This is a genomic window from Microbacterium sp. SORGH_AS_0862 (assembly GCF_030818795.1).
Taxonomy (GTDB): Bacteria; Actinomycetota; Actinomycetes; order Actinomycetales; family Microbacteriaceae; genus Microbacterium.
Genome location: NZ_JAUTAY010000001.1, coordinates 1 through 57671, shown reverse-complemented (window position 1 = coordinate 57671; position 57671 = coordinate 1). Strand labels below are relative to the sequence as shown.

The 57671-nt window shown below is 69.4% G+C and carries 52 protein-coding genes, 3 tRNA genes and 2 pseudogenes (1 of these 57 running past the window's edge); 33 read left to right on the top strand and 24 right to left on the bottom strand.

Annotated elements, in window-relative coordinates:
• The 4 genes in view from QE377_RS00285 to QE377_RS00270 are tightly spaced (at most 5 nt apart) and all read right to left on the bottom strand, a layout consistent with a single transcriptional unit that may run on beyond the window.
• Positions 1–481: the 5' portion of a 3-methyladenine DNA glycosylase gene (locus tag QE377_RS00285; RefSeq protein ID WP_307318516.1), read on the bottom strand. It extends 410 nt beyond the left edge of the window; 481 of the gene's 891 nt are visible here — the first part of the coding sequence; the start codon lies at positions 479–481; its stop codon lies off the left edge, out of view.
• Complete coding sequence (locus QE377_RS00280) at positions 478–1185, bottom strand: SOS response-associated peptidase (RefSeq protein WP_307318513.1); 708 nt, start codon at positions 1183–1185, stop codon at positions 478–480. The genes QE377_RS00285 and QE377_RS00280 overlap by 4 nt, the downstream gene beginning before the upstream one ends.
• Positions 1186–1190: 5 nt before the next feature.
• Positions 1191–2231 carry an App1 family protein gene (locus QE377_RS00275; protein WP_307318510.1) on the bottom strand — a complete coding sequence of 347 codons (1041 nt, stop codon included), beginning with the start codon at positions 2229–2231 and terminating at the stop codon, positions 1191–1193.
• Between the two features lie 4 nt (positions 2232–2235).
• Entirely contained in the window at positions 2236–2916 is a 681-nt protein-coding gene (locus QE377_RS00270; protein ID WP_307318509.1) for a DedA family protein, read from the bottom strand.
• A 42-nt stretch (positions 2917–2958) separates the two neighbouring features.
• Here QE377_RS00270 and QE377_RS00265 point away from each other — a divergent pair, with 42 nt between their 5' ends.
• The 5 genes from QE377_RS00265 (at position 2959) to holA (ending at position 10921) form a co-directional block, all read left to right on the top strand.
• A complete protein-coding gene (locus QE377_RS00265) occupies positions 2959–4242 on the top strand; it encodes an anthranilate synthase component I family protein (protein WP_307318507.1) in 1284 nt (427 codons plus the stop codon).
• Positions 4243–4305: 63 nt separating this feature from the next.
• Positions 4306–6894: a leucine--tRNA ligase gene (gene leuS, locus QE377_RS00260; protein ID WP_307318504.1), complete on the top strand. Its 2589-nt coding sequence runs from the start codon at positions 4306–4308 to the stop codon at positions 6892–6894.
• A gap of 96 nt (positions 6895–6990) precedes the next feature.
• Entirely contained in the window at positions 6991–7578 is a 588-nt protein-coding gene (locus QE377_RS00255) for a ComEA family DNA-binding protein (RefSeq protein ID WP_307318501.1), read from the top strand.
• Positions 7578–9980, top strand: a complete 2403-nt coding sequence (locus QE377_RS00250) for a ComEC/Rec2 family competence protein (RefSeq protein ID WP_307325794.1) — start codon at positions 7578–7580, stop codon at positions 9978–9980. Before QE377_RS00255 ends, QE377_RS00250 begins: the two co-directional genes overlap by 1 nt.
• A complete protein-coding gene (holA, locus tag QE377_RS00245; protein WP_307318498.1) occupies positions 9896–10921 on the top strand; it encodes a DNA polymerase III subunit delta in 1026 nt (341 codons plus the stop codon). Before QE377_RS00250 ends, holA begins: the two co-directional genes overlap by 85 nt.
• Positions 10922–10985: 64 nt before the next feature.
• Here the strand turns inward: holA and rpsT are convergent, their stop codons facing one another.
• The gene (rpsT, locus tag QE377_RS00240) at positions 10986–11246 is read right to left on the bottom strand and encodes a 30S ribosomal protein S20 (RefSeq protein ID WP_137416832.1); all 261 of its coding nucleotides are present in this window, start codon (positions 11244–11246) and stop codon (positions 10986–10988) included.
• A 117-nt stretch (positions 11247–11363) separates the two neighbouring features.
• Positions 11364–12101, bottom strand: a complete 738-nt coding sequence (locus tag QE377_RS00235; RefSeq protein ID WP_307318493.1) for an alpha/beta fold hydrolase — start codon at positions 12099–12101, stop codon at positions 11364–11366.
• 52 nt (positions 12102–12153) lie between these two features.
• Between QE377_RS00235 and lepA the strand changes: the two are divergent.
• From lepA to hemW, 3 genes and pseudogenes are all read left to right on the top strand, one after another.
• Positions 12154–13999, top strand: a pseudogene (gene lepA / locus QE377_RS00230) (translation elongation factor 4).
• A gap of 51 nt (positions 14000–14050) precedes the next feature.
• Positions 14051–14701 (top strand): DUF1990 family protein, encoded by a 651-nt coding sequence (locus tag QE377_RS00225; protein ID WP_307318490.1) that lies wholly within the window; start codon positions 14051–14053, stop codon positions 14699–14701.
• Positions 14701–15915 carry a radical SAM family heme chaperone HemW gene (gene hemW / locus QE377_RS00220; protein WP_307318489.1) on the top strand — a complete coding sequence of 405 codons (1215 nt, stop codon included), beginning with the start codon at positions 14701–14703 and terminating at the stop codon, positions 15913–15915. Before QE377_RS00225 ends, hemW begins: the two co-directional genes overlap by 1 nt.
• 1 nt (position 15916) lies before the next feature.
• Here the strand turns inward: hemW and QE377_RS00215 are convergent, their stop codons facing one another.
• Positions 15917–17332 carry a carboxylesterase/lipase family protein gene (locus tag QE377_RS00215; protein WP_307318485.1) on the bottom strand — a complete coding sequence of 472 codons (1416 nt, stop codon included), beginning with the start codon at positions 17330–17332 and terminating at the stop codon, positions 15917–15919.
• A 102-nt stretch (positions 17333–17434) separates the two neighbouring features.
• On the opposite strand from QE377_RS00215, the gene hrcA reads away from it, so the two are divergent.
• From hrcA to leuA, 9 genes are all read left to right on the top strand, one after another.
• Complete coding sequence (gene hrcA / locus QE377_RS00210) at positions 17435–18472, top strand: heat-inducible transcriptional repressor HrcA (RefSeq protein ID WP_307318482.1); 1038 nt, start codon at positions 17435–17437, stop codon at positions 18470–18472.
• Between the two features lie 44 nt (positions 18473–18516).
• Entirely contained in the window at positions 18517–19626 is a 1110-nt protein-coding gene (dnaJ, locus tag QE377_RS00205) for a molecular chaperone DnaJ (protein ID WP_307318479.1), read from the top strand.
• Positions 19627–19630: 4 nt separating this feature from the next.
• Positions 19631–20368 carry a 16S rRNA (uracil(1498)-N(3))-methyltransferase gene (locus tag QE377_RS00200; RefSeq protein ID WP_307318476.1) on the top strand — a complete coding sequence of 246 codons (738 nt, stop codon included), beginning with the start codon at positions 19631–19633 and terminating at the stop codon, positions 20366–20368.
• A 23-nt stretch (positions 20369–20391) separates the two neighbouring features.
• Entirely contained in the window at positions 20392–20739 is a 348-nt protein-coding gene (locus QE377_RS00195) for an HIT domain-containing protein (RefSeq protein WP_307318473.1), read from the top strand.
• Between the two features lie 31 nt (positions 20740–20770).
• Complete coding sequence (locus QE377_RS00190) at positions 20771–21802, top strand: PhoH family protein (RefSeq protein ID WP_307325792.1); 1032 nt, start codon at positions 20771–20773, stop codon at positions 21800–21802.
• Positions 21799–22275, top strand: a complete 477-nt coding sequence (gene ybeY, locus QE377_RS00185) for an rRNA maturation RNase YbeY (protein ID WP_234072993.1) — start codon at positions 21799–21801, stop codon at positions 22273–22275. The genes QE377_RS00190 and ybeY overlap by 4 nt, the downstream gene beginning before the upstream one ends.
• The gene (locus QE377_RS00180; RefSeq protein ID WP_307318470.1) at positions 22272–23582 is read left to right on the top strand and encodes a hemolysin family protein; all 1311 of its coding nucleotides are present in this window, start codon (positions 22272–22274) and stop codon (positions 23580–23582) included. Before ybeY ends, QE377_RS00180 begins: the two co-directional genes overlap by 4 nt.
• Entirely contained in the window at positions 23579–24475 is an 897-nt protein-coding gene (gene era / locus QE377_RS00175; protein WP_307318468.1) for a GTPase Era, read from the top strand. The genes QE377_RS00180 and era overlap by 4 nt, the downstream gene beginning before the upstream one ends.
• Before the next feature lie 132 nt (positions 24476–24607).
• Complete coding sequence (gene leuA, locus QE377_RS00170) at positions 24608–26365, top strand: 2-isopropylmalate synthase (protein WP_307318466.1); 1758 nt, start codon at positions 24608–24610, stop codon at positions 26363–26365.
• Between the two features lie 100 nt (positions 26366–26465).
• Here the strand turns inward: leuA and QE377_RS00165 are convergent, their stop codons facing one another.
• Positions 26466–27167: a trimeric intracellular cation channel family protein gene (locus tag QE377_RS00165; protein WP_307318465.1), complete on the bottom strand. Its 702-nt coding sequence runs from the start codon at positions 27165–27167 to the stop codon at positions 26466–26468.
• Positions 27168–27202: 35 nt separating this feature from the next.
• Here QE377_RS00165 and recO point away from each other — a divergent pair, with 35 nt between their 5' ends.
• Together recO and QE377_RS00155 are read left to right on the top strand one after the other, a co-directional pair.
• Positions 27203–27931: a DNA repair protein RecO gene (gene recO, locus QE377_RS00160; RefSeq protein WP_307318463.1), complete on the top strand. Its 729-nt coding sequence runs from the start codon at positions 27203–27205 to the stop codon at positions 27929–27931.
• Positions 27928–28731: an isoprenyl transferase gene (locus QE377_RS00155; protein WP_307318460.1), complete on the top strand. Its 804-nt coding sequence runs from the start codon at positions 27928–27930 to the stop codon at positions 28729–28731. The genes recO and QE377_RS00155 overlap by 4 nt, the downstream gene beginning before the upstream one ends.
• Positions 28732–28738: 7 nt before the next feature.
• Here QE377_RS00155 and QE377_RS00150 read toward each other — a convergent pair whose 3' ends face one another.
• Positions 28739–29839, bottom strand: a complete 1101-nt coding sequence (locus QE377_RS00150; protein ID WP_307318457.1) for a PIG-L family deacetylase — start codon at positions 29837–29839, stop codon at positions 28739–28741.
• 167 nt (positions 29840–30006) lie between these two features.
• Here QE377_RS00150 and QE377_RS00145 point away from each other — a divergent pair, with 167 nt between their 5' ends.
• Positions 30007–30681 (top strand): DsbA family protein, encoded by a 675-nt coding sequence (locus QE377_RS00145; protein ID WP_307318454.1) that lies wholly within the window; start codon positions 30007–30009, stop codon positions 30679–30681.
• Position 30682: 1 nt separating this feature from the next.
• Here the strand turns inward: QE377_RS00145 and QE377_RS00140 are convergent, their stop codons facing one another.
• Positions 30683–31186 (bottom strand): glutathione peroxidase, encoded by a 504-nt coding sequence (locus tag QE377_RS00140; RefSeq protein ID WP_307318451.1) that lies wholly within the window; start codon positions 31184–31186, stop codon positions 30683–30685.
• Between the two features lie 51 nt (positions 31187–31237).
• On the opposite strand from QE377_RS00140, the gene dusB reads away from it, so the two are divergent.
• The 6 genes from dusB (at position 31238) to QE377_RS00110 (ending at position 38173) form a co-directional block, all read left to right on the top strand.
• The gene (dusB, locus tag QE377_RS00135; protein ID WP_307318448.1) at positions 31238–32398 is read left to right on the top strand and encodes a tRNA dihydrouridine synthase DusB; all 1161 of its coding nucleotides are present in this window, start codon (positions 31238–31240) and stop codon (positions 32396–32398) included.
• On the top strand, positions 32370–33749 hold the full coding sequence (locus QE377_RS00130) for a deoxyguanosinetriphosphate triphosphohydrolase (protein WP_307318445.1): 1380 nt from the start codon (positions 32370–32372) through the stop codon (positions 33747–33749). The genes dusB and QE377_RS00130 overlap by 29 nt, the downstream gene beginning before the upstream one ends.
• Positions 33749–35602, top strand: a complete 1854-nt coding sequence (dnaG, locus tag QE377_RS00125; RefSeq protein ID WP_307318443.1) for a DNA primase — start codon at positions 33749–33751, stop codon at positions 35600–35602. Before QE377_RS00130 ends, dnaG begins: the two co-directional genes overlap by 1 nt.
• Before the next feature lie 32 nt (positions 35603–35634).
• A complete protein-coding gene (locus QE377_RS00120) occupies positions 35635–36405 on the top strand; it encodes an ATP-binding cassette domain-containing protein (RefSeq protein WP_307318441.1) in 771 nt (256 codons plus the stop codon).
• Between the two features lie 52 nt (positions 36406–36457).
• A tRNA-Asn gene (locus tag QE377_RS00115) sits at positions 36458–36530 on the top strand.
• A 224-nt stretch (positions 36531–36754) separates the two neighbouring features.
• Positions 36755–38173: a flotillin family protein gene (locus tag QE377_RS00110; protein ID WP_307318438.1), complete on the top strand. Its 1419-nt coding sequence runs from the start codon at positions 36755–36757 to the stop codon at positions 38171–38173.
• A 3-nt stretch (positions 38174–38176) separates the two neighbouring features.
• Here QE377_RS00110 and def read toward each other — a convergent pair whose 3' ends face one another.
• The gene (def, locus tag QE377_RS00105; RefSeq protein WP_307318436.1) at positions 38177–38743 is read right to left on the bottom strand and encodes a peptide deformylase; all 567 of its coding nucleotides are present in this window, start codon (positions 38741–38743) and stop codon (positions 38177–38179) included.
• Between the two features lie 44 nt (positions 38744–38787).
• Here def and QE377_RS00100 point away from each other — a divergent pair, with 44 nt between their 5' ends.
• Together QE377_RS00100 and QE377_RS00095 are read left to right on the top strand one after the other, a co-directional pair.
• Positions 38788–39783, top strand: coding sequence for a DMT family transporter (locus QE377_RS00100; RefSeq protein ID WP_234072981.1), 996 nt, complete (start codon positions 38788–38790; stop codon positions 39781–39783).
• A gap of 14 nt (positions 39784–39797) precedes the next feature.
• Positions 39798–39871 (top strand) — tRNA-Ile (locus tag QE377_RS00095).
• Positions 39872–39888: 17 nt separating this feature from the next.
• Here the strand turns inward: QE377_RS00095 and QE377_RS00090 are convergent.
• On the bottom strand, positions 39889–40122 hold the full coding sequence (locus QE377_RS00090; protein ID WP_307318434.1) for a histidine ammonia-lyase: 234 nt from the start codon (positions 40120–40122) through the stop codon (positions 39889–39891).
• A gap of 167 nt (positions 40123–40289) precedes the next feature.
• On the opposite strand from QE377_RS00090, the gene alr reads away from it, so the two are divergent.
• Positions 40290–41441, top strand: a complete 1152-nt coding sequence (gene alr, locus QE377_RS00085) for an alanine racemase (RefSeq protein WP_307318432.1) — start codon at positions 40290–40292, stop codon at positions 41439–41441.
• Entirely contained in the window at positions 41442–42401 is a 960-nt protein-coding gene (locus QE377_RS00080; RefSeq protein WP_307318431.1) for an ATP-grasp domain-containing protein, read from the top strand. It abuts the gene before it with no gap.
• A 40-nt stretch (positions 42402–42441) separates the two neighbouring features.
• Here the strand turns inward: QE377_RS00080 and QE377_RS00075 are convergent, their stop codons facing one another.
• Positions 42442–44064 carry an MFS transporter gene (locus QE377_RS00075; protein WP_307318430.1) on the bottom strand — a complete coding sequence of 541 codons (1623 nt, stop codon included), beginning with the start codon at positions 44062–44064 and terminating at the stop codon, positions 42442–42444.
• Positions 44065–44306: 242 nt separating this feature from the next.
• On the opposite strand from QE377_RS00075, the gene QE377_RS00070 reads away from it, so the two are divergent.
• Positions 44307–44810, top strand: a complete 504-nt coding sequence (locus QE377_RS00070) for a DUF3145 domain-containing protein (protein WP_307318428.1) — start codon at positions 44307–44309, stop codon at positions 44808–44810.
• A gap of 134 nt (positions 44811–44944) precedes the next feature.
• On the opposite strand, the gene QE377_RS00065 is transcribed toward QE377_RS00070, so the two are convergent.
• The 6 genes from QE377_RS00065 to aceE all read right to left on the bottom strand — a co-directional run bounded on the left by QE377_RS00065 (position 44945) and on the right by aceE (position 52515).
• Entirely contained in the window at positions 44945–46183 is a 1239-nt protein-coding gene (locus QE377_RS00065) for a beta-ketoacyl synthase (protein ID WP_307318425.1), read from the bottom strand.
• A gap of 55 nt (positions 46184–46238) precedes the next feature.
• The gene (locus tag QE377_RS00060; RefSeq protein ID WP_019182110.1) at positions 46239–46487 is read right to left on the bottom strand and encodes an acyl carrier protein; all 249 of its coding nucleotides are present in this window, start codon (positions 46485–46487) and stop codon (positions 46239–46241) included.
• Between the two features lie 68 nt (positions 46488–46555).
• Positions 46556–47560, bottom strand: coding sequence for a beta-ketoacyl-ACP synthase III (locus QE377_RS00055; protein WP_307318420.1), 1005 nt, complete (start codon positions 47558–47560; stop codon positions 46556–46558).
• Entirely contained in the window at positions 47557–48477 is a 921-nt protein-coding gene (locus tag QE377_RS00050) for an ACP S-malonyltransferase (RefSeq protein WP_307318417.1), read from the bottom strand. Before QE377_RS00050 ends, QE377_RS00055 begins: the two co-directional genes overlap by 4 nt.
• Positions 48478–48562: 85 nt before the next feature.
• Entirely contained in the window at positions 48563–49786 is a 1224-nt protein-coding gene (locus tag QE377_RS00045; RefSeq protein WP_137416865.1) for a CdaR family transcriptional regulator, read from the bottom strand.
• A gap of 2 nt (positions 49787–49788) precedes the next feature.
• Entirely contained in the window at positions 49789–52515 is a 2727-nt protein-coding gene (gene aceE, locus QE377_RS00040; RefSeq protein WP_307318410.1) for a pyruvate dehydrogenase (acetyl-transferring), homodimeric type, read from the bottom strand.
• 170 nt (positions 52516–52685) lie between these two features.
• On the opposite strand from aceE, the gene QE377_RS00035 reads away from it, so the two are divergent.
• Positions 52686–52758: transfer RNA gene (locus tag QE377_RS00035), tRNA-Val, on the top strand.
• Positions 52759–53068: 310 nt separating this feature from the next.
• Here QE377_RS00035 and QE377_RS00030 read toward each other — a convergent pair.
• The 5 genes from QE377_RS00030 to QE377_RS00010 all read right to left on the bottom strand — a co-directional run bounded on the left by QE377_RS00030 (position 53069) and on the right by QE377_RS00010 (position 57299).
• Positions 53069–53845, bottom strand: coding sequence for a PKD domain-containing protein (locus QE377_RS00030; protein ID WP_307318408.1), 777 nt, complete (start codon positions 53843–53845; stop codon positions 53069–53071).
• Positions 53839–54327, bottom strand: a complete 489-nt coding sequence (locus QE377_RS00025) for a hypothetical protein (RefSeq protein ID WP_307318406.1) — start codon at positions 54325–54327, stop codon at positions 53839–53841. The genes QE377_RS00030 and QE377_RS00025 overlap by 7 nt, the downstream gene beginning before the upstream one ends.
• 264 nt (positions 54328–54591) lie before the next feature.
• Positions 54592–55410, bottom strand: a complete 819-nt coding sequence (locus QE377_RS00020; protein ID WP_307318403.1) for an ABC transporter permease — start codon at positions 55408–55410, stop codon at positions 54592–54594.
• Between the two features lie 28 nt (positions 55411–55438).
• Positions 55439–56443, bottom strand: coding sequence for an aliphatic sulfonate ABC transporter substrate-binding protein (locus tag QE377_RS00015; protein WP_307318401.1), 1005 nt, complete (start codon positions 56441–56443; stop codon positions 55439–55441).
• Positions 56444–56492: 49 nt separating this feature from the next.
• A complete protein-coding gene (locus QE377_RS00010) occupies positions 56493–57299 on the bottom strand; it encodes an ABC transporter ATP-binding protein (RefSeq protein ID WP_307318399.1) in 807 nt (268 codons plus the stop codon).
• Between the two features lie 142 nt (positions 57300–57441).
• Here QE377_RS00010 and QE377_RS00005 point away from each other — a divergent pair.
• A pseudogene (locus QE377_RS00005) lies at positions 57442–57671 on the top strand (DNA-binding protein); the annotation flags it as partial.

Genomic DNA, 57671 nt, shown 5'->3' with positions numbered 1-57671 from the left:
CGTCCGTGGCCGCGGATCCCAGCCGCAGGGGCACGGCATGGCGGGGAGTCGGGGAACGGTAGAGCATCGCCCACTCGTGCATACCGAAGCAGCCGTACTGCGCGCTCCGCCCGCGGGTGCCTTCCAGGATCGCGGCGACACCGGTCAGCAGGAGCCGCTTCTCGGCGGCGAAGGCGCGCGCATCGACACGTACGGAGTCGTTCTCGCCACGGACGTACCAGCGCCAGTCGGCACGATCCTCGTGCGCCGCATCCGCCAGCGCATACGCCGTACCCGGATGCCAGCGACGCAGCAGCGCCGGCTTGTAGCCGTAATAGGTGAACAGGAAGTCCTCGACGGGATGCGTCCGGCCCCGCGCGACGCGGGCTCGGCGTCCGGCGGTGAGCGCATCGGCCCGTTCGGCGTGACGGCGCTCACGGGAGCGCCAGTCATCGCTGCTGAGGACGGTCTCCGGCGTGAGGAGGGACGCCGGGGCGCTCACGCGGGTTCGATCAGCGCGGGCGAGTCGTTGCGCACGTTGCCGACGGCGGGAGAGACGACCCGGGTCTCGAGGGTCTCGGCGAGATCGGGAGCCGCGTCGATGGCGGCATCCAGGATGTCGCCGACGTTGTCCGTGTCGGTGTCGAGCCACGCATCGGCGAAGTCGGCGTCGAGGAACAGGGGCATCCGGTCGTGGATCGAACCGAGCGCGCCGATCGCGTCTCGGGTGAGGATGGTGAAGCTCAGCAGCCAGCGGTCGGGGTCGTCATCCGCCTTGCTCGGGTCTTTCCACCACTCGTACAGCCCCGCGAGGAACAGGGGCGAGTCGTCGGCTTGGTGGATGAAGTGCGGCTCCTTGCCGTCGGCGAGCTGCTTCCATTCGTAGTAGCCGGTCGTCGGGACGACGGCGCGGCGCTTGATGAGAGCACCGCGGAACATGGGCTTGTCCTCCAGCTCCTCGGCGCGGGCGTTGAAGGCCCGGGCGCCGATCTTCGGGTCCTTCGCCCACGCGGGCACCAGCCCCCACCGCGCGGGCTCGAGTCGCCGCGTGGGTGGCTCGGTCTTGGCGGAGTCCAGCACGATGGCCGCCGTGCTCATCGGCGCGACGTTGTAGGAGGGCGCAGGGAGCGAGGGGTTGATCGTGTCGACGCGCAGTACTCCGACGAGCTCAGACGCGACGTTGGCGACGACGAACCGACCACACATGCCGGTCAGCCTACGCCCGGGCGTACGACACCGGTCTCTTCCAGCCGATCGAGCAGTTCGGCTCCGTCGTCGCCGCTGACCCACGGCACACTCGCGGCGGAGTGGTCGTTCACGGCCGTCCGTCCACCGGCGAGCACGGCCTCTGCGGGCGTCAGGCGGCGGATGGCGACGGCGGCCACGTTAGCGGGATGCGCGCCCGCGAACTCGGTGTAGATCGCATCGTCGGCCTGCCCGTCGTCCCCGATGAGCAGCCAGCGGATGTCGGGGAACTCCTGCGCAAGTCGGTTGAGGTTGGTCGACTTGTGGGCGCGGCCGCTGCGGAACCACCGATCGTGTGTCGGCCCCCAGTCGGTCAGCAGCATGGCGCCGGAGGGGAAGAGATGTCGGCGCAGGAAACGGGTGAGCGTCGGGGCGACGTTCCACGAGCCCGTCGACAGGTAGACCAGGGGGGCGCCGGGATGCTCGCGCGTCACACGCTCGAGCAGCACCGACATCCCGGGGACGGGCTGCCGTGCGTGCTCGTTGACGACGAAGGAGTTCCAGGCCGCGAGCATCGGACGGGGGATGGCGGTGACCATGACGGTGTCGTCGATGTCGCTCACGACCCCGAACCTGGCAACGTCGGAGACGATGAACACGCGCAGCGTGGTGGTCTGACCGCCCTCCACCTGCGCCGTGAGCGTCTGCCAGCCCGGCTCGAGGGTCGCCGGGAGCACCACGTCCACGACGCCGCCGCGGTCGGCGACGACGTCATGCGTCTCGCTGCCCACGGTGACCCGCACCTGACCGTACGCGACCGGGATCGCGGCGAAGCTCCGCCATCCGCGGATGCCTGCGTACTCGCCCTTGTCCCGGCCGACCGGGGGGATCACGACGCGTGCGAGCACCCGCACCCAGCGCTGTGAACCGTAGCCGGGAAAGGCCGCCGCCGATGGTGTGCGCCCACGACGACGGGCGCCCCGTTCACGCCACGCGTGAAACCGGCGCTCGAGTCGGGCGATCCAAAGGATCTTGTCGGAACGGGTCGGACGACGGGATTCGGCCACCCCCTCAGTCTTCCACGTCCGTCGCTCGGGGCTCCGGGCTGGACGCCGGCCCGGCCATGTGCCGACGCTCGACCCGCTCGATGACCTTCTTGCCGATGAACACCAGCACGACGAATGTCACGATGATGGCGACGAAGATGTAACCCGCGTAGTGGATGCGATCGGAGAGCTCGCGGTAGGTGCCCGCAGCGGCCGCCGCAACACCGATGTAGAGGCTCGCCCAGATGATGCATGCCGGCGCGGTCCAGGCGAGGAACCGGCGATACGGAAAGCGCGCCATACCGACCGTCAACGGCACGAGCGAGTGGAGCACGGGCAGGAAGCGCGACAGGAAGATGGCCGGCCCGCCCCGCCGCTCCAGGTAGCGCTCCGATCTGGCCCAGTTCTCCTCGCCGATGCGGCGACCGAGACGCGACCTGCGCAGCCACGGCCCCAGATAGCGGCCCAGGAGGTACCCGAGCGTCTCGCCCAGCAGCGACCCGAGCACGACGGCAGCGCCGAGGAGGACGGCTTCCAGGGGTGTGGTGACGGCGGTCCCCGCGACGATGACGATGGTGTCGCCCGGGACGATGAGCCCGACCAGCACGCTCGTCTCCAGCATGATGGCGACGCCGGCGAGAACCACGCGCAGCACCGGATCGACCTCGCGCACGGCATCGAGGATCGCGGTGAGCAGATCGTTCACGCCGTCGAGCCTAGAGGCTTGCGGTATCGCTAGCCTGGGAGCGTGCCCGCTGCCCCTGTCCGCGTGCACGGCGCGAACGATCCCGCAGCCGTCCACGCACTCTTCGCCGAGCGCGACCACACGTTCTGGCTCGATGCGGGGCCCGACGCCGGCGCGGGCTACAGCTGGATCGGATCCGGCATCCCCGTGGACGGCGCCGAGGTGCGTGCGGTGCAGGTCGCGGCGGGTGACACCGCGCCGCATCCCGCCGGACCGTTCCGGAGCGGATGGGTCGGATGGCTCTCGTACGAGGTCGGCGCGGATGCGGCCGGCGCCCCCGTCGCGCCCGACGACATGCCGCGTGAGAGCTGGATGAGGGTGCGCACGCTCGTGACCTTCGATCACGCCGCCGGCGTGACGTGGGTCAGCGGCGAGGATGCCGATGCCTGGGCCGAGCGCATCACGTCGGCGACCCCGGTCGCCCCGGCGGCGGTGCCCGATCGGGGCGCGGCGATCGCGCGGGTCGATGCATCCCGCTACGCGGACGACATCCGTACGGCCATCGCGGCCATCGGTCGCGGGGATGCGTACCTGCTGTGTCTGACGACGCGCTTCGACGTGGTCGGCGAGGTCGATGCGCTCGACGCCTACGCCGCGCTTCGGGCCGACACCCCCTCGCATCATGGACTGCTGATCCGAAGCGGCGGGATCGCGCTGGCCGGTGCGAGTCCGGAGCGCTTCCTGCTCGCGCGCGATGGACGCGTCAGCACGCATCCGATCAAGGGGACCCGTCCTCGTGGCGCGACGCCCGAGGCGGACGCCGCCCTCGCCGCCGAGCTCGCGGCCGACCCCAAGGAGCGTGCCGAGAACGTGATGATCGTGGACCTGATGCGCAACGACCTGGCGCGCGTGTGCGATCCGGCGACGGTGAGCGTCGACCGCCTCCTGGAGGTCGAGACGTATCCACGTGTGCATCAACTCGTGAGCTCGGTCAGCGGGGTGCCGCATCCGGGCGTCACGCTGGGGGAGATGCTGAAGGCGGTGTTTCCCGCGGGCAGCATGACGGGGGCACCCAAACTGTCGGCGATGACCCTGCTGCACGACATCGAGGGCGCGCCGCGGGGTGCCTTCTCCGGCTGCGCCGGCTGGGTGGGCGATGACGGTGCGTTCGATCTGGCCATGACGATCCGCACCCTCGTCACGCATCCCCGGGGTGCCTATGTGGGCGCGGGCGGCGGCATCACCTGGTCGTCGGAGGTGGCCGCCGAGGTCGCGGAGGTGGCGCTGAAGGCCACTGCGCCGCTGCGTGCGGCGGGGGCGACGCTCCCGGCCGACTGGGGTGGTTAGGGGTCGGGTATCCTGAAATTTGCGCCTTGCGCACCTCCCCGAAACTCCACGATTGGTCCCTCTGTGTCTACGACCTCGACCGACACCGCAGGCGCGTCCGCCGACGGCGGCTTCGACGCCCACGCCATCCAGGACAAGTGGCAGCAGCGCTGGGCGGAAAGCGACCCGTTCCGCGCCGGCGGCGAGAACGACACCCGCCCGCGCAAGTACGTGCTCGCGATGTTCCCTTACCCGTCCGGCGATCTGCACATGGGGCACGCCGAGAACTACCTCTACTCGGACATCGTCGCCCGCTTCTGGCGTCACCGCGGGTACAACGTGCTGCATCCGATCGGGTGGGACTCGTTCGGTCTCCCGGCCGAGAACGCGGCCATCAAGCGCGGCGCGAACCCCGTCACCTGGACGTACGACAACATCGCCCAGCAGAAGGAGAGCCTCAAGGCCTACGGCGTCTCCTTCGACTGGAGCCGTGTCCTGCACACGAGCGACCCGGAGTACTACCGCTGGAACCAGTGGCTCTTCCAGAAGCTCTACGAGCGGGGCCTGGCCTACCGCAAGGAGAGCCCGGTCAACTGGTGCACGCACGATCAGACCGTGCTCGCCAACGAGCAGGTCGTCGACGGGCACTGTGAGCGCTGCGGCGCCCTGGTCGTCAAGAAGAAGCTGACCCAGTGGTACTTCCGGATCACCGATTACGCCGACCGGCTGCTCGACGACCTCAATCAGCTCGAGGGTTTCTGGCCGCACAAGGTCATCCAGATGCAGCGCAACTGGATCGGCCGCTCGGTCGGCGCCGACATCGACTTCGAGATCGAAGGCCGTGCCGAGAAGGTCACGGTGTTCTCGACGCGCCCCGACACGCTGCACGGCGCCACCTTCATGGTCGTCGCGCCCGACTCCGACCTCGCAGCGGAGCTGGCGGCGGGCGCAGGTCCCGAGGCGCGCGAGCGCTTCCAGGCGTACCTCTCCCAGGTGCAGCAGACGACGGATGTGGAGCGGCAGAACGCCGACCGTCCCAAGACGGGCGTGTTCCTCGACCGTTACGCGATCAACCCCATCAACGGGGAGCGCCTGCCGATCTGGGCGGCCGACTACGTCCTGGCCGACTACGGTCACGGTGCGGTCATGGCCGTGCCTGCGCACGACCAGCGCGATCTCGACTTCGCGCGTGCGTTCGACCTGCCGGTGAAGATCGTCGTCGACACGACGGCTCCCATCACGGGTGCGGTGCCCGTCATCGAGCTCGACGCAGACGGCAACCCGATCGACCCGTTCGAGGGCACCGACGCCCTCGAGGACATCGACCCGGTGCGCACCGGTGTCGCACTCAGCGGAGACGGCCGCCTCATCAACTCCGGCAGCCTCAACGGCCTGAGCAAGCGCAACGCGATCGCGCGCGCCATCGAGGAGCTGACCGCAGCCGGGACGGGCCGCGCGGCGAAGACCTATCGTCTGCGCGACTGGCTGATCTCGCGCCAGCGGTTCTGGGGCACCCCCATCCCGATGCTGCACGGCGACGACGGCCGTATCGTTCCCGTGCCCGACGACCAGCTTCCCGTGCGCCTTCCCGACCCTGAAGGGCTCAACCTGCTGCCGCAGGGCACCTCGCCATTGGGTGGTGCGACCGAGTGGGTGCAGGCGAGCGACCCAGAGACCGGCGAGCCCATGCGCCGCGACCCGGACACGATGGACACCTTCGTCGACAGCTCCTGGTACTACCTCCGCTTCCTCTCGCCGGGTGACCCCGACGCAGCCTTCTCGGGTCGTGAGGCCTCGAAGTGGGCGCCGGTGGACTTCTACATCGGCGGCGTCGAGCACGCGATCCTGCACCTGCTCTACGCACGGTTCATCGTCAAGGCGCTCTACGACATGGGCTACGTCGACTTCACCGAGCCCTTCTCCAGCCTGATCAACCAGGGCATGGTCATCCTCGACGGCGCCAAGATGTCCAAGAGCAAGGGCAACCTCGTGCTGTTCCAGGACGAGCTCGACGCGCACGGTGCCGACGCGCTGCGCGTCGGACTCGCCTTCGCGGGTCCCGTGGAGGACGACAAGGACTGGAAGGACGTCTCGACGACCGGTGCCACGAAGTTCCTCGCGCGCGCGCTGCGCATCGCGGGTGAGGTCTCCAGCCCCACGGATGCGGTGTGGGCCGAGGGCGACACCGCGCTGCGTCGCGTCACGCACCGTCTGTGGGCGGACGCGCCCTCGCTCATCGAGCAGACGAAGTTCAATGTCGTCGTCGCGCGCCTCATGGAGCTCGTCAACGCCACGCGCAAGACGATCGACTCCGGTGCGGGCGCGGCGGACCCCGCCGTGCGCGAGGCCGCCGAGGCCACCGCGATGATCCTCGACCTGTTCGCGCCGCACACGGCTGAGGAGATGTGGTCCCAGCTGGGCTACGAGCCGTCCGTCGGTCTCGCGTCCTGGCGTCAGCCCGACGGCACGCTCCTGGTGGAGGACACCGTCACCGCCGTCGTCCAGATCGACGGCAAGGTGCGCGCGACGCTGGACGTGTCGGCCAAGATCGGCGGCGAGGAGCTCGAGCGGCTGGCCCGCGAGGACGTCCGCGTGCAGCGCGCTCTCGGTGATCGCGAGATCGTGCGGGCGATCGTGCGGCCGCCGAAGGTCGTGAGCTTCAGCACGCGCTGAGCGAGCTGCTCTCCCCATCGGAGGAACCCCCGCGGTGCATGCACACCGCGGGGGTTCCTCCGTTCGGGCCGGGGTCCTGATTCCTAGCGTGGGCGTGTGAAGTCCGCATCCGATGCCGCAGGACGTGTGCGTCTGGGCATCGGCGCCGTCATCGTGCTGGCACTGCTGGTGTTGGCGGTGACGGTCGTGGTGGGGGTGCTCCGGAGCGCCGCGGTGCCTCCGCCGGTCCCGGTCGCGACGCCCACCGCAGCGGCAGACGTCTCAGAGGTCTATGTGCACGTCTCGGGTGCGGTTGCTGCGCCAGGGCTCTACGTGCTGGCGTCGGGCTCGCGGGTCGCCGACGCGATCTCGGCGGCGGGCGGGTTCGGCGAGAACGCCGACACGGCCGCGGTGAACCTCGCCCGGCCCCTCAGCGACGGCGAGCAGCTCGTCGTGCTCGAGGTCGGGCAGGCGCCGCCCGCGGGGGCGGGCGGTGGCGAGAGCGCAGGCGGCGGCCCGATCAACCTCAACACCGCGGGGGTGGAACAGCTCGATGAGTTGCCGCGCATCGGACCGGCCATCGCGCAGCGGATCGTGGACTGGCGGGAGCAGAACGGCCCCTTCACGAGTGTCGACGATCTCCTCGGGGTGGCCGGGATCGGCGAGAAGATGCTCTCCGGTCTCCGCGATCTCGTGACGGTGTGATGGACCGGCGCGCGTGGCGGCTGGTGCCCGCTGGTGCCCTCTCCTGGATCGTCGCCGCTTTCGCGATCACGCGGCCGGAGACGGGGGCGGTTCTGGCTCTGCTGTGCGGTGGCGGTGCCGTGATGACCGCGATGACGGCGACGCTGATCCGACCATCGGGGCGGAAGCGGATGTGGACTCTCGCGACGCTCGCCCTGCTGCTGGCCGCGATCCCGGCGGTGTCGGTGGCCGCGCAGGATCCGTCCCGCGCAGCGGCGATCGAGGTGGGCGACGGACACCGGCTGAGCGGTGAGGTCACGATCGTCGGCAAGATCGAGGCGACGTCGCTCGGCTTCCGAACGGATGCGGTGACCGTGTCGGTCTCCGCCGGACGCGAGCCTGTCGCCGCCGGGGTGCCGGTGACGGTCTTGATGTCGGAGCGCCCGGACGGGGCTGAGATGGGCGCCGTCGTGCGGATCGACGGTGGGGCCTTCGCGGCCGGACCCGGCGACCGTGCCGTGCTCGTCGTGCGCGCCGAGCGGGTCGAGCTGGTGCGGCCGCCGGAGGGGGTGGCGGCCGCATCCGCCTGGCTGCGTGAACGGCTCGCTGCGTCGACGGTGGGGCTGCCCGCACCCGGTGCGGGCCTCATCCCCGGGCTCGCCGTCGGCGACACCGGCGGCGTCGACGCCGAGCTGGAGCAGCAGATGCGCGCCGCGTCGCTCACTCACCTCACCGCCGTCTCGGGTGCGAACTGCGCCATCGTGGTGGGGCTCGCATTCCTCCTCGCGGGCCGGTGCGGGATCGGGCGCACGGGACGCGTGGTCGCCGGGCTGTCGGCGCTCGGGGGCTTCGTCGTGCTGGTGACGCCCGAACCCAGCGTCGTCCGCGCGGCGACGATGTCCGCGATCGCCATGCTCGCTCTGCTGCTCGGACGGCGGGGGAGCGGACTCGCCCTTCTCGCTCTGGCTGTGTGCGTGCTGCTGGCCGCCGATCCGTGGCTGGCGCTGTCATTGGGGTTCGCGCTGTCGGCGGCGGCCACGGGCGCGCTGCTCGTGCTCGCCCCGCCTCTCGCACGGGGCCTCGGCAGGTATCTGCCCGCATCCCTCGCGCTGGCACTGGCCGTACCGCTTTCGGCGCAGCTCGTGTGCGGCCCCCTCATCGTGCTCGTCAGCCCCGGTGTCGCCGTATACGGGGTGCCCGCGAATCTCCTGGCCGCACCGGCGGCGCCGGTCGCGACCGTGCTCGGGCTGGCAGCGTGCCTCGCGGGACCCGTGCCCGTGCTGCAGGCGGGGCTGACCGCCCTCACCTGGCTGCCGGCGGCGTGGATCGCGGGCATCGCGGGTGCTGTGGACGCTCTGCCCGCGCGGACGTTGCCGTGGGCGGAAGGCCTCCCCGGGCTCGTCGGCCTCGTCGTGGTGACATCGGCCGGCACGGTGCTCCTGCTTCCGCCAGGACGAGCTCGCGTCGCTCGCGTCGCCCGCGGGATCGCGGCCGTGATGACCGCTGCCGTTGCGGCGGCGACGGCGGGCACCCTCGTGATCGCAACCGTCGTCGTTCCGCTGACGACGCCGCAAGACTGGAGCATCGCCATGTGCGACGTCGGGCAGGGCGACGCCGTCGTGGTCCGCTCCGCCGGCGCCGTCATGCTCGTCGACACCGGCCCCGAACCCGAGGTGCTCGCCTCCTGTCTCGCGAGGCTGGGGATCACGCGGATCGACCTCCTGGTGCTCACCCATTTCGACATCGACCACGTGGGCGGCCTCGACGGCGTTCCGGCGCCCGTGGGCGTTCTGATGCACGGTCCCGCCGACGAGCGAGAAGCCGCGCGGGTGCGCGCGGTCGGCGCGCGGGATGTCGCCGCCGCGGCAGCAGGGATGGAGGGCGCGCTGGGAGCTGCGCGATGGCGGATCCTGGGGCCGTCGGAGGACGCCGTGGCGCCGGGCAACGACGCGAGCGTCATCGTCGAGATCGGGGGAGGCGGGGTGCCGCGCACGCTCATGCTGGGCGACCTGGGTGCCGACGCCCAGCGGGCCCTCCGTGCGAGCGGACAGCTGCGGGCGCCCTACGACGTCCTCAAGGTCGCGCACCACGGCTCGGCGGATCAGGATGCGGGGCTGCAGCGCCAGGTCGCTCCGGCTCTCGCGTTGATCGGCGTGGGAGCCGGCAACGATTACGGGCATCCGCGAGCAGAGATCCTCGGCATCCTGTCGGCTCAGGGCACGACCGTGGCGCGCACCGACCTCGACGGCCTCATCCTCGTGGGGATGGACGACGGGCGCACGACAGTGTGGCGGGAGCGGACGGAGGCGGCGTCGGCCGCCCTCGGTAGGCTGGGAGGATGGCGATCCGAAAGTCCACCCCGACACGCAGTGCGATCCCGCAGCAGTCGTGGCGGACCCCGGAGCCGGCGCCGATCGTGCTGATCTCCGGCCCGGAGGAGGTCTGCGCGGAGCGCGCCACGGCCAGGCTCCGCGACTACCTCCGTGCCGAAGACCCGAGCCTTGAGATCTCCGACATCGACGCATCCGACTACACGGCCGGAACGCTCCTTTCCGTGAGCGCGCCGTCGCTGTTCGGCGAGCCGCGACTGGTGCGCATCCGCAGTGTCGAGAAGTGCTCCGACGCGTTCCTTTCGGAGGCACTGGCCTACCTGGAGAACCCGCAGGAGGGTGCCACGGTCGTCCTGCGTCACACCGGCGCGAGTGTGCGGGGCAAGAAGCTGCTGGAAGCCATCAGGTCCGGATCCGGCGGAGGCGTCGAGGTGGCGTGCCCCGCCATCAAACGCGATTCCGACCGGTACGACTTCGCGGCGAGCGAGTTCCGCGAGGCGGGCCGACGCATCGTGCCCGCCGCGTTGCGCGCGCTGGTCGGGGCGTTCTCCGACGATCTGACGGAACTCGCCGCGGCCTGCCAGCAGCTGGTGAACGATGTCGAGGGCGACATCACCGAGCAGATCGTCGAGCGGTACTACGGCGGTCGCGTGGAGACCTCCGCCTTCACCGTCGCCGACACGGCGATCGCCGGTCGCTACGGAGAGGCGCTCCTCGCGCTGCGGCAGGCACTCGACTCCGGTGCCGACCCGGTTCCGATGGTCGCGGCGATCGCGATGAAGCTGCGCACGATGGCCAGAGTGGCCGGCACACGTGAGCCGTCCCGGCAGCTCGCGACACGGCTGGGCATGAAGGACTGGCAGGTCGACCGGGCGCGCCGCGATCTGTCGGGGTGGACCCAGGACTCGCTCGGTCTTGCGATCCAGGCGACCGCGCGCGCCGACGCCGAGGTCAAGGGCGGCTCCCGCGACGCCGTGTTCGCACTCGAACGCCTCGTCACGGTCATCGCCACGCGCGCTCCCTACGCGGCCTGAATCCCGTCCGCGACAACGACGAAGGCCCGCCGCGACAGCGACGGGCCTTCGAGGAGGAAGCGGCTCAGAGAGCGGAGACCTGCTTCGCGATCGCGGACTTGCGGTTCGCGGCCTGGTTCTTGTGGATGACGCCCTTGCTGACGGCCTTGTCGAGCTTCTTGGTGGCCGTGACGAGCGCCTTCTCAGCGGCGGCCTTGTCGCCACCGGCGACAGCCTCGCGGGTGCGACGCACCGCGGTCTTCAGCTCGCTCTTGACGGCCTTGTTGCGCTCGTGCGCCTTCTCGTTGGTCTTGTTGCGCTTGATCTGCGACTTGATGTTTGCCACGTGTGGTGAACTTTCGTTTCGGAGTCTGCTCGGAAGTTGCCGGTCAGCGGTAGAGGGGCGCTTCGCGGCGGTCGTGAAGAGCGGGAAAACCCTTCACGCGCAAGCCAAACAAGGAGTCTACCAGACGGGGTCTTTCGCGCCCGCCTCGATCGTGGCGACGGCGAGCGCGATCACCGCGTCGAAGACCTCGGGGCGCATCGCCGACACGAGATGGCTCGTGCGGGGGATGACGATGAGCTCCGCGTGGGGCGCGATGCGCTGGAAGAGACGCTCGCTCACGCGCAGCTGATCGTACTGGCCGTTGACGAACCACAGGGGTACGCGGATGCGGGAGAGTGAGGCCAGCACGTCGAGCCGTGCGAGCTGTGCGAGCGCCCCGTCCTGGGCGTCGAGGGCGTAGCCACCCGCGCCGAAGTCGTCGCGGGTGTGCTCGGGGAGCGTCCGGGAGAGCACGTACCGGGTCAGCCGCATCCCGCGATCGGGGAGCGCGTCGAAGCCACGGGCCAGCGTTCGGTAGGTGCGCAGTGCCAGCCCGCGCGGCACCGCGGTGCAGGATGCGGCGATGAACCCGGCGATCGGCGGGGGATCGGCCCGGCCCGCGTACTCGATGCACAGCAGTCCGCCCATGGAGTGGCCGACCAGCAGAACAGGCCCTCGCTCGGCCGCGACGCGCACAGCACGATCGATCGTCGCGAACGCCTCGTCGAGGGTGAACGGCTCGGCCATGCGTGTGCCGTGACCGGGAAGGTCGACGGCGGTCACGCCGATGCCCGCGGCTGTCAGGCTCTCCCGCTGGGCGCGCCACATCGACGCGGACGTGCGGATCCCGTGCACGAGCACCACCTGCACCGTCATCGCTCCAGCCTAGGCTCGGGCGGGCGGCTGCTCCCCGTAGAATCGACGGAACATGTCACCGCGCGCCCTCAAGCCCCTGCAGCCGTCCGCGACTCCGCCCGAGCTGATCCGCAACTTCTGCATCATCGCCCACATCGACCACGGCAAGTCGACGCTGGCCGACCGCATGCTGCAGATCACCGGCGTCGTCGCCGACCGCGACATGCGCGCGCAGTACCTGGACCGGATGGACATCGAGCGCGAGCGCGGCATCACGATCAAGAGCCAGGCCGTGCGGATGCCGTGGGCCGACGCGAACGGCACGTACGCGCTCAACATGATCGACACCCCCGGGCACGTCGACTTCACCTACGAGGTGAGCCGATCGCTCGCGGCGTGCGAGGGGGCGATCCTGCTGGTGGACGCGGCGCAGGGCATCGAGGCGCAGACGCTCGCGAACCTGTACCTCGCGCTCGAGAACGACCTCACGATCATCCCGGTGCTGAACAAGATCGACCTGCCGGCGGCGGATCCCGAGAAGTACGCCGCCGAACTCGCGGGACTCATCGGCGGCGACCCTGCGGACGTGCCTCCGCGTCAGCGGCAAGACGGGCATGGGTGTCGAAGCCCTGCTGGATCGTATCGTCGAGCGGATCCCCGCACCCGTCGGAGACCCCGCGGCTCCGGCACGCGCGATGATCTTCGACTCCGTCTACGACGCGTACCGCGGCGTCGTCACCTACGTCCGCATGGTCGACGGCAAGCTCGAGCCGCGCGAGCGGATCCAGATGATGTCGACCAAGGCCACCCACGAACTGCTCGAGATCGGCGTCTCCAGCCCCGAGCCCGTCCCCACCAAGGGCCTGGGCGTCGGAGAGGTCGGATACCTGATCACGGGCGTGAAGGATGTGCGCCAGTCGAAAGTCGGTGACACCATCACGAACCACCGCAAGCCCGCCACCGACGCGCTGCCCGGTTACACCGACCCCAAGCCCATGGTCTTCTCGGGCATCTACCCGATCGACGGCAGCGATTACGCGGAGCTGCGCGAGGCGCTCGACAAGCTGAAGCTGTCCGACGCATCGCTGCAGTACGAGCCGGAGACCTCCGTCGCGCTCGGCTTCGGCTTCCGCTGCGGATTCCTCGGGCTCCTGCACCTCGAGATCATCACCGAGCGCCTCTCGCGCGAGTTCGGCCTCGACCTGATCACCACTGCGCCCTCCGTGACGTACGAGGTCATGACGGACACGGGGGAGACGGTCACCGTCACCAACCCGAGCGAGTACCCGGACGGCCGGGTGGCCGAGGTCTCCGAGCCGGTCGTCAAGGTCGGCATCCTGCTGCCCAAGGATTACGTCGGCACCGTGATGGAGCTGTGCCAGTCGCGCCGCGGAACGCTGCTGGGGATGGACTATCTCAGCGAGGACCGCGTCGAGCTGCGCTACAACATGCCGCTGGGTGAGATCGTCTTCGACTTCTTCGACCACCTCAAGAGCCGCACGCAGGGCTACGCGAGCCTGGACTACGAGCCCGCCGGTTCCCAGACGGCCGACCTCGTGAAGGTCGACATCCTCCTGCAGGGCGAGAAGGTCGACGCCTTCAGCTCGATCGTGCACCGAGAGAAGGCATACGCCTACGGCACGATGATGACCGAGCGGCTGCGCAAGCTCATCCCTCGTCAGCAGTTCGAGGTTCCGATCCAGGCCGCCATCGGCGCGCGGATCATCGCCCGCGAGAACATCCGCGCGATCCGCAAGGACGTGCTCGCCAAGTGCTACGGCGGCGACATCACGCGTAAGCGCAAGCTGCTCGAGAAGCAGAAGGAGGGCAAGAAGCGCATGAAGATGGTCGGACGCGTCGAGGTGCCCCAGGAGGCGTTCATCGCCGCACTGTCGGGTGACGTCGAGACGAAGAAGTAGGGGATTCACATTCGGATCGTGCATCCAGGCCGGCTCGGTACGCTGGAGACCATGCGCCGTGGGACCTTCCGGGACGAGACCGTCGACTACGCCGCCGTCGGGGCGACGCAGGCTCCCGACCTCCTCCAGTACCCGCCGGAGAAGAGCATCCCCGCACAGGAGTCGTGGAAGCTGGGCAGCGGCGAAGAGCGCTTCCGCTCGGCGGGCGACGCGCTGCTCTCCTGGAGTGCCCTCCGCGACGGCGGCATCTCGATCGCAGAGGTGCGCCCCGCATCCGACCCGAGCTACTCGGGCGTCTCGTTCGACGACGAGGGCCAGCCGATCGCCCCCAGTCGCCTCGATGCCGACCAGCGCTTCGATGCCGACGGGACACCGTACGTGGCCGCCGGTTCATCGGTGCATGTGCGCGGGCGCGTCGGCGGCTACCGCGTCGACGCGGAGCTGCGGGTGATCTTCGTCGTCGAGGAGAAACGACGCATCGGGTTCGCGCTGGGCACGGTGCGCGACTCGGTGGTGAGCGGCGAGGAGTCGTTCATGATCGAGTGGCGCGGCGACGACGAGGTCTGGTTCACCGTTCGTGCATTCGACCGCCCGGTGGCGCCGCTCTACCGCCTTGTCCCCGCGCTCGTGCGCCGCCGCCGCCGCGAGCTCTTCGGCCGGTACCTGCGCGCGATCTCGCCCATGTACACGACCCCCGCCTGATGGCCCCATCCGTTCTTCCCGACGGCGACATCGCACCCGCCGACGGCGCTCTCCCCGAGGGCACGGTGGTGGATTCCGGCACAGACTTCGGTGTCTACATCCACGTTCCGTACTGCCGTGTGCGCTGCGGATACTGCGACTTCAACACGTACACCGCGGATGAGCTGCGCGGCCACCGACGGGACGACTACCCGGACGACCTGAGCCGCGAGATCGCCCTGGCGACCCGGGTGCTGGCAGACGTTCCGCGGCCGGCGCAGACCGTCTTCTTCGGCGGGGGCACGCCGACCCTGCTGTCATCGGCGGCGCTGGGTAGCATGTTGCATGCCGTGCGCGAGGGCTTCGGCATCGCAGAAGGCGCCGAGATCACTGTCGAGGCCAATCCGGATTCCGTGACCCCCGCGTCCCTCGCCGAACTGGCCGACGCCGGAGTGACGCGGGTCTCGATCGGCATGCAGTCGAGCGTCCCGCACGTTCTGGCCGCTCTCGACCGCACGCACGACCCCGCCAACGTGGCAGCGGCCGTCGCCGGGGCACGGGCGGCCGGGCTCGATGTGAGCGTCGATCTGATCTACGGCGCCCCGGGGGAGTCTCTGGCCGATTGGCGAGCCTCGGTCGACGCCGCCCTCGCGCTGGAGCCGGATCACCTCTCCGCCTACGCGCTCATCATCGAGGACGGCACCAAGCTCGCCCGCCGCATCCGTGCCGGCGAGGTCCGCGCGCCGGACGACGATCTGCAGGCCGAGATGTACGAGCTCGTCGACGACGCGATGGCGGATGCGGGCTACGACTGGTACGAGGTCTCGAACTGGGCGCGCGGCGCGAGGCATCGTTCGCGCCACAACCTCGCCTACTGGCGCGGAACCGACTGGTGGGGGTTCGGTCCGGGCGCGCACAGCCACGTCGCCGGCGTGCGCTGGTGGAATGTGAAGCACCCGGCGGCGTACGCGCAACGACTCTCGCAGGGCTCGTCGCCCGCGGCCGCCAGGGAGGTTCCCGATCAGGAGGCGCGCACGCTCGAGCGGATTCTGCTCGAATCCCGCATCCGCGAGGGCCTGCCGATCGAAGCGGTCCCGAGCGATCGGCGCAGCGCCGTGGCCGGACTCATCGCCGACGGGCTCGTCGACGGCGCGACCGCTCTGCGCGGTCGCATCGTGCTCACGCGTCGCGGCCGGCTGCTGGCCGACGCGGTCGTCCGCGCGCTGACCGACTGACTCAGCGGGTGAGCGCCGCGAGCACCTCAGCGCGCGGCAGCGGCACATCCTCCGTCGAGGTGTCGTAACGGCGCACGAGCTGGCCGTCCCGGAAAGCGGGCCAGCCAGGATCGCCGGTCTCGGCGAAACGGATCCAGTCGGCGTGCATGCGCGTGGCCAACTCCTGCGGGGCACCGGTCCCCGCCATCGTGATCGCGCCCGAGTCGCCCAGCGCGTCGAAGACGAAGCCGATTTCCAGAGCGTGCGCGGCGCGAAGATCGCGCACCGGGCTCGGCCAGGCGAACTCGTACACGAATGTCGGCGCGCTGCGCGCACGCGCGACCTCGATCGCCGGCTGTCGGACGGCCAGATCCGTCAGGACCTGTCCGATGATCTCTCCCGGAGAGGCGTCGCGGAAAGCCGCCCGGTACTCGCGCCAGACGCCCCGCGGGAGACGCTTCGCGAGCGCCAGAAGTGCATACGTGCGGCGCGAGAGCTTCGCGAGTGCCGCCGCGGGGTACCAGAGGCGGTACTCGTCGGTGTTGGTGCCGATGATGACCGGAAGGTCGGCATCGACGAGGGCGCGGCGCGGGTTCTCCGGCAACGTCGTCGGGTCGATGGTGGCGTTGAAGCCCGGTGCGGCCTTCAACAACGTGGACGACGCCGTCAGCTCGTCCCTCGCGGCGACGAGTCGCTCCGGCGAGATCGTTCGAAGGGCCTCGGCGGTGGCGGGCGTGCCGAGCTTGCGCGCGATGTCCTGTGTCGGCCGGGCGGCGCGCTCGGCCGATACGGCGTCCAGCGGTCCCGACTCGATGACGGCCCCCGCGAGGAGCGGGCGCAGGTCCTCGCGAGCGAGAAGCGCGGCGACCACGGCGCCGCCGGCCGATTCGCCGAAGATGGTGATCCTCGAGGGATCGCCGCCGAAACGGGCGATGTTGCGGTGGGTCCATCGCAGGGCCTCGGCAGCATCAGCGAGTCCGACATTGCGAGGCGCGTCCGGCAGGACCGAGAAGCCCTCGGCGCCGAGACGATAGTTCGCCGACACGAAGACGACTCCGTCACGCGCGAACGGTGTGCCGTCATAGGTGCTGATGGCGCTCGTACCTCGTTCGAGCGCCCCGCCGTGGACCCACAGCATCACCGCGGCGCCGTCCGCATCCGCGGGCCGCCACACGTTGACGGTCAGGATGTCGTCGCCGGGGATGATCGTCGATGCGAGGAGCTCGCCGACGAACCCGGGATAGGGCGACTGTGGCGATGTGGGCCCGAAAGCCGTGGCCTCGCGCACGCCCTCCCAGGCCGCGACCGGCTCGGGGAGAGCGAAGCGCCGTGCTCCGACCGGGGGCTGTGCGTAGGGGATGCGGAGGTAGCGCTCGATCCCCTCGAAGCGGGTTCCGGATACTGCTCCGGCCTCGGTGTGGACGACGGGATGGGACATGCGACCTCCTCTCGAGAGTCTACGGGAGGCCTTCCGGCGACTCGCCTCCCGAGCGCGCTAGAATTGGCACTCCCAGACCTCGAGTGCCAGGAGGGAGTGCGCATGGTCAGCGATCGGGGACTCGACGTGCTTCGGGCGATCGTCCAGGACTACGTCGAGACGCGCGAACCCGTCGGCAGCAAGTCGATCGTCGAACGTCATTCGTTCGGCGTGTCCGCGGCGACGATCCGCAACGACATGGCGCTGCTCGAGGACGAGGAGCTGATCACCGCACCGCACACGTCGTCCGGCCGGGTGCCGACCGACAAGGGCTATCGCGTGTTCGTCAACCACCTCGCCGAGCTGCGCCCGCTCACGAGCGCCCAGCGCTCGGCGATCACGGCGTTCCTCGGGGCTCCGGCGGATCTCGATGACATGCTGGGGCGCACCGTCCGCGCCCTGACCCAGCTCACCGGTCAGGTCGCCCTGGTGCAGTATCCGTCGTTCGAGCGCGCGAGCATCACGCACGTCGAACTCGTCCACCTCGGTGGCTCGCGCCTGGTCGTCGTGCTCGTCACCGACACCGGTCGGGTGTCGCAGCGTCTGATGGCGGGGCCCGAGCCGCTCGATGAGACGGATGTGGCGACGCTCCGCGCGCAGGTGTCGGTCCTCGTCACCGGGAGGCCCGTCCGCGAGGGCACACAACGCGTCGCGCAGGCTCTGGCCGAGACGTTGACCGACAGCCGGTCCGATAGAGCCCTCGGTGCGCTCCTGCGCACCGTGGGTGAGGAGCTCGACGAGTTCCGGCAGGATCGGCTGGTCATGGCGGGTACCGCCAACCTCGCCCGGGCAGAGGGTGACTTCCGCGGCAGCATCTACCCGCTGCTGGAAGCGATCGAGGAGCAGGTCACGCTGCTGCGTCTGATGGGCGAGATGGTGGCCGACGAGCAGGGACTCGCCGCATCCATCGGCCGCGAGAACGAGGCGTTCGGACTCGTCGAGGCGTCGGTGGTGGCCAGCGATTACGACACGACCGGGGGGCAGGCGCGCGTGGGCGTGCTCGGGCCCACCCGAATGGACTACTCCAGCAACCTCGCGGCCGTCCGTGCCGTGGCTCACTACCTGAGCCGTCTGCTGGAAGAAGACGAACGCGCGCGCTGAGCGCGCGCGAGACGATTCCGCGGCACGCGGACGGGAAGGCTGAAGTGGCAGACCACTACGAAGTACTCGGGGTGCCTCGCGATGCATCGCAGGATGACATCAAGAAGGCGTATCGCAAGCTCGCGCGCCAGCTGCATCCCGATGTGAATCCCGGTGAGGACGCGGCGGAGCGGTTCAAGCTCGTCACGCACGCCTACGACGTGCTGAGTGACAGCGAGCAGCGTCGCCGATACGACATGGGCGGCGACAGCGGCGGGTTCGGCGGGGCGCAGGGCTTCGGCGGGTTCGGCGACATCTTCGACACGTTCTTCGGCGGCGGCGGCGCAGGACGGGTACGCCCGCGCTCGCGCACCGAACGGGGCCAGGACGCCCTCGTGCGCGTGACGCTGGAGCTGCGAGAGGTGATCTTCGGAGCGCACCGCGACATCGAGGTGGACACCGCCGTGCTCTGCGAGACGTGTGAGGGCGGGTGCTGCCAGCCGGGTACGTCACCCGTCACGTGCGACATCTGCCACGGCAGCGGCCACGTCCAGCGCACGGTCCGGAGCCTGCTCGGCAACGTCGTCACCAACCAGCCCTGCGCGACGTGCCAGGGCTACGGCACCACGATCCCTTACCCGTGCGCGACGTGCCAGGGCCAGGGCCGGGTGCGTGCGCGGCGAACGGTGTCGGTCGACATCCCCGCGGGCGTGGAGACGGGCCTGCGGCTCCAGCTTCCCGGCTCCGGTGAGGTGGGCCCTGCGGGCGGCCCCCACGGCGACCTGTATCTGGAGATCACGGTCGCCGCCGACGAGGTCTTCAGCCGCGACGGCGACGACCTGCTCGCGACCCTCGACGTCTCGATGCCAGACGCGATCCTCGGCACCACGACCCGGATCGAGGCGCTGGACGGCCCCGTCGACCTCGAGCTGCGCGCGGGTGTCCAGGCGGGCGACGTGCTCACGATCAAGGGCCGCGGCATCACGCCGCTTCGCGGCAACCAGCGCGGCGACCTGAAGATCGGCGTTCACGTGGTCACGCCGACCCGCCTCGACCACAAGGAGCGGGCTCTCATCGAGGAGTTCGCCAAGAAGACGAAGGCGCCGGCTCCCCGCCTGTCGGAGTTCCAGCAGGGCCTGTTCGCCAAGCTGCGCGACCGCTTCCGCAACGGGTGATCCGATGGCGCTGCACTTCCTCCTCGACGATGCCTCCGACGCGCATCCCGGCCGTACGGTCGTGCTGACCGGAGCCGAGGCGCACCACGCCGCCACCGTGCGGCGTGTGCGCGTCGGCGAGGAGGTGACGATCGGCGACGGGCGAGGCGCCTGGGCGACCGGAACGTGCGTGAGCGTGGCGCCGCGCGAGGTGGTCGTCGAGATCCATCGGCGCGAGGACGTCCGCGCCCCTGCGCCGCGCCTGGTCCTCGTCCAAGCGCTGGCGAAGGGCGACCGCGATGAGATGGCGGTGCAGGCCGCGACGGAGCTCGGCGTTGCCGAGGTCGTGCCGTGGCAGGCCGCTCGCAGCGTCTCGCGCTGGGATACGGCCAAGGCGGAAAAAGGTCGCGCCCGCTGGACGCAGATCGTCCGCGAGGCCGCCAAGCAGGCCCACCGCGCGTGGGTGCCGGAGGTGAGCGAGGTGCGCACGAGCGCGCAGATCGCGCAGCGTGCCGCGGCTGTCCCGACGCTCGTGCTGGAGCCGGGTGCGTCCCAACCGCTCAGCGCTAGGATGCGGGAGCTGCGGGATGCCCCGGAGATCGTCCTGGTGGTGGGGCCCGAAGGCGGCATCGACGCCGCCGAGCTCGACACGTTCGCTGCGGCGGGCGCGCATCCGGTCCGGCTCGGAACCGGAGTGCTGCGCACATCGACCGCGGGACCGGCCGCGCTGGCAGCGATCGAGGCCCTCCTCGGTCGGTGGTGAACGCGCGCGCATAGACTGGAGGAATGAGCGAGCAGTCCGTGTTCACCCGCATCCTGCTGGGCGAGATCCCCGCGGAGATCCTCGTCGAGACCGAGCGCGTCTTCGTCATCCGTGACATCGCACCCCAGGCTCCCGTCCACCTCCTGGTGATCCCGAAGACACCGGACTACCGCGACGTCGTGTCGCTCGCGGCGCAGGCGCCCGATCTGCTGGCCGAGATGGTCGAGGTCGCAGGCAAGGTCGCCGCCGAGCACGCGGACGGCGACTTCCGCCTCGTCTTCAACACCGGTGCCGGTGCCGGGCAGACCGTGTTCCATGTACACGCCCACGTCCTCGCCGGCGACCTGGCGGAGGGGAGCGTCGGTGCCTGAGCAGCCTCAACCCGAAGCCGTCGAGAAGCTGATGGCCGACGGCATCGCCATGGTGCAGCTTCTCGGGCCGCAGGACCGCCTTCTGCGCGTGGTCGAGCGTGAGCATCCGGATGTCGACGTGCACGTGCGCGGTAATGAGATCACCCTCTCCGGCTCGGCCGCCGATGTCGCCGCGGCCAAGACGCTCGTGGAGGAGCTGCTGGTCATGACCCGCCGCGGACAGGATCTCGGTCCCGCCGACGTGGCGTCGTCGCGCCGCATCCTCGACACGGACGGTGGGATGCGTCCGTCCGAGGTCATGGGCGAGGCGATCCTGTCGTCGCGGGGCAAGGTCATCCGCCCGAAGACGCTCGGACAGAAGGCCTACGTCGACGCGATCGAGGAGAACACGATCGTGTTCGGCATCGGTCCCGCCGGAACCGGCAAGACCTATCTGGCGATGGCGAAAGCCGTCCAGGCGCTGCAGCGCAAGGAGGTCAGCCGCATCATCCTCAGCCGGCCGGCGATCGAGGCGGGGGAGCGCCTGGGGTTCCTCCCCGGCTCGCTGACCGACAAGATCGATCCCTACCTGCGGCCGCTCTACGACGCGCTCAACGAGATGCTCGACCCGGAGCTCGTCCCCAAGCTCATGGCCAGTGGAACCATCGAGGTGGCCCCCCTCGCCTACATGCGCGGACGCACGCTCAACGACTCCTTCGTCGTGCTCGACGAGGCGCAGAACACCACCCCGGAGCAGATGAAGATGTTCCTCACCCGCCTGGGGTTCGGAACACGCATGGTCGTCACCGGCGACATCACGCAGATCGACCTGCCGCAGGGTGCCTCCGGCCTCCGGCTGGTGACGCGGGTGCTCAAGGACATCGACGACATCCATTTCTCGTACCTCACGAGCGACGACGTGGTGCGCCACACCCTCGTCGGCAAGATCGTCGACGCGTACACCGAGTTCGACGAGAGACGCCTCGCGTCCCGGCGCGAGCGGGACGAGGCCAGCGAGCTCGCCAATCGTGCCCAGAGGCGCGGCGGGGCGCGCGACCACCTTCCGAAGCGAGGACGCTCATGACGATCGAGATCACCAACGAGTCCGGCATCGACGTCGACGAGACCGTGCTGTTGCGCCTCATGGAGAGCAACTTCTCGGAGCTGCACATCAGCCCGGACGCCGACGTCGCGATCCTCTTGGTCGACGAGGGCGCCATGGAGGCGCTGCACGTGCAGTGGATGGACGAGCCCGGACCGACCGACGTGCTGAGCTTCCCGATGGACGAGCTGCGGCCGGGTTCCGAAGAGGCTCCCACCCCTCCCGGTCTGCTGGGCGACATCGTGCTGTGCCCTCAGGTCGCCGAGACCCAGGCACGCGAGGCGAAGCCGCCGCATCCGATGCAGGACGAGCTCATCATGCTCACCACGCACGGGCTGCTGCATCTGCTCGGCTTCGATCACGCCGAGCCCGACGACGCGGCCGAGATGTTCGGCCTGCAACGCGATCTCATCGTCGCCTTCACCCTCGCCGAGCGGCGTAGGGCGCGGGGATGACCGCTGCTCTGCTGCTGACCGCCGCCGTTCTGCTCATCGCGTTCGGCGCTCTCATGGCCGCGATCGACGCGGCGTTCGGTGTCACCTCCCGCCAGGACCTCGTCGATCTCTCGGGATCCGGGCGCAACGCCGTGCCGCTCGGTCGCATCAGCGCCGACCCTGAGGCGCACGCCAACGCGGTGGCCTTCATCCGGGTGCTCGCCGAGACCGGCGCTGCCGTGCTCGTGACCGCCGCGTTCGACCAGCTGTTCGACAACGTCTGGTGGGCGATCCTGGCGGCCGTCGTGCTCATGACGGGCCTGTCGTTCGTGGCTGTCGGCGTCAGCCCCCGCTCGGTGGGCCGTCGTCACGCCGAGGGCCTGCTGCGCGGAGCCGCACCGGTGATCCGGGGAGTCCGCATCCTCCTCGGTCCGCTCGCGCACGGCCTTGTCGCGCTGAGCAGCAGGGTCACCCCCGGCGGCGCACGCGGGGCATCCTTCGACACCGAGGAGCAGCTGCTCAGCATGGTCGACGAGGCGGCCATGCACGACCTCATCGAAGAGGACGACCGCGAGCTCATCCATTCGGTCTTCGAGTTCACCGGCACCTACGTGCGCGCCGTCATGGTGCCGCGCACCGACCTCGTCACGCTCGGCGAGGACGACACGGCGCGCGAGGCGCTGCGGATCTTCCTGGACACCGGCGTTTCGCGCATCCCCGTCCTCACCGCCGACGGCGAGGACGTCAGCGGCATCCTCTACCTCAAGGACCTCGTGCGCCGCGCGTTCCGCGACGAGCAGGACTGGGGTGCGCAGCCGGTGGCGCAGCTGGCACGCGTCCCCGTCTTCGTTCCCGAGTCGATGCGCGTCGAGCCGTTGCTGCAGCAGATGCAGCGCGACGCGGTGCACGTGTGCATGGTCGTCGACGAGTACGGCGGCATCGCCGGCCTCGTGACCCTCGAGGACGTCATCGAGGAGCTCGTGGGCGAGATCGCCGACGAGTACGACGCCCCGGCGACGGAGGTGGTCGAGCTCGGCCCGGACCGCTACCGCGTGAGCGCCCGCCTCGGCCTGGATGCGGTCGGCGAGCTGTTCGGCCTCGAGCTCGATGACGACGAGGTCGACTCCGTCGGCGGCCTTCTGGGCAAGGTCCTGGGAAGGGTCCCGCAGCCCGGTGCCAGCGTCACGTACGAGGGCCTCACCCTGACAGGCGGAGCCTCCCGCGGACGGGGACGCGGTCTCGCGACGGTCCTCGTCGAGCGCGCCCCGGAACCGCAGACGGATACCCGGACGGGATCGATCCCCGTGCCGGTGAAGGGAGAACGATGACCGACGAGCACCGCAGCGGTTTCGTGACATTCGTGGGCCGCCCGAACGTCGGTAAGTCGACGCTCACCAACGCGCTCGTGGGCGAGAAGATCGCCATCACGAGCGAGAAGCCGCAGACGACGCGCCGCGCCATCCGGGGCATCGTGAATCGGCCCGCCGGTCAGCTGGTCGTCGTCGACACGCCGGGATTGCACCGACCCCGCACCCTGCTCGGCCAGCGTCTCAACGACCTGGTCGAGGACGTGCTCGGCGACGTGGACGTGATCGCGTTCTGCGCGCCTGCGACGGAGAAGGTGGGCCCCGGCGATCGCCGCATCGCAGAGTCGCTGAACGGCTATCCCCGCGCGCGCAAGGTCGCCGTCGTCACGAAGACGGATGCCGCATCCCGCGAGCAGATCACCGAGCGGCTGCTCGAGGTGGATTCCCTCCGCGAGGACTGGGATGCGGTCATCCCGCTCTCCGCGCTGACGGGGGAGCAACTGGGCGTGCTCTCCGACGAGCTTCTCGCGCTCATGCCCACCGGACCCGCGCTGTACGACGCGGATGTGGTGACCGACGAGACCACGGAGGACCGCATCGCCGAGATCATCCGCGAGGCGGCGCTGGGTGATGCGCGCGAGGAACTCCCGCACTCCATCGCGGTCGTCGTGCAGGACATCGCCGAGCGTGAGGACTCCGATCTGACGGATGTGTTCGCCGACATCGTCGTCGAACGCGACAGTCAGAAGGCGATCATCATCGGACGCAAGGGTCAGCGCCTGCGCGATGTGGGCGCGGCGTCGCGCGCCGGGATCGAGCAGCTGCTCGGGCGCCGCGTGTATCTGTCGCTGCACGTACGCGTCGCCAAGGAGTGGCAGCGCGACCCGAAGCAGCTCGGGCGCCTCGGCTTCTGACCCGCCGGGTGTAAGCTGTCCGCATGCGCGCGGCCGTGCTTCTCCTTAGTCGCCGCGACGAGACCTCGATCTAGGGCCCTTCTCGTCGCGGAGCTCGTCGACGGCCCGCATCATCCGACGAGGAAAGCAGCCATGGAGAACACTCAGAAGCCGTCCGGCATGCCGACGCACAAGTACCGTCCGTTCCACGAGCAGATCCGTGTGGACCTGCCCGATCGCACTTGGCCGGCCAAGCGCATCACCGAGGCACCGCGTTGGTGCGCGGTCGATCTGCGCGACGGCAACCAGGCACTGATCGATCCGATGAGTCCCGAGCGCAAGCGCGTCATGTTCGATCTGTTGGTGCGCATGGGGTACAAGGAGATCGAAGTCGGCTTCCCGAGCGCGAGCCAGACGGACTTCGATTTCGTGCGGGAGCTGATCGAGAAGGACCTCATCCCCGACGACGTCACCATCCAGGTGCTGACGCAGGCGCGCCAGCACCTGATCGAGCGCACCTACGAGGCCATCGCCGGCGCCAAGCAGGCGATCGTCCACCTGTACAACTCCACGAGCGTGCTGCAGCGCGACGTCGTGTTCCGCACCGACAAGCAGGGCATCATCGATATCGCGCTGGAGGGCGCGCGGCTGTGCCGCGAGTACGAGAAGCGCGTGCCCGAGACCGCGGTGTACTACGAGTACTCGCCCGAGAGCTACACGGGCACCGAGCTCGAGTTCGCGGCGGAGATCTGCAACGCGGTGCTCGAGGTCCTCGAGCCGATGCCCGAGCGCAAGGTCATCATCAACCTGCCCGCCACGGTCGAGATGGCCACCCCGAACGTCTACGCCGACTCGATCGAGTGGATGGGGCGCAACCTCAATCACCGTGAGAACGTCATCATCTCGCTGCACCCGCACAACGACCGCGGCACCGCCGTCGCCGCGGCGGAGCTGGGCTACATGGCCGGGGCCGACCGCATCGAAGGCTGCTTGTTCGGCAACGGGGAGCGCACGGGCAACGTCGACCTGGTGGCTCTGGGCATCAACCTGTTCACGCAGGGAATCGACCCGCAGATCGACTTCAGCGACATCGATCAGATCAAGCGCACGGCAGAGTACTGTAACCAGCTGCCGGTTCCCGAGCGCAGTCCCTGGGCCGGAGACCTCGTCTTCACGGCCTTCAGCGGCTCGCACCAGGACGCCATCAAGAAGGGCTTCGAGGCGATGGCCGCCGAGGCCGCGGCGCGCGGCGTGTCGGTCGACGAGATCGAGTGGGCCGTGCCGTACCTGCCCATCGACCCCAAGGATCTGGGTCGCTCCTACGAGGCGGTCATCCGCGTCAACTCGCAGTCCGGCAAGGGCGGGGTGGCATACCTGCTCAAGACCGACCACGCGCTGGATCTGCCCCGCAAGCTCCAGATCGAGTTCTCCGGTGTCGTGCAGGCCAAGACCGACGCCGAGGGCGGCGAGGTCACGAGCGACCAGATCTGGTCGGTCTTCTCAGACGAGTACCTGCCTTCGGAGTCGGAGGACGCCCGCTGGGGCCGTTTCGAGCTTCTCGGCACGCGGACGTCGAGCGAGATGACCGGCGATGTCGAGCTGAGCGTTCGCCTGCGCGACGGCGACACCGTCGAGGATGCGACCGCGAACGGCAACGGCCCCATCGCGGCCTTCCTCGAAGTGCTGCGGACCCGTGGGTTCGACATCTCGCTGTACGACTACGTCGAGCACACCATGAGTGCCGGCGGCGACGCGCAGGCAGCGGCCTACGTCGAGCTCCAGGTCGACGGCGAGCGGCTCTGGGGCGTCGGCATCGACGGCGACATCTCGACGGCGAGCCTCAAGGCGGTCGTCTCGAGCGTCAACCGCGCGATCCGCACCCGCGAGCGCGAACTGGTCGCCAGCGCCTGATCCCGCACCCCCAGCTCCGCCCACCGCGAGACTGCATCTTCCGCACGAGATCACGGGTCATACCCGTGATCTCGTGCCGGAAGTGCAGCCTCGCGGTCGTTCACTCGGGTTCGGCGGCGGGGCGCACGATCGGGATCGCGGCCGTTTCCACCGCGACCTTGCGCCGGTACAGCATCCGCTGCTCCGGGAGCGACAGGTCGAAGACCACCGCGAGGATGCGGATGGTGGTCGTCACGGCGATGCCGACGATCGCCGCGGCGACGAGGTTCACGCCGAAGGCGTCCAGTGTGGCGAGGACGACGCATCCGGCCGCCGCGGCCACGGCGTAGAGCGACCCGACGTGCATGATGGCAACCGGCAGCCCCATGATCACGTCACGGAGCACCCCGCCGCCCACGGCCGCGCAGACCCCGACGAACACGGCCGGCACGACCGGAAGCCCCAGGGCGAGAGCCTTGCTCGTGCCGAAGGCGCCGAAGAGTCCGATGACGAACGCGTCGAGCGAGACGATGACGCGGTTCAGACGCTGGAAGAGACCCGCCAACAGCATGCCGATGAGGGATGCGGCCATCGCCGTGAGCAGATACCAGTCGCTCTGCAGGGTGGCCGGGGCCACGCCCAGCAGCAGATCGCGGATCAGACCGCCGCCCATCCCGAACAGGATGCCGATGATGGCGACGCCGAGCAGATCCAGACGACGCTGTCCGCGGAACCCGGACGCGAAGAGCGCGCCCTGCACCCCTCCGAGGGCGACGGCAGTGAGATCGGCCCACAAGGGGATCACGAAGAGCGGCTCGGTCACGCATCCATTGTCCCTGCTGGGCGGGATAATCGAGTGTGCCCACCTATCGCGACGAGGTCGTGGTCCTGCGCACCCACAAGCTGGGTGAGGCGGATCGGATCGTCACCATGCTCGGGCGCCGCACCGGCAAGATCCGCGCCGTCGCGAAGGGCGTGCGACGCACGTCCTCCCGACTGGGGGCGCGATTGGAACCGTTCATGGTCGCCGACGTTCAGCTCTACGCGGGCCGCTCGCTCGACATCGTCCAGCAGGCGGAGTCGCTCGGCACCTACGGAGCCGACATCGCCGGCGACTACGACAGCTACACCGCCGCGAGCGCGATGGCCGAGACGGCCGATCGGCTCGGCGACGCCGAAGCGTCCTCGTCGCACTATCTGTTGCTGGTGGGAGGCTTGCGGGCCCTCGCTCGCGCCGACCATGCGCCGCGCAGCATCCTCGACTCCTACCTCCTGCGCGCCCTCGCGCTCTCGGGCTGGGCCCCCGGCCTCGACGACTGCGCCCGGTGCGGTACGCCCGGCCCGCACAGCGCGTTCGTCGCGCAGGCGGGCGGCATGGTGTGCCGTTCCTGTGCGCCCGCGGGGTCGGCGCGCGTCGACGTCGAGACCACAGGCCACCTCCGCGCGCTGCTGACCGGCGACTGGGTGAGTGTGGATGCCGCGACCGAGCGGACGCACGCCTCCGCCTCCGGGCTCGTCGCCGCGTACGCGCAGTGGCACCTCGAGCGCGGCATCCGATCGTTGTCCCACGTGGAAAGAGCCCGATGAGCCCGAAGCCCTATACGCACCGGGATGCGGTGCCCTACCGCCCCGTCGACTGGACGGGCGAGTATCCGCCGGCGTACCAGCGGGGCGCGGTGCCCCGTCACGTGGCGATCGTGATGGACGGCAACGGACGGTGGGCGAACGGCCGCGGACTCACCCGTGTCGAGGGGCACAAGGCGGGGGAGGCGGCGCTGTTGGATGTGGTCGCCGGAGCGATCCAGGCCGGAGTCGGCCACCTCTCCGTCTACGCGTTCTCGACGGAGAACTGGAGCCGTTCGCCCGACGAGGTGCGCTTCCTGATGGGTTTCAATCGCGACGTGCTGCACCGCCGCCGTGACCAGCTCAACGAGTGGGGCGTGCGGGTGCGGTGGGCCGGACGTAAGCCGCGGCTGTGGGGCTCGGTCATCAAAGAGCTCCAGTACGCCGAAGAACTCACGCGGGACAACACGGTTCTGACACTGACGATGTGCGTGAACTACGGCGGTCGGGTCGAGCTCGTCGACGCCATGCGATCGATCGCGGATGATGTCGCCGCCGGGCGCCTGAGGCCCTCCGCCGTCACGGAGAAGCTCGTTCAGCGTCGGCTGTACCAGCCGGACATGCCGGATGTGGACCTGTTCGTCCGATCCAGCGGGGAGCAGCGCACCTCGAACTTCCTTCTGTGGGAGTCCGCATACGCCGAGTTCGTGTTCCTCGACACCCTCTGGCCCGACTTCGGCCGTCGGGATCTGTGGCGGGCGATCGACATGTACTTGGGCCGCGATCGCCGTTTCGGCGGCGCGGTCGACGCACCGCGCGCGTGACGCGGGCTCAGCCGATACCGAGTTCCGCATCCGTCTTCGGATAGGAACGCTGCAGCCAGGCGCCGAATCCCTTCCGAGCGAGGCAGGCGGTGTTGTCGGCACAGGCGATCACCGGGTCCTCCTTCGCGTACACGCGGTACGTGTCGACCTTGCGGTTGAGGGCGTCGCCGCTGAGGTTGACGGGCAGATTCTGCGACGGATATCCGACGAAGTACCGGATGGCGTCCGTGGGGTATCCGACGCTCTGTGCCGCCGCCCGTACGATCGCACCGGTCGCGCCGTGGTCCGGATGGTCGCCCTGGGTCAGGGGCGAGTTTGCGGGCACGTGGGTGAAGAGCCGGGTGGGAGCCCACGCCGAGATCGCCTCGGCCACGGTCTGCTGCAGCACGGCGGCGGTGAGCGGCGGTCCACCGTCGATGGGGGCGAGCGCGGGAATTGCGCCGGACTCGAGCTTCGGGATACTCCCGTGACCGGTGGCCACGAACCCGCCCGCGTCGAGGCCGCCGTCGGGGAGTCGGAGGAACGCGACGGTCAACTTGGGGTCTCCCTGTCGGGAGAACATCGTCACGTGCGCTCCCGAGAGCGTGGTGACGCTGGTCTCGTCCCAGAAGGCCTGCGCGCCGCGCATCGTGTTGTACGCGCGCAGGATGCCCAGCTCGCGTGAGCGCGAGTAGTTCGTTCCCTTCCCGGCGTCACCGGCGGTCAGGTACAGCGTGCGCACGCATTCGCCATTACTCACGGCCTCCTGCAGCGAGGGATTCGCGAAGATCAGGTCGTCGTCCTGGTGCGCCCACACCGACATCACGGTCGTCGTGTCGCACCCGAGAGCGAGTGGGGAGACGGGCGCCGGGGGAGGTGGCGGGATGTCGGGCGTCTGTACCGGAGTGGGCAACGGCGCGGGATCCGGTGAGTGGACCACCGACGGCGACGAAGTCGGCGTCGGCTCTGCAGCGAACGGGAAGGACGGCGGCAGTTGCGGCAGTACCACGGCCGCTGCCGTCGTGACTCCCACTGCCAGGACGGCGATGAGCGAGCTCACCCAGATGACGGTGCGGCGTCGCCGCTGTCGTGCGTGGCGCGCGTCACGCGCCGGGGTTCGGGTTCCCACGTGCTTTCCCCATGTTGCTCAGGTGCCGGCATACCCCCACGGCAGCCCCCAGAAGTCTCGCACAGCGCGCCCCCCTCGCACGGTCATTCTTCGCACCTTCTCAGCGTTCATCGCTCCCGCTCGCGGGCCAGCGGAATAGCGGGAGCCGTGCCGCCGTTGCTTACGTCATGACTGACCCGATTCGTATCGACGTGTGGAGTGACATCGCGTGCCCGTGGTGTTACATCGGAAAGCGCAATCTCGAGGCCGGACTGAAGGCCACCGCGGATGACGAGGATGCCCCGCGGGTGGAGGTGACCTTCCACTCGTACGAGCTTTCGCCCGATACGCCCGTCGATTTCCATGGCAACGAGGTCGACTTCCTCGCGGAGTACAAGGGGATGCCGCACGAGCAGGTTCGGCAGATGCTGGACCGCGTCACGGGCGTGGCGGCCGAGGCCGGTCTGGATTACCACTTCGAGAAGCTGCAGCACACGAACACGGTGCTCGCTCATCAGCTGCTGCACTTCGCGAAGGAGCAGGGGCTGCAGCGGGAGATGACCGAGCGTCTGATGGCCGCCTACTTCGTAGAAGGGCACCACGTGGGTCGTGTGGATGATCTCGTCGCACTGGCCGCGGAGGTCGGATTGGATGCGGATGCGGCGCGTGAGGCGCTGCAGAGCAACCGGTACCTGGATGCCGTCGAAGCCGACAAGGCGCAGGCGACGGCGTACGGGATCAACGCCGTACCGTTCTTCGTGATCGACGAGCGCTACGGAGTGAGCGGGGCGCAGCCGCCTGAGGCGTTCGCGCAGATCGCCCGTCAGGTCTGGGCCGAGCGGCAGGGCGCCGAGACGGCCTGACTCAGGCGGGCAGGTTCCGCTCGATGACCTCGACGATCGCCGGATCGTCGGGCTTCGTGGTCGGGCGGAACCGGTGCACGTCTCCGGCCGGGGTGAGCACGAACTTCTCGAAGTTCCAGAGGATGGGGCCGTGCTTGCCCTCCTCGTCCTTCGCTCGCTTGAGCGCCTTGTACAGGGGAGCGGCGCCTGGGCCGTTGACCTTCACCTTGTCGTTCACCGGGAACGTCACGCCCCATGTCGTCGAGCAGTACTCGAGGATCTCCTCGACGGATCCCGGTTCCTGGCCCATGAACTGGTTGCAGGGGAATCCGAGGACGGTGAATCCCCGCTCGCCATAGGTGCGCTGCAGCTCCTCGAGCTGCTCGTACTGCGGGGCGAGCCCGCAGCGGGAGGCGACGTTCACGATCATGAGGACGTTCTGTCCGTACTCGGCAAGGGTCTTCTGGCTGCCGTCTGCGGCGGTGAAGGGGATGCTGCGGAGGTCTTCGGCAGTGGTCGCGCTCATGAGCCTTACAGTACGCCGCCGCGCGGTCCCTCGGTCTGGGAGAATGATCTGGTGACCACGACAATCGCCCCCGCGCGCCCCCTGCGGCTCGGCCCCATCGAGGTCGAGGTGCCGGTGGTTCTCGCGCCCATGGCGGGCATCACGAATACGGCGTTCCGCCGGTTGTGCCGCGAGTACGGCGCAGGCCTCTACGTGAGCGAGATGATCACCTCGCGCGCCCTGGTGGAGCGCAACGACACGACCATGCGCCTCATCCGCCATCACGAGTCCGAGACGCCGCGCTCGGTGCAGCTCTACGGCGTGGACCCGGCGACGGTGGGAGCGGCCGCGCGCCTGCTTGCAGACGAGGACCGCGCCGACCACATCGACTTGAATTTCGGCTGTCCCGTCCCCAAAGTCACCCGTAAGGGCGGGGGAGCGGCACTGCCGTGGAAGAGCGGACTGTTCGGCGACATCGTTCGCGCGGCCGTGCGCGGTGCGGGCGACATCCCCGTGACCGTGAAGATGCGCAAAGGCATCGACGACGATCACCTCACCTATCTCGATGCCGCCCGTATCGCGGAGGACGCGGGTGTCGCGGCGATCGCGCTGCACGCGCGCACCGCGTCGCAGTTCTACTCGGGCAACGCCGACTGGGACGCGATCGGGACGTTGAAGCAGACCATCACGAGCGTTCCGGTGCTGGGCAACGGCGACATCTGGTCGGCGGAGGACGCCGTGCGCATGGTCGAGCAGACCGGCTGCGACGGTGTCGTGGTGGGGCGCGGCTGCCTCGGGCGTCCGTGGCTCTTCGGCGACCTGGCCCGCGCGTTCGGCGGCGGTGCGGGTACGCAGCCCGTCGATGCGACGCTCGGCTTCGTGGCGGCGGCCTTCCGCCGACACGCGGAGCTGCTCGTGGAGTTCTTCGAGGACGAGGATCGCGGATGCCGGGATATCCGCAAGCACGTGGCCTGGTACTTCAAGGGGTATCCCGTGGGCGGCGACATCCGGGCGCGCCTGGCGACGGCATCCTCGCTGCAGGAGATCGATGACCTCCTCGGCACGCTGGAGCTAGATGCGCCGTACCCGGGCGAGGCGGCGGAAGGGCAGCGCGGCCGGGCGGGGACCCCGAAGCGCCCGGCGCTTCCCGAGGGCTGGCTCGACAGCCGAGAGCTGGCGACCGACGCCGCCGGCGCACTGGCGGATGCGGAGCTCGACCACAGTGGCGGCTGAACACTCCGTGACGGGGACGCGCCCCGACGGGTATGAGGCGACAGACGCCGAACGCTTCTTCGCCGAGCAGCACCGCTCGCAGCGCGACGACTTCGCCCGCGATCGCGCGCGGGTCCTCCACTCCGCCTCGCTGCGCCGACTGGCGGCCAAGACGCAGGTGCTCTCTCCCGCGAGCCCGGCCGATTTCGCGCGCAACCGGTTGACGCACTCGCTCGAGGTCGCGCAGGTGGGGCGCGAGCTGGCCACCGCGCTTCAGCTGGCGCCGGACGTGGTGGACACGGCGTGTCTGAGCCACGATCTCGGTCATCCACCGTTCGGGCACAACGGCGAGCGTGCGCTCAACGACTGGGCCGAGGACATCGGAGGTTTCGAAGGCAATGCCCAGACCCTCCGCATCCTGACCCGGCTCGAGTCGAAGGTGATCTCGGACGACGGCCGCAGCTACGGGCTCAACCTGACGCGTGCCAGCCTCGACGCGACCTGCAAGTACCCGTGGACCATCGACAGCCCCGTGCCCGATCCGGGTGGGCGGCTGAAGTTCGGCGTCTACCCGGACGACGAACCGGTCTTCCGCTGGATGCGCCAGGGCGCGCCGGGACGGGTGCGGTGCATCGAGGCCGAGGTCATGGACCTCTCGGACGACATCGCCTACTCGGTGCACGACTTCGAGGACGCCGTCATCAACGGTTACCTCGACCCCGGGCGCCTCTCGGACCCGCGCCAGCACGCGGCGCTGCTGAGCGCCATCCAGACCTGGGTCGGCTACGACTTCACGCGCGACGAGCTCGACGACGCGCTCTACCGCCTGACCAGCCTGCCCGAGTGGATCGCGTCCTTCGACGGCACCCGGGCGGCGCACGCGAGGCTGAAGAACCTCACCTCCGACCTGATCGGCCGCTTCGCCCGCGCCGCGACCGCGGCGACGCGCGAGGCGTACGACGCACCCGCCCTCACGCGGTACAACGGCCACGTTGTCGTGCCGCGCGTCGTGGAAGCCGAGATGGCGGTGCTCAAAGGCACGATCGGAGCGTTTGTGGTGACGATCGAGGGGCGGAAGGAGCTCTACCGCGAGCAGCGCCGACTGCTGAAGCGGCTCGCGACCGCCCTGTGGGAGGCGCCCGAGCACCTCGACGCCCTGCACGCGGAGGACTTCGCCCGTGCGGAGTCCGACAGCGCACGACGGCGCGTGGTCGTCGATCAGGTCGCGAGTCTCACCGATCGCTTCGCGCTGGGCTGGCACCACCGCCTCGTGGGCGAGATCGACACCGAGACCCTCGACGTCTGGATGCCGGGAGGGCGAACCATCGCTCGATCCCTGTACGCCCTGCCCGAGCCCCTCGAGGGGCTCTGATGCCGGGGCGCATCGCGCAAGCCGACGTCGAGGAGGTGAAGGCCCGCACGAACATCGCCGACATCGTGGGGGAGCGCGTCGCGCTCAAGTCCGCCGGCGTCGGCTCCCTCAAGGGGCTGTGTCCGTTCCACGACGAGAAGAGCCCCAGCTTCCACGTGCGACCGCAGGTGGGCTTCTACCACTGCTTCGGATGCGGCGAGTCCGGCGACGTGTACACGTTCCTGCGGCGCATGGACCACCTGACCTTCACCGAGGCGGTCGAGCGCCTCGCCGGCCGCATCGGCTACACCTTGCACTACGAGGAGGGCGGGGCGGCGCCCGAGACGTCCGGACGCGCGCGCCTGTACGCGGCGAATGCCGCGGCGGCCGAGTTCTTCCGTGCGCAGTTGCTGACCCCCGAGGCGGAGGTGGGGCGTCGTTTCCTCGGTGAGCGGGGCTTCGACGCCGGCGCGGCGGCGCATTTCGGGGTGGGCTTCGCGCCGCCGGGGTGGTCCGGGATGCTCGACGCACTGCTGGCGAAGGGCTTCACCAAGGAGGAACTGCTCACGGCGGGCCTCGTCTCGCAGGGGCAGCGCGGCGTCTACGACAGGTTCCGCGGTCGCGTCGTCTGGCCCATCCGTGATGTCACCGGTCAGGTGCTCGGCTTCGGTGCGCGACGCCTGCTCGAGGACGATAAGGGGCCGAAGTACCTCAACACGCCCGAGACGCCGATCTATCGCAAGTCGCAGGTTCTGTACGGCATCGACCTCGCTAAGCGCGACATGGCCCGCGGCGAGAAACGTCGGGTCATCGTCGTCGAGGGTTACACCGACGTCATGGCGTGCCACCTGGCTGGCCTCACCACCGCGGTTGCGACCTGTGGCACGGCGTTCGGCGGCGACCATATGAAGGTGCTGCGCCGCATCATGGGCGACGACGCGGCCGCCGAGATCGTCTTCACCTTCGATCCGGATGCGGCGGGCCAGAAGGCCGCGGTGCGGGCATTCGCCGAGACCCGCACCGCCAACGTGCAGAGCTTCGTGGCCGTGGGGCCCGCGGATCTCGATCCGTGCGATCTGCGGCTGGCTCGCGGTGACGGCGCGGTGCGCGCCCTGATGGACACCAAGGTCCCGATGTTCGAGTTCGTCATCGACCAGCGACTCGCCGGCCTCGACCTGCGCACGGTCGAGGGTCGACTCGCGGGTCTGAACCTCGCCGCCCCCCTGCTGGCCGAGATCCGTGATGAGCCGCTTCGCCGGCGCTACGAGCACGTCCTCGCGCGCCGACTCGGCGAAGACCTGAAGGACGTCCATCGCGAGGTGGCCCGCCAGCGGGCGCGCGCCGCGGGCGCGCCGGAGCCCGCGGCCGCTCCGGTGGCCGCGCCCGACGCCCCGCAACCGACGGCCATGCGCGTCACACTCGCCTCGCTGCCCCGCTCGGCCGATCTGGAGCGCGACGCGGTGATGGGATTCCTGCAGTACGGGCACCGCCTCGACCCGGCAGAGCTGCGGGCGGCCCTGGATGAGACGTTCCAGCATCCGGCACTCGAGGCGGTGCGGTCGAGCATCGCCGCGGTCCCGGACCACTCTCGTCCCGGATGGGCGGCGGCGGCCGTCGACGCCGTGAGGGAGCCTTTCCGCTCGCTGGCCGCCGAGTTGCTGACCGGCGAGTTCCCGGCGCGCGACGAGGAGCACGCGGTGATCTCGGCGCGAGATCTGGCCCTGCGCATCCGGTTGCGTGCCATCGACCGGCAGAAGCAGGAGCTGGTCGGAGACATCCAGCGGCTCGCCCCCGACTCGCCGGAGGGGCGCGAGGTCCGGCTGCGCCTGCGCGAACTGGATGCGGCGCGACTGCGCCTGACCCTCGATCAGTAGCGGTTCAGACGCTCAGCGTGCAGGATGACTGCATGGATCAGGCCGCGCACAGCATCGATTGCAGCGACATCTCACTCGCTCATGCCGGCAGCGACGAGCGTGTGATCGACGGCATCTCCTTCCGCCTGGAGCGCGGAGCCGCCCTCATCCTGGTCGGTTCGACGGGTTCCGGGAAGTCGACGCTCGCGGCCGTCCTGGCCGGGCAGGCGGATGAGGGCGTCCACGTCGTCGGCGGCGATGCCGTGGTCGAAGGGGTGTCGGTGCGGCACGGCGGTCGCCGTCGTCGCGCCCTTCCGGTCTTCGCGGGCTACCTCGGCCAGCAGGACGGTGCCCAGCTCCCGCCCCGGCTGACGGTGGCCGAGATCGTGGCGGAGCCGGTGACGAGCCGTGCGCGGCGGGTGAACGCCCGTGCTCTCGAGCTGCGGGTGGTGACGCTCCTCGACGAGCTCGGACTCAGCATCGGCGCGGCCTCCAAGTTCCCGTACGAGCTGAGCTCGGGGATGCGTCAACGTGTCGCGATCGCCCGAGCACTCGTGCTCGATCCCCGCCTGGTGGTTGCCGACGAGCCCATGGCGAACCTTGACGTCGAGGGACGGGAGCTGGTGCGGACCGCTTTCGAGACGCGGCGCCGGGAACGGGGTACCTCGCTGCTCCTCGTGGCCAATGAAGCGGAGACGCTCGCGAGTTTCGACGCCGACGTGCTCGTCATGCAGGCGGGGCACGCGGTGGGATTCGGACACGGCGTGAAGCAGATGCAGTGGACGCCTTCGTCGTCGGCCGATCGTCGTCTCGTGTCGTCGTGAGCCCGCGGAGTTTGCTACGATAGTCGGGTTGCCTTCGCGAGAAGGACAGCATTCCTCGGTAGCTCAATTGGCAGAGCAATCGGCTGTTAACCGATAGGTTCTTGGTTCGAGTCCAAGCCGGGGAGCGAGAGTACTGCGTTATCTACCGCAGCTCTCACCTGAGACCCGGGCTTCCACCCCGGGTCTTTTTTCATGCGCTCTTCGGTGCCCCGGAGACCATGGCGAGCGCCTGCGTGCACGGTCCCCGTGTTCGTCCACAACCGGCTCGGCACCGACATAGCCGCTGGATAGGGTGAGGGGGGAGACGCTTCGGGGTGAGGCGTCCGTCGCCGCGACCGGAAGGATGCACATGGATATCGCCGCACTCGGAGCAATGGGGCTGCTGGCCATCGTCGGCGGAATCGTGCTGGTCGTCGTTCTGGTCGTCGTGCTGATCCTCATCCGCGCCTGGTACCGGGTGGCAAAGGCCGACGAGGCTCTCGTGATCGTCGGTAAGAAGCAGCGCAGCACCAGCGGGGACTCGCGCATCACGGTGATCACCGGCGGCGGGGCGATCGTGAACCCGCTGACCCAGCGCGGCGAGATGATCTCGCTCCGTGCCCGCCAGATCAAGATGGAGCCGACGGCGCAGTCCTCCAACGGCGTCACCGTCAACGTGAGCGGTGTCGCGCTCGTCAAGATCGGCTCCGACCCCGAATCCGTCCGCCGCGCGGCCGAGCGCTTCGCCTCGCAGGACAAGGCCATCGAACAGTTCACGACCGAACAGCTCGAGGGCGCGCTCCGCGGTGTCGTCGCGACGTTGACGGTGGAGGAGCTCATGCGCGATCGGCAGCGTCTGTCGGACCAGATCGCCGAAGGCATCAAGAGCGATCTGTCGTCGCAGGGGTTGATCCTCGACTCGTTCCAGATCCAGGGCATCACCGATCAGAACGGCTACATCTCCGCTCTCGGCGCGACCGAGGTCGAGCGCGTGAAGCGCGAGGCGGAGGTCGCCAAGATCAACGCGGAGCGCGAGATCCGGGCGCGTCAGATCGCCACCCAGGAGGCGAACCTGATCGAGCAGACGGCGCTCGACAAGAACACGGCAGCAGCGCAGGCCGAGGTCGGGCGGGCCAACGCCGAGGCCGAGCAGGCCGAGGCCCTCGCCCGGGCAGAGCGTCAGCAGGCGGTTCTGCTCCAGGAGGCCGAGAACAAGCAGGCGCGCCTCGATGCCGACATCAAGAAGGTCGCCGACGCCAACCTCTACGAGCGTGAGCGCGCGGCCGATGCCGACGCGTACGCCAAGGTGAAGGCGGCGCAGGCGCAGGCGCAGATCGCGGAGCAGGATGCGGCCGCCACGCGGCTGCGTGCGAACGCCGAGGCCGACGCCGTTCGTGCCGAGGGTGAGGCGCGCGCTGCGGCGATCCAGGCGGAAGCCGAGGCGCTCAGCCGCAACCAGCAGGCTCTGCTCGCGCAGCGCGCTCTCGAAGCACTCGTGCCGATGATGGCCGAGTTCGCGAAGGGCTACGACAAGGTGGGTTCCGTCACCGTCCTCGGCGGAGAGGGCGCCAGCAGTCACCTCGCGGCCGAGTCCGCGCAGGGTCTTCGCGCCACCTTCGACGCGGTCAAGGTGGCGACCGGCCTCGACCTTGCGGAGATCATCCAGGGCCGCGTCGTCGGTCAGGCGATGGGAGAGCAGCTGCAGGCCGCGGCGCCGCAGGGTCAGCACACCCCGCCCGCACCGCCGGCAGCGGCTCCGGCCGCCGACACGACACCCGAAGGGGCGTGAGCCTCAGCCCTCGAGGTCGTCGACGCCCGGGAGCCAGGACGCTCCCGGGCGTCCCCATCCGCGCTTGCGGGCGATCTTCTGCGTCGTCTTCCAGTCCGCGTCGCTGAGGCGATCGACGTACAGAACACCGTCGAGGTGATCGAACTCGTGCTGCAGGATGCGGGCTCGCCAGCCCTCGACTTCGATGGACACCGGACGGCCTTCGAGGTCGGTTCCGGTCACGCGTACCCGCTCCGAGCGGCGCAGCGGAAAGCGTTCGCCGGGAAACGAGAGGCAGCCCTCGGATTCTTCGTCTTCGTCCGGATCCCCGGGGATGAGCGGCGTCATCCACAACTCGGGGTTGATGATCTCGCCCCGCCACTGGGCGCCCTCGTCGTCCTGGTAGGTGTAGGTGAAGATGCGCAGGCCGACACCGACCTGGGGTGCGGCCAGGCCGACGCCGGGAGCCGCATCCATGGTCTCGTACATGTCGGCGACCAGGGTGCGGATCTCGTCGGTCACCTCCTCGACGGGGGCGGCGGGGGAGTGGAGGACGGGATCGCCCATGATGCGAATCGGAAGGACAGCCACGTGTCTGAGCCTACCCAGCGCACGCCGGAGGTTAGGGTCATAGGGTGCTCCCAGCGGAAGTGATCCTGAACGATGTCGCCAACGACCTCGTCGGCGTGTTCCGTGACCCGGGCATCCTCATCGGCATCCCGATCGCCTTGCTCGGCGCGGTGTTCATGTCGCTCGGTGCGCAGTACCAGCACCGTGGTGTGGTCAAGGTCGAACGGCTCGCGAACGCGTCGGGCGCGAGCGGGCTCAGCGGAGGACAGCTCCTTCAGCTCTTGAGGCGGCCGTCCTGGGTCGCCGGAACGGTGATGCTCGGCTTGGGCATCACCTGTCAGCTGACGGCTCTCGCCTTCGCACCCCTGATCCTGGTGCAGCCTCTCGGGGCGGTGTCGCTCGTGATCACGACGCTGCTGAATGCGAGGATCTCCGGACACAAACCGACGAAGGCGTCGGTGCGTTCGATCATCGCGTGTGTCGGCGGCATCCTCATCTTCGTCACGATCGCCGCGTTCGTCGCGACGGAACAGCCGATCTCCCAGTCGGAGCTCCTGACGATCCTCGGACTGCTCGCGGTGGTGGTCGTGCTCACCGCCCTCTCTTGGTGGCTGTGGATGCGCAAGCACGCTCGTCCGCTCTTCTACATCGTCGCGGCGGGGGTGCTCTACGCGTTCGTCGCCACCCTTGCCAAAGTCGTGATCAAGAACATCCAGGAGGGCGACTTCGGCTGGCTTTCGATCCTGTGCATCGTGGGGCTGCTGGTCGCCGTGACGCTCGGCGCGTACTTCGTGCAGACCGCCTACTCCGTGGGCCCGCCTGACCTCGTCATCGCGGGGCTCACGGTCATCGATCCCATCGTCGCCGTCGTGATCGGTCTCGTCATCCTCCAGGAGGCGGCGACCGCGGGCGCCTGGGCGATCGCGGGCTTCGTCGTGGCCGGTCTCATCGCGGTCTACGGCGTGTTCTCTCTGACCCGCAACCACCCGCAGGTCATCAGCGACAGTCAGGAGCTGCCCCTGCAGCGAGGCAGCCGCGGAGACACCGCGCCGCCGCGATAGGCTTTTCAGCACAGGGGGCGGTGGCCAAGCTGGTCAAGGCAGCGGGCTCATAACCCGACGATCGTGGGTTCAAGTCCCACCCGCCCTACTCACCTCATCGAGGGTTCACCTCGGCGACCCGCCCGGCGAGGCGGTGTTGCCGGAGCCGTGGAGGAGGCCGGTCGACGGGTCGATCCAGTTTCGGGAGCCGGTCATCCTGTGCCAGCGCTTGTGCAATGCCAGATCGGTGTCCTCTGCTTCCGCGACGACGGCGCCGCACACATCGCAGATGTGCAGGATCACGACCTCGTCTGCTGCGGTCCTCACCGTGATCGATCCCGACGGGAATGTGACGCCCATGAGGTTCCCTTCGCTCCATGACCGACCGGCACGGTCGGGTTCGAGATGGTCATCACCCTAGAGGAGGGGCGTCGCCGAGCGTTGGTGAGTTCCACAGACCGTGTGTATCGCGAACGTATCGAGAACTGCATACGACGCTGTGACGAGCGCATGGATTGACTCTGATTGTGTCGAACGCCTCAGACCCCCGCACTGATGCGGTCATGTCGGCCCCGGAGCTGCGCGTGGACGAGGACGCGATCCGAGCCAACGTGCGGTACTTCTCCCGTCTCACGCGGAGCCGCCTGATGGCGGTGTTGAAGGCAGACGCATTCGGTCATGGTCCCGTCGCATCAGCGGTGATCGAAGAGGGGGCTACCGCGTTCGGAGTCGCGTCGCTCGACGAAGGACTCACGCTTCGGCGCAACGGTCTCGACGTCCCGATCCTGAGTTGGCTGAATCCGGTCGATGCCGACTTCGCGTCGGCCGTATCGGAGCGCATAGACCTCGGCGTGTCCGGTGCGGAATCGCTGCACGCGATCGTCCGAGCCGCGCTTCGCTGCGGTCACCCGGCACGACTTCACCTGCATGCCGATCTGGGCATGAGCCGTGACGGCGCGCCCGCATCCGAGTGGCGGAGCCTGTGCGAACTCGCCCGGATGGCGGAGCGGCAGGGGCATGTGCAGATCGTCGGGATCATGGGGCACATGTCCTGCGCCGACCGCCCGGACGACCCGCAGAACCTCTGCGAGCGGCTGCGCTTCGATGCGGCCGTTCGAAGCGCTCGCCATCGAGGGCTCGCGCCATCCGTCACGCATCTCGCGGCGACGGCGGCCACGATCACGGGGGCCGGCGGTGATCACGACCTCCATCGCATCGGAGCGGGCCTGTACGGGATCGACCCTTCGCGGACCTCGAGCGAGCTGCGCTTCGCTCTCTCCCTGCGCGCGCCGGTCATCAGCGCGCGTCGGGTCGGTGCGCAGGTGAGCGTCGGTTACGGCGCCTCCTTCACCACGGACCGTCCCACCCACCTGGCCCTGCTTCCGCTGGGTTATGCGGACGGGTTGCCGCGCGCGGCCTCCCACCGGGCGGAGGTCCTCGTGCGGGGTCGCCGTCGTCGGATCGTCGGCCTGATCTCCATGGACATGGCGGTCATCGACACCGGCGACGACTTTCTGACCCCAGGGGAGCCCGTGACGGTCTTCGGGCCCGGCGACCAGGGAGAGCCCACCGTGGCTGACTGGGCGAGATGGTCGGAGACCATCGACCACGAGATCGTCACCCGAATCGGTGTACGCGTCTCTCGTGTGCATCGCAGAACACATCGGAAGGATCCCTGAATGACGACATTCCGGCAGCGAAGGGTCGTGGTCATCGGTGGCGGAGCGAACGACGAGCACGATGTGTCGCTCGCGTCGGCGGCCTCGGTGGCGCGTGCGGCGCGTGAGCTCGGCGACGAGGTATGCGAGCTGTCCATCGAGCGCGGTGGGCAGTGGCGGTCAGTCGACGGGCCGCTCGCGCCCACCGATGCCGTGCGCCTGCTCGACGGCTGCGACGTCGTCTTCCCGGTCCTGCACGGGGTGAACGGCGAGGATGGTGCGATCGCCGGCCTTCTCACGATGCTGGGTGTCCCGTTCGCGGGTTCGCCGGTGCGGGCGGGTGCCTTGGCGATGGACAAGTGGGCGATGAAGCTCGTCGCCGGTGCCCTCGGGGTGGCGACGGCACCGGGAATCCTGATCGAGCCGGGTGACGCGGTGCCGACCGTTCCCCTCGCTACGCCCTTCGTGGTGAAGCCGACGTCGGGCGGCTCGAGCAACGGCGTGTCGCTGGTCTCGGACGCGGCGGAGCTGGCGGTTGCGATCGAACGGGCGCGCTGCGCGGGGAGCAGTGTGCTGGTGGAGCCCTACATCACCGGGCGAGAGGTGGACATCGCCGTGTTCCGTGGACCCTCGGGCGCACTGCGGGTCGGCGAGCCGCTGGAGATCGCCGTCGCCGATCGGGCCGTTTTCGACCACGCCGCGAAGTACGACGGCAGCGCGCCGTTCATCCTCCCCGCCCGCGTGACGTCGGACGAGTTGGAGATCCTGGAGCGGGATGCGGTGCGTCTCTACGATGCACTCGGATGTGCGGGTGTCGCACGTTTCGATTTCTTCGTCACCGGTCGCGGCGTCGTGCTCAACGAGGTGAACACCACGCCGGGACTGACCGAGCACTCGCAAGTGCCCCGCATGTACGCCGCCGTCGGGCTCGGTTACTCGGCTCTGATCGGCCAGCTGCTCGACGCAGCCGTCGCACGGTGAGCGGCTGACCGGTCGCCCCTGCTCGGGGAAGTACCTCAGGTCACGCGGAGCGCGACGCGGGACCGGTTGCGATCAGATGCTCGGTGTCGACCGACAGTGCGAGCATCTGCGCGTCGTGAATGACCTTCTGGTCATATCCCGTGAGCCTCTCGGCATGCTGGCTCAGGTGCTCGCGCCAGCTACCGACGTCGAAGGCCTCCACGAGCAGGCCAGGCTCTTCCCGGTCGGCGTACAGCGTCCAGCTCCGCGCCCCTGTTCGACGTCGGCTGTGCTCGACGAGCGCCATCCGACTCAGGAACTCCTCCCGGCGTCCCTCGTCCACCCGGTAGCGCACGAGAACGAGCGTCTGCGCGTTCTCATCGATGTCCGCATCCGAATCGAGCTGGGGCAGGGGGAGCTCTCCACGACCACGGGCGATGTCTCCCGTCGCCGCGAGCGGGATCGCGAGCTGGGTCAGCGCCACCAGGACGACGAGAACCCCCGCCGCCAGACAAGCCGTGACCGATCCGATCCAGCCGGCCACGGCACCCGCGAGCGCGGATCCCGCCGCGGTCGAGCCGAACAGCACCATCTGATAGATCGAGAGCCCGCGTGTGCGCACCCACGTGGGGAGGAAGGACTGTACCGCGCCGTTGAGGGTCGCGATCACACCGATCCACCCCGCACCGCCCGCGGCCAGGATCACGACGGTGAGCGGGGCCCAGGGAGAGACGGCGGTGCCGACCATGCTGGCTCCGAAGGCGAGGGCGCACAGTAGCACGGTGCGGTTCACCCCGATCGCGTCTCGCACGCGCGGCATCGTGAAGGCGCCCACGATGGACCCCGCCCCGACGCCGGCGAGGAGCACTCCGTACCCCGTGGCGTCGAGACCGAGGCGCTCCGTCGCGAGCAGCGGCAGAAGCGCGTACAGCGCCGACGCGGGCACGATGAAGAGCCCCAGGCGCAGGTAAAGCGCACGGATGATCCCCGCGTTGCGGACGTATCGCACGCCCGCTCGGGTGGCATCCAGGAAGGGCTCGAACCCGTGCGCGCAGGGCCGGTACCCGCGCCACGCCAGCAGGACCACCAGGAAGACCGCGAAGGATGCGGCGTTCAGGGCGAAGACGAAGGCGACACCGAGCAGCGAGACCAAGGCTCCTGCGATCGCGGGACCGATCGCCCGTGCGACGTTGACCGATATCGAGCTGAGCGACGCCGCGTTGGGGATGAAGGGCGTCGGTACGATCTCGGCGGAGATCGCGCCGTACGCGGGCAACTGCACAGCTGAGGCCGCCCCGAGCACGAGGGTCAGCGCGAGCAGCAGATAGGGCGACATCTCACCGGTCATCGTGAGGACGACCAGCACGCCCCCGATGACGACCTGCGTGGCCTGCACCCAGATCAGCAGGGTTCGTCGGTTCAGAAGTTCACCGATCACGCCCGCTGGTATCCCCAGCAGAAGGACGGGCGCGGCGCTCGCGGTCTGCACGAGAGCGATGAGCAGAGGGGAACTGTGCTGTTCCACGAGGAACCACTGCGCCCCGACTGTCTGCATCCAGCTGCCGATGTTGCTGATCAGGGCCGCGATCCACAGGGCGCGGAACGCGGGCACGGTGAGCGGCGCGAGCGCGCCCACGCGCGCGGGCGCGACCGGGACGGTCGCCGGGTCGGGTGCCTCGATCATGTCTCGCCCTTCCTGCGCCCCACGACGGACGCGCTCTCCCAGCAAAGCGCGTCCTGGCGCCGCGCAGGCAGGACAGCTGACGGAAGTCCGCTCGACCCGCTCGGTGGCGCGCGGACTTCCAGAGAGTTACAGACTTGTGATTCTCGGGTGGGCCGGAGATAATGGCCGGGACAACCGCATATCCGCAGCTCGTCCACCGAGTCAGGTCGTAGGGGAAGACGCACCTGATGATCGGAGAGAGAATGGCTGCACACATGGCGCGCGGAGTGGTGTTCATCCACTCGGCGCCACGGGCGTTGTGTCCCCACCTCGAGTGGGCTGTCGGGCGTGTGCTCGGGCGCGCCGTCAACTTCGAGTGGTCCGATCAGCCGGTACTGCCGGGCAGTCGCCGCGCCGAGTTCTACTGGGAGGCTCCCAACGGAACCGGAGCGGCGCTCGCCAGTGCGATGCACGGCTGGGAGCACTTGCGCTTCGAGGTCTCCGAGGATCCGAGTGCCCGCAGCGACGGCGGTCGGTGGATGCACACGCCGGACCTCGGCGTGCACTTCGCGCAGACCGACACCGCCGGCAACGTGGTGATCGGGGAGGACCGCATTCGCTACGCGATGGAGCTCGCCGCGGGGGATGCGGCCGAGTTGCAGCGCGAGCTCAGCGTCGCCCTGGGCGGAGCGTGGGACGAAGAGCTGGAGCCGTTCCGTCAGGCCGGTGACGATGCCCCGGTGGTGTGGCTGCACAAGGTCGGCTGACCAAGACCTCGGGCGGCGGGAGCGCTGCTACCGGATGCCGGTCGACCTCGTCCCGGCGCTGGGAAGGCGCACCGCCGCCCGATACGACGAAGGCCCGGAGAGCGGTTGCTCTCCGGGCCTTTCGGCGTGAGGGTTCAGGTGTTCGAGAACGCGACGACCGCGTTGTGTCCGCCGAAGCCGAACGAGTTGCTGATCGCGAGCTGATCGCCGGCGCCCAGCGACTGGACCGAGCCGGACACGCGGAAGGGGACGGCGGGATCCTGTTCCGTGATGTTGATCGTCGGCGGTGCCTGCCGCTCGCTGATCGCGAGGATCGTGAAGATCGCCTCGAGAGCGCCGGTGCCGCCGAGAAGGTGGCCCGTGGACGCCTTCGTCGCCGACACGGGGATGTCGTCGATGCGGTCGCCGAAGACGGCCTTGAGTGCGGTGTACTCGTTGGGATCGCCGACGGGTGTCGAGGTGGCGTGCGCGTTGATGTGGGTCACGTCGTCCACGGACGCGTCGGCCATGGCGAGCGCAAGCCCCACCGCCCGCGCGGCGCCCGCGCCCTCGGGGTCGTTGGCGGTGATGTGGTACGAGTCGGCCGTGACGCCGCCGCCGGCCACGTACGCGTAGATCTTCGCGCCGCGCGCGCGAGCGTGCTCTTCGGTCTCGAGGATGAGAGCCGCGGCACCTTCGCCCATCACGAACCCGTCGCGGTCGATGCTGGTCGGGCGCGATGCCGTGGCGGGGTCGTCGTTGCGCTTGGAGAGCGCCTGCATGGAGGCGAACGACGCGATCGTGATCGGGTGGATGGCCGATTCGGTTCCACCGGCGATGATGACGTCGGCGAGGCCGTCGCGCAGGTGCTCGATCGCGTTGACGATGGATTCCGTGCTGGACGCGCACGCGCTCGCGACGGTGCGCGCGAACGCGCGTGCGCCGAAGTGAAGCGAAAGGTTCCCGGCCGCCGCGTTGGGCATGAGCATCGGAACCGTCATCGGCATGACGCGACGAGGGCCCTTCTCCCGGAGGGTGTCCCAGGCGTCCAGGAGGGTCCACACGCCTCCGATTCCGGTGGCGAAGTCGACGCCGAGACGCTCCGGGGCGACGTCGGGCGCACCGGCATCCGCCCAGGCTTCCTTGGCCGCGATGAGGGCGAACTGCGAAGACGGGTCGAGCCGCTTGGCGATCGGCCGCTCCAGCACCTCCTCAGGGCGGACCTTCGCCTCGGCGGCGAACGTCACCGGGAGGGAGTACTGCTCCACCCAGTCGTGCTCGAGAGTGCGGGTGCCGGACTCTCCGTTCAGCAGGGCGGACCAGCTTTCGGGGGCGGTTCCTCCGAGGGGGGAGGAGGTTCCGATGCCGGTGACGACGATGCGGGCGGTGCTCATGTTCGGTCTCCGAGTCGGGGTGGCGGTGGGGGCTCGGCGCCCCCACCGCAGGGGGTCACGCCTGGTTCGAGGTGATGTAGGTGACGGCGTCGCCGACGGTCTTGAGGTTCTTGACCTCGTCGTCGGGGATGGTGACGCCGAACTTCTCCTCGGCGTTGACGACGATCGTCATCATCGAGATCGAGTCGATGTCGAGGTCGTCCGTGAAGGACTTCTCGAGCGCGACCTCGTCGGCCGAGATGCCGGTCTCGTCGGTGATGAGTTCGGCGAGTCCGGCGAGGACCTCGTCAGTGGTGAAAGCCATGATGTCTCCTTGTTCGATATGGCTGGGGGCGTTGACCGCGAATCAGTCTAGAGGCGCGGAGTCTCGGCTCACGGGAGCACGACGACCTGTGCGCCGAACACCAGACCGGCACCGAAGCCGATCTGGAGTGCGAGGCCGCCGCTGAGTTCGGGATGCTCTTCGAGCAGGCGATGGGTGGCGAGGGGCACGGATGCCGCAGAGGTGTTGCCCGTGGTCTCGATGTCGCGGCCGATCAGGACCGTGTCGGGCAGGCCCAGCTGCTTGGCGAACTCGTCGATGATGCGCATGTTGGCCTGGTGGGGCACGAAAGCGGCGAGATCGGATGCGGTGACGCCGGCCTCCTCGAGGGCCTGACGTGCGACCTTCACCATCTCCCAGACGGCCCACCGGAACACCGTCGGGCCCTCCTGACGGAGCGTGGGCCAGGGCGAGGTACCGTCGCGGAACTCGACGAGCGTGGCATCCATGCCCACCGCATCCGCCTTTGAGCCGTCGGATCCCCAGATGGTGGGGCCGATCGCCGGGGTGTCGCTCGGACCGATCACGACGGCACCGGCGCCGTCGCCGAGCAGGAACGAGATCGTCCGGTCGGTGGGATCGACGACGTCGGAGAGCTTCTCCGCGCCGATCACGACGGCGTAGTGCGCGACGCCCGCGCGGATGAGAGCGTCGGCCTGGGCGACGCCGTAGGTGAAGCCCGCGCATGCGGCGTTCGAGTCGTACGCCGCCGCAGGGTTCGCCCCGATCCGGTCGGCGACGACGGCCGACATCGAGGGCGTCTGGCGGACGTTGCTGATCGTCGCGACGATGACGAGGTCGATCAGCTCGGGAGAGACACCGGAGCGCTCGACGGCCTCCTTCGCGGCGATCGTTGCGAGATCGGTGGCGCTCGTGGTCGCGTCGGCACGCACGCGCGTCACGATCCCGGTGCGCTGGCGGATCCACTCGTCGCTCGAGTTGATCGGCTCGATGAGGTCTTCGTTGGGGACGGCGTTCTCTCCGCGGGCGGCGCCGTAGGAGAGGATGCGCGTGTACTGCGGACCCGTGGTCTGGCGAAGGGTGGGGGCGGTCATGCGTTCTCCTCCGAGAGCAGCGCGACGGCCGCATCCAGGTCGTCCGGGGTCTTGACGGCGACGGCGGGAACGCCGCGCAGTCCGCGCTTGGCGAGACCGGTGAGGGTGCCCGCGGGCGCGAACTCGATCAGGCCGGTGACACCCGCCTCCGCGAAGGCGGCCATGTCGAGGTCCCAGCGCACCGGGGAGGCGACCTGGCCCACGAGCAGTTCCAGCGCGCGGGCGCCGTCAGCGACCTCGGAGCCGTCCTTGTTCGTCCAGAGGGTGAGCGTCGGGTCGGATGCGGTGAGCTCTGCGGCCGCGGCCGCGAGCGCCTCCACGGCGGGCTGCATGTAGCGCGTGTGGAATGCGCCGGCGACCTGCAGAGGAACGACGCGGGTGCCGCGAGGGGCTTCCGCGGCGAGGTCGCTGAGTGCACCGAGCGCACCGGCGGCGACGATCTGACCGCCGCCGTTGTAATTGGCCGGGGTGAGATCGAGCTCGGCAAGACGGGCGAGGACGGCTTCTTCGTCGCCGCCGAGGACGGCGCTCATGCCCGTCTCGACCTGCGCGGCCGCATCCGCCATCGCGCGTCCGCGCACACCGACCAGGCGCAGAGCCGACACGTCGTCGATCACGCCGGATGCGGCGAGTGCCGCGACCTCGCCGACCGAGTGCCCGGCGACACCTGTGGGAAGTCCGGCCGCGCGCGCCACGAGGGCGTGCCAAGAGATCAGGCCGGCCGCGACGATGAGAGGCTGCGCGACCTTCGTGTCACGGATCGCATCGGCATCCCACTCGGTGCCCGCCGCGGTGAGATCGACCTGTGCCGCCTCCGAGAGCTCGTCGAGCCGGGCGGCGACGCCGTCCAGCTCCAGCCAGGGCGAGAGGAACCCGGGCGTCTGGGAACCCTGCCCGGGGAAAAGACCGATGATCACCGTTCTATCCTGCCAATCTCCCCGACCGGGGTATGGATGTCATGCGACAAGAAACGCGGGTTCCTTTGCAGATACCCGCCAATTATCAGCGCGGTCGGCGTGTCCCGGCCGCGCGGCGACGCGTGTTGTCCGTTCCGATCGCGCCCAGAACGAGGGCGGTCTGCAGGATCAGCGCTTCGCGGGGCCCCGTTGCGTCCCAGCCGATGACGTCGGACACACGCTTCAGCCGGTACCGAACCGTGTTGGGATGCACGAAGAGCTCCCGCGCCGTCGCCTCGAGCGAGCGCCCGTTGTCGAGGTAGCTCCACAGCGTCGTGACGAGGTCGGAACTGTGCGCCTTGAGCGGCCGGTAGATGCGCTCGACGAGGGTGTGCTTGGCGAGCGGATCTCCCGCCAGTGCGCGCTCGGGCAGCAGGTCGTCGGCTTCGACCGGGCGGGGCGCGTTGCGCCAGGCGCGGGCCACCGCGAAGCCGGCGAGGGCGGCGCGGGCGCTCTGGCCTGCGTCGACCAGGGCGGGGACGGTGGGGCCGAGAACGAGATGGCCGGTGCCGAAGCCGGGCTCGAGACGCCGCGCGATCTCGGGGAAGGGGAGCTCGGACTGCTCGTCGCCGCCCGCGCGGTGATCGGCGTCGGTACGTCCGATCACGAGCACAAGACGGGAGCCCTGCACGCCCACGAGGACGTCGACGCCGAGCTTGCGGGCCATGCGCCGCAGCTGGTCGACATCGAACTGCGGCGGGGTGGTGCCGACGAGCACCGAGACCTCGCCGTGACCGTGCCAGCCCAGAGCGGCGATGCGGCTCGGGAGCTCTTCGTCTGCTTCGCCCGTGAGGATGGAGTCGACCACGAGAGCCTCGAGGCGTGCATCCCAGAGTCCGCGAGCCTCGGCGGCGCGCGCGTAGACGTCGGCTGCCGTGAAAGCGAGTTCGCGGGAGTAGAGCAGGATCGCCTCGCGCAGGTCCTCACCGCGGCCCGCAACGCGCTCCTCCGTGACCTCGACGGTGACGCGGATGAGCTGCAGCGTCTGCTGCAGGCTCACCGAGCGCAGCAGCTCGCGGGGAGCCGCGGCGAAGATGTCCGCCGCGATCCACGGCGTCGCCGTCGGATCGTCGTACCACTGGATGAAAGAGGTGATGCCCGCCTGGGCAACGAGGCCCACCGAGGAGCGCCTGGCCGGCGGCATGTCGGCGTACCAGGGGAGCGTGTCCTCGAGGCGCTTGAGAGTGACCGTGGCCAGATCCCCGGAGATGCGTCGCAACCAGGCGAGTGTCTCCGTCTTGTCCGACGACGACTCCGGGGATCGGCTCATTCTCAGCTCTCGCCGCCGGCGTTGCCGGACGTTCCGGCGTTCACGTCGTGCAGACGGTACTTCTCGATCGCCTGCCCGATGACGGACCGGTCGAGGCGACCCTCATCGACCAGGCCCTGCAGGGTGCGCACGACGATCGAAGGACCGTCGATCTTGAAGAAGCGACGGGCGGCCGCGCGGGTGTCCGAGAAGCCGAAGCCGTCGGCGCCCAGGGTCAGGTAACGCCCGGGGACCCACTGACGGATCTGGTCCTGCACCGCGTGCATGAAGTCGCTGACACCCACCACCGGGCCCTGCGCGTCGCGCAGCTTCTCGGTCAGGTACGCGGTGCGCGGCTCCGCCTCCGGGTGGAGGAAGTTGTGCTCCTCCGCGGCGAGGCCATCGTTGCGCAGCTCGGACCAGGAGGTCACCGACCACACGTCGGCGCTCACGCCCCAGTCCTCGCTCAGCAGCTTCTGCGCCTCGAGCGCCCACGGCACACCCACGCCGGAGGCGAGGATCTGCGCGCGGTGTCCGTCGCCGGAGCCCTGCGAGATGCGGTGGATGCCGCGCACGATGCCGTCGACGTCGACACCCTCCGGCTCGGCGGGCTGCACGATCGGCTCGTTGTAGACCGTGATGTAGTACATGACGTTCGGGTCGGGGTGGTTGCCGCCGTACATGCGGTCGATGCCCGAGCGCACGATGTGGGCGATCTCGTAACCGTAGGCCGGGTCGTAGGAGACCGTTGCCGGGTTCGTCGATGCGAGCAGGTGCGAGTGACCGTCGGCGTGCTGCAGTCCCTCACCGGTCAGCGTCGTGCGCCCGGCGGTGGCGCCGATGATGAAGCCGCGACCCATCTGGTCGCCGACGGCCCACTGGGCGTCGCCGGTGCGCTGGAAGCCGAACATCGAATAGAAGATGTAGACCGGGATGAGTGGCTGACCGTGCGTCGCATACGCGGTGCTCGTCGCGGTGAACGCCGCCATGGCGCCCGCCTCGTTGATGCCGACGTGCATGATCTGGCCCTGCGGGCTCTCCTTGTACGCAAGGAGCAGCTCGCGGTCGACCGAGGTGTAGTTCTGGCCGTTCGGGTTGTAGATCTTCGCGGTCGGGAAGTACGCGTCCATACCGAACGTGCGAGCCTCGTCCGGGATGATCGGAACGATCCGCTCGCCGAATCCCTTGACGCGCAGCAGGTCCTTCAGCAGCCGGACGAACGCCATGGTCGTCGCGATCTCCTGCGTTCCCGAACCCTTCTTCGGCAGCGCATACGCCTTGTCGTCCGGCAGTTCGAGGCCGACGTGCGTGGTGCGGCGCTCGGGCAGGAATCCGCCGAGCTTGCGGCGACGCTCCACCATGTACTGGATCGTCTCGTCCTGCGCTCCGGGGTTGTAGTACGGAGGCTGGTACGGGTTCTCCTCGAGCTGCGCGTCCGAGACCGGGATGTGCATCGCGTCGCGGAAGTGCTTCAGGTCGTCGAGGGTCATCTTCTTCATCTGGTGGGTCGCGTTGCGGCCCTCGAAGTGCGGACCCAGGCCGTAGCCCTTGATGGTGTGCGCGAGGATGACCGTCGGCTGGCCCTTGTGCTCGACGGCCGCCTTGAACGCCGCATACACCTTGCGGTAGTCGTGGCCGCCGCGCTTGAGGTTCCAGATCTGATCGTCGGTGTAGTCCTTGACCAGAGCGGCGGCGCGCTCGTCGCGACCGAAGAAGTTCTCGCGGATGTACGCGCCGTTCTCGGCCTTGTACGTCTGGAAGTCACCGTCGGGGGTGACGTTCATGAGGTTGAGCAGTGCGCCCTGGTCGTCGTTGGCGAGCAACGAGTCCCATTCGCGGCCCCAGATGACCTTGATGACGTTCCAGCCTGCGCCGCGGAAGAAGCTCTCGAGCTCCTGGATGATCTTGCCGTTGCCGCGGACGGGGCCGTCGAGGCGCTGCAGGTTGCAGTTGACGACGAAGGTCAGGTTGTCGAGCCCCTCGTTCGCGGCGACCTGGAGCTGACCACGGCTCTCGACCTCATCCATCTCACCGTCGCCGAGGAATGCCCAGACGTGCGAGTCGGACAGATCCTTCATGCCGCGGTTGGTGAGGTACTTGTTCGTCATCGCCTGGTAGATGGCGTTGATGGGTCCGAGTCCCATCGAGACAGTGGGGAACTGCCAGTACTCGGGGAGCAGACGCGGGTGCGGGTACGAGGGGAGACCGAGGGGTGCTGCCGACTTCTCCTGGCGGAAGCCGTCGAGCTGCTGCTCGCTGAGTCGACCCTCGAGGAAGGAGCGCGCGTACATGCCGGGGGAGGCGTGGCCCTGGAAGAAGACCTGGTCGCCGCCGTTGGGGTCGTCGAGCCCGCGGAAGAAGTGGTTGAAGCCGACCTCGTAGAGCGCTGCCGAGGAGGCGTACGTCGAGATGTGACCGCCGACGCCGATGCCCGGGCGCTGCGCACGGTGCACGGTCATGGCCGCGTTCCAGCGGATCCATGCGCGATAGCGGCGCTCGATCTCCTCGTCGCCGGGGAAGTCCGGCTCGTTCTCGGGGGCGATCGTGTTGATGTAGTCGGTGGTGGGAACCATCGGCACACCGAGGTGCAGCTCACGCGAGTCCTGAAGGAGGCTCAGCATGATCTCGCGACCGCGCCCGCGGCCCTTGGCCTGGACGAGCTGCTCCAGCGACTCGCGCCATTCCGCGGTCTCTTCCGGATCGCTGTCGAGGGGGCCCTGCGAGTACGGATCCTGTTGGTTGACAGTCACGAGACGCCTTTCATCACACGGCAGGTCTTGCCGGAAGGAACCATCGGGTTGGTGCGAGCCTTGTCGGCAGTGGACAAATGCACCGTCGTCCAGCTTAGCGAGTGTGTAGACGCCCCCGGGTGACATGGCGAATCGGCTCCGGGGCGGCCGCCGCCTAGACTGTCCACGAAGGGCCTTTAGCTCAGCTGGTAGAGCGCCACGTTTACACCGTGGATGTCGTCGGTTCGATCCCGGCAGGGCCCACCGAGCGAGGGGCCCCGCGCGTCGCGAAGGCGACGTGTGGGGTAGCGATGGGGGAGGCCCACCGAGCGAGGGGCCCCGCGCGTCGCGAAGGCGACGTGTGGGGTAGCGATGGGGGAGGCCCACCGAGCGAGAGGCCCCGCGCGTCGCGAAGGGCTCGACTCATGCCGCCCTGTCTCGACGACGAGCGAAGAGCGCCCTCGCGGGCGAGGCGGCGAGGAGCGGATCATGACCCCGTATCTCCGCCGACCGGTTCACGCGGCGAACCGGGAAGGCGTGGTTCTTCCAGCAACCCGCGCGCACGCGTGACGGCTCAGCAGCCGGGGCCGCGCGGATTCTGTGCGCAGGTCTTGTCGACGAGGGCCGTGCGAGCTTCGAGGACGCGCAGCGTCTGCGGAGCCGCATCCGCGACCACGGTGCCATTGACCGCTCGGGTCGTCACGCCGAAATCGACGACGGCTGCGTAGGCCACGCTCACGGTGACGGAGTACTCCCCGGGGGAGGCGAAGGTATGGCTCGTCGGTGTCGGCGTGAACTGGGCTTGTCCGAGGGCGGCCCATGGGGCGCCGCCCGTCGACGACGTACCGATCGTGCCGTCGCCGTAGTCGAATCGGAATCCGACCGGGGTGAAGCGCACCGTCACGGGGCGATTGAACAGCGTTCCCGCGACCGTGTGCTCGGACGCTCCCGCGATGACGTTGGTGGGGAGCCCCGCAACACCGAGTCCCGCCGGCTCCGCGGCGAAGGACGGTGGTTGCGGAGTGAATGCCGCGAGATCAGCCAAGGTGACCGCGGGAATCTCCTCGGTCGGCTCGTCCTGCGGAATCTGTTCGTAGAGGAGGTCCATCCCCGGCGTACGTTCCGGCTCAGCAGGAGCCCTCCCGCCGCCGCCGGGACCCCGCGCCGGGATCCACTCCGACCCGCCGTCGTTCGTTCCCGGCTGCGTCTGTGTCCCCTCCACGATGACCGACGTGCCGTCGGTGCTGGCGCATCCGCCGTAGTCGAGCTCCGCAGGGGTGCATGGCGCTGCAGCGCTGACCGATGTGAGGATGCCGGCGATTAGTGAGAGCTCAAGAACGTGTGTCAGCATCGCCCCGAGATCTCGCTTGGCCGGACTTCCTTGATCTGAGACTCAGTGAGGTCCATGTCGACTGCGATCGATTGGATGTCGGCGCGCTCGTCGGCCACCATCGACGTCCCGTCCGAAGCAACTACATCGAGGTTCGAGACATCTAGACAGACTGCCAGGGTGGCATCGGTAGCCGACCACGTCAGCGTCTCCGCATTGAAGTATGAGCGTTCCCCTTGGAATGAGGCGCCCTCGGCATGTAACTGCGACAGCGACTCTCTGGAGGCCGCGTTGAAATCTCCAGCGGTCAGGTCATAGACGGGCTCAAAGGTGGCGGGATCGCTGAGGTCAACCTGATTCAGCGCATCGATGTACGCACGGTAGGTAGCCTCTGCGGCGGCGAAGGCTTCAGCCTCGGAGGCGAAGCCCGTCGGGGTGGGCGTCGGCTCGGGCGAGGGGGTCGTGCAACCGGCGAGGCCCAGCGTGACGAACAGGCCGATCATGGCCGCAATCGAGACGTGACGCCGGGACATGCCGACACGGTAGCGGCGAGCACGTGACGTCGGCAGGGCTTATCCACAGCCGGCGGGCACCCGCACCCTGCGCACCCTGCGCGCCTTGGGCGTCCAGAGCGTCGGAGATTCGCGCGGAGGTCGGAGGATTCGGGTGGAAACCTCCGACGGAACACCGAAACTCCGACGGGCGTGCAACGGGCGGATGGGTGCGACGCGCACGCATCCCGCGGTGCCGGAGCGGGGGAGGAGAGGTCAACCCCAGCGGCGTACGGCCCAGCGCTGCACGAGGGCCAGCAGTGAGTCGGTGAGCTTGCCGAACACCGCGAGCAGGATGATCGCGAGCACGATCTGATCGACGCGGCCGGTGTTCTGGCCGCGGAGGAGCAGGAATCCGAGCCCCATCGAGGCGCCGAGCAGTTCGGCAGCCACGAGGAAGAGCCACGCCTGCACGAGCGCGAGCCGGAGCCCCGAGAACAGAGCGGGCAGCACCGCGGGGAGCTGCACCGTGAAGAACAGACGCAGGCCGGTGTATCCGAACGAGCGGCCCATCTCGACGAGCTGGGCGTCGACGTGGCGCAGGGCGAGCGAGACCGTGGTGAACACGGGGAAGAACGCGCCGATCGCGATCAGGATGATCTTCGACTGCTCGCCGACCTGGAACCACACGATCAGCAGCGGCACCCACGCGAGGCTGGGCACGGCACGGATGACGCCGAGCGTGGGGGAGAGCAACGCGTCCCAGAACCGCGACAGCCCGATGAGGCCACCGAGCGAGATTCCGAGCAGCGCGCCGACGGTGAACCCGATGATCACGCGCTGCACCGAGATCGCGATGAACTGCCACAGTTCTCCGCGCTGGGCGAGATCGACACCGGCGGTGATGACCGCCTCCGGGCTCGGGAACTTGTACCCCGGAACGACGGGTGCCGCGGGGTTGGTGAGCAGGCACCACAGTGCGATGAGCGCGACCGGCACGGCCCAGCCCAGGAGGGCGCGCACGCCGCGTCGTGACAGCCGTCCGCGTGCGGAGGCGGTCTGCGGCGTGCGGGGCGCGGTGCCGGTCGTGCTCATCGTCGTGTCGTCCTCTCGGATGCGGGACTCAGCCCTTGGCCTTCTCGGCGAACTCCGGCGCGAAGAGAGTGTCGAGCGCCGTGTCGACCTTGTCCTGCGAGGTCACGTCGCCCAGCGAGACCTGGATCGCGCCGATCGGGGCGAGCACGGCCGACAGCGCCGACCCGGGCACGGGATCGACGTCGAGACCCTCCCGCTCGTCGATGACCTTCTGCGCGACGGCCGGGTCGATCGCCGCAGCGTCGGCGAGGATCTGCGCGGTCTTGTCGGGGTTTTCCAGCGCCCAGGCGCGCGCCCGCTCGTAGGCGTCGACGACGACCTGGACGACCTCGGGGTGGTCCTTGATGATCGACTCGGTGGCGTTCAGCACGCTGTAGGAGTTGAAGTCGAGGTTGCGGTAGAGGAGCTTCGCGCCGCTGGCCTCCGCCGAGGCCATGATGGGGTCGAGTCCCGCCCACGCCTGCACAGAACCGCCCTGGAGCGCCGCCCAGCCGTCGGCGTGGATGAGGTTCTGCACAGTGACGTCGTCGATCGACAGGCCCTCCGCCTCCAGCGCCTGCACGAGGAAGAAGTATGGGTCGGTGCCGAGCGCAGCCGCGACCGACTTGCCCTTCAGGTCGGCGACGGAGGTGATGTCGGAGTCTGCGGGCACGACGAGTGCCGACCACTCGGGCTGCGCGACGACATCCACGATCTGCTGCGGAACGCCGTTGGCACGGGCGAGGAGCGCGGCGGAGCCGGCCGTGGACCCGAAGTCGATGGCGCCGGCGCGCAGCGCCTCGTTGGCCTTCGACGAACCGAGCGACTGCACCCATTCGACGTTGTATCCGTCGGCTTCGAGCCAGCCCTGGTCCTTGATGATGAGGCTGAGCGGGTTGTAGGTCGCCCAGTCGAGCTTGATGGTGACATCGGATGCGGCGGCGTCGCTGCCCGCGGGAGCGGGAGCGTCCTCTCCGGCGACACAGCCTGAGAGGGCGACGGCGGCGACGGCGAAGCCGGCGAAGGCACCGAGGAGACGGCGAGAGCGGGACATGGCAAGCCTTTCGATTGCTGTGGAAAGGGAGAGTGTGGAAAGGGAGAGATCAGTGCGCGTGGCGGTCGATGCCCAGCGCGCCGAGGAGATCGGCGCGGAGCTCGGCGAGCTCGGCTGAGCCGCGGTCGCGCGGCCGGGTTCCGGGAACCGTCACCAGGCGCTGGATGCGGGCGCCCGCCGACCCTGCCTCGACTCCGAGAACGATGACGCGGTCGGCGACCTGCAGGGCCTCGTCGACGTCGTGCGTGACCAGGAGCGTCGTCGTGGGCGCCTCATCCAGGATCGAGAGCAGGAGATCTTGCATCTTGAGTCGTGTGAGCGCGTCGAGGGCGCCGAACGGCTCGTCGAGCAGCAGCACGCCGGGCCGCCGCGCGAGCGCGCGGGCGAGCGAGGTGCGCTGCGCCATCCCGCCCGAGATCTCGCGGGGGCGGTGGTGGGCGAAGGCGGTGAGTCCGATGAGCTCGAGCAGCGATCCGATGCGCTGCGAACGTTCTTCGCGGGAGAGGCCCGGTGCAAGCCCGAGCGCGATGTTCTCCGATACGGACCGCCAGGGCAGCAGACGCGGCTCTTGGAAGCCGATCGCGACGCGCGCGTCGTGCGCGGCGACGGGCTCGCCGTCGATCGTCACCGATCCTTCGCTGGCGCGGTCGAGGCCGCCGGCGATGCGCAGCAGCGTCGACTTCCCCGAGCCGGAGGCGCCCAGGATCGCGACCAGTTCGCCCGGCTCGACAGCGAGATCGATCCCGTCGAGCACGACGTGCGTGCCGAAGGTACGCCCAAGGCCGTCGAACTGCAGACGGGATGCGGGCGCTCCCGCATCCGGATGGACGCGGTCCGTGGCGACGGCGGTGCTCATGGCGGGCTCCTCGGGGCGGACGGGGGTCGAGTCCCGAAACTAACGAGCCTGGTCGGTCGGAGCACACCGGCCGACACGGGAGGTAACAAGCCGTCACCGCACCGCCGCCGTGGTGCCCGGTGCGCTGGCGTAGGTTGGAGGGGTGAACGCTGCCCACGCTGACCAGTTGCGCCTGTTGGATCTCGCCGACATCGACGCCCGCCGCGCGCAGGCCGATCACGCCCGACGCAATCCTCCGCAGGCCGCGCGCATCGGCGAGCTCGTGAAGGTCAAGCAGCAGCTCGCCCAGGAGCTCGCCGCACGCCAGAACGTCGTCGACGATGTGACCGTCGAACTGCGACGCGTGGAAGGCGACGTTGCGCTGGTCGTCGC

Coding starts and splice junctions, on each gene's coding strand:
- QE377_RS00180 (WP_307318470.1), top strand. CDS start 22,272: ATGACCGCTGCTCTGCTGCTGACCGCCGCCGTTCTGCTCATCGCGTTC.
- QE377_RS00225 (WP_307318490.1), top strand. CDS start 14,051: ATGCGCCGTGGGACCTTCCGGGACGAGACCGTCGACTACGCCGCCGTC.
- QE377_RS00215 (WP_307318485.1), bottom strand. CDS start 17,332: ATGTCCCATCCCGTCGTCCACACCGAGGCCGGAGCAGTATCCGGAACC.
- hemW (WP_307318489.1), top strand. CDS start 14,701: ATGGCCCCATCCGTTCTTCCCGACGGCGACATCGCACCCGCCGACGGC.
- QE377_RS00055 (WP_307318420.1), bottom strand. CDS start 47,560: ATGACCGCCCCCACCCTTCGCCAGACCACGGGTCCGCAGTACACGCGC.
- era (WP_307318468.1), top strand. CDS start 23,579: ATGACCGACGAGCACCGCAGCGGTTTCGTGACATTCGTGGGCCGCCCG.
- QE377_RS00120 (WP_307318441.1), top strand. CDS start 35,635: ATGGATCAGGCCGCGCACAGCATCGATTGCAGCGACATCTCACTCGCT.
- QE377_RS00070 (WP_307318428.1), top strand. CDS start 44,307: ATGGCTGCACACATGGCGCGCGGAGTGGTGTTCATCCACTCGGCGCCA.
- QE377_RS00015 (WP_307318401.1), bottom strand. CDS start 56,443: ATGTCCCGCTCTCGCCGTCTCCTCGGTGCCTTCGCCGGCTTCGCCGTC.
- dnaG (WP_307318443.1), top strand. CDS start 33,749: ATGCCGGGGCGCATCGCGCAAGCCGACGTCGAGGAGGTGAAGGCCCGC.
- QE377_RS00020 (WP_307318403.1), bottom strand. CDS start 55,410: ATGAGCACGACCGGCACCGCGCCCCGCACGCCGCAGACCGCCTCCGCA.
- QE377_RS00145 (WP_307318454.1), top strand. CDS start 30,007: ATGACTGACCCGATTCGTATCGACGTGTGGAGTGACATCGCGTGCCCG.
- QE377_RS00250 (WP_307325794.1), top strand. CDS start 7,578: ATGGACCGGCGCGCGTGGCGGCTGGTGCCCGCTGGTGCCCTCTCCTGG.
- leuA (WP_307318466.1), top strand. CDS start 24,608: ATGGAGAACACTCAGAAGCCGTCCGGCATGCCGACGCACAAGTACCGT.
- QE377_RS00080 (WP_307318431.1), top strand. CDS start 41,442: ATGACGACATTCCGGCAGCGAAGGGTCGTGGTCATCGGTGGCGGAGCG.
- QE377_RS00075 (WP_307318430.1), bottom strand. CDS start 44,064: ATGATCGAGGCACCCGACCCGGCGACCGTCCCGGTCGCGCCCGCGCGC.
- QE377_RS00030 (WP_307318408.1), bottom strand. CDS start 53,845: ATGCTGACACACGTTCTTGAGCTCTCACTAATCGCCGGCATCCTCACA.
- QE377_RS00235 (WP_307318493.1), bottom strand. CDS start 12,101: ATGACGGTGCAGGTGGTGCTCGTGCACGGGATCCGCACGTCCGCGTCG.
- ybeY (WP_234072993.1), top strand. CDS start 21,799: ATGACGATCGAGATCACCAACGAGTCCGGCATCGACGTCGACGAGACC.
- QE377_RS00025 (WP_307318406.1), bottom strand. CDS start 54,327: ATGATCGGCCTGTTCGTCACGCTGGGCCTCGCCGGTTGCACGACCCCC.
- QE377_RS00045 (WP_137416865.1), bottom strand. CDS start 49,786: ATGAGCCGATCCCCGGAGTCGTCGTCGGACAAGACGGAGACACTCGCC.
- QE377_RS00190 (WP_307325792.1), top strand. CDS start 20,771: ATGGCCGACGGCATCGCCATGGTGCAGCTTCTCGGGCCGCAGGACCGC.
- QE377_RS00200 (WP_307318476.1), top strand. CDS start 19,631: ATGGCGCTGCACTTCCTCCTCGACGATGCCTCCGACGCGCATCCCGGC.
- QE377_RS00130 (WP_307318445.1), top strand. CDS start 32,370: ATGCGGAGCTCGACCACAGTGGCGGCTGAACACTCCGTGACGGGGACG.
- QE377_RS00140 (WP_307318451.1), bottom strand. CDS start 31,186: ATGAGCGCGACCACTGCCGAAGACCTCCGCAGCATCCCCTTCACCGCC.
- QE377_RS00090 (WP_307318434.1), bottom strand. CDS start 40,122: ATGGGCGTCACATTCCCGTCGGGATCGATCACGGTGAGGACCGCAGCA.
- QE377_RS00155 (WP_307318460.1), top strand. CDS start 27,928: ATGAGCCCGAAGCCCTATACGCACCGGGATGCGGTGCCCTACCGCCCC.
- QE377_RS00280 (WP_307318513.1), bottom strand. CDS start 1,185: ATGTGTGGTCGGTTCGTCGTCGCCAACGTCGCGTCTGAGCTCGTCGGA.
- QE377_RS00110 (WP_307318438.1), top strand. CDS start 36,755: ATGGATATCGCCGCACTCGGAGCAATGGGGCTGCTGGCCATCGTCGGC.
- hrcA (WP_307318482.1), top strand. CDS start 17,435: ATGGTCAGCGATCGGGGACTCGACGTGCTTCGGGCGATCGTCCAGGAC.
- QE377_RS00010 (WP_307318399.1), bottom strand. CDS start 57,299: ATGAGCACCGCCGTCGCCACGGACCGCGTCCATCCGGATGCGGGAGCG.
- QE377_RS00065 (WP_307318425.1), bottom strand. CDS start 46,183: ATGAGCACCGCCCGCATCGTCGTCACCGGCATCGGAACCTCCTCCCCC.
- QE377_RS00060 (WP_019182110.1), bottom strand. CDS start 46,487: ATGGCTTTCACCACTGACGAGGTCCTCGCCGGACTCGCCGAACTCATC.
- QE377_RS00195 (WP_307318473.1), top strand. CDS start 20,392: ATGAGCGAGCAGTCCGTGTTCACCCGCATCCTGCTGGGCGAGATCCCC.
- holA (WP_307318498.1), top strand. CDS start 9,896: ATGGCGATCCGAAAGTCCACCCCGACACGCAGTGCGATCCCGCAGCAG.